A 49461-nucleotide genomic window follows, 5' to 3' on the forward strand; every position below is an offset into this window, starting at 1 on the left:
GTCATTCGATCAAAAAAACGAGAGATTGAAGGTTGTGAAGCCCACACACCGTCCGTTGACAGAGTCTGTAATACCGGATCATGCTGTAAGATATCTGCTGATAAATCAGCTTTATAACCAGCGATGATCTGAAAAAGTATTTGTTTCAAAATCTTATGGTTATCGTGTATCCAGTAACGACGGTCTTCATTAAACGAAACGATTTTTTTAGAAAGCTCTGTAAAATGAAAAGCATCTATAAATTCGTTGACCAACGTCAAACCAGAATCACTCGATAAACGACCACCTGTATGAGAGACATGTAAATGATTATTGAATTTTGCTGCAGTTTCTTGTAAAGTAACCATTGAGAGAACTCCTTTCTATTGGTTGTTTGTCGTGAATTAACCATATCAGAAAGGGGTTCTTTTTTCATCACCTAATGGGTGATGAAGCAATTTACTATAAGTATTATAATTACAACATTCATTAACATTTTTAGAAAAACTATGAATTATTCAGGTCTCTTATTTCAGTCAGTTAAAGGTGTCTAACTTTCAATTTATTTTTCTGCTGCTAGTTCTGCTGCTTCTCTTTCTGTTGCAGCTTCTTGTTCTTCTGCTACTAAATATTCTTTATCTAAACTACGCATAAATGGATAGTAAATAACCACACTCGTCAACAAAGTGACTACTTGTAGCAGAGCTGCACTTATGGCCCCGCCAGAAGCTAGATACCCACTAATTATAGGCGGCATGGTCCAAGGCACAACAATACCGGCTGGGCTTGCTACTAGGCCTGTTGTCATCGCAAAGTAAGAAATAATTGCCATAACAATCGGAGCTGCAATAAAAGGAATTAATAATTTAAAGTTTAAAACAATTGGTAAACCAAAAATAAGTGGTTCATTAATATTAAAAATTCCTGAAGGCAGTGTTAATGCACCTAAGGCTTTTGCTCGTTCACTCTTTGTGAAAAAGGCTAGTACGATTGCTAAACCTAGTGTTGATCCTCCACCACCAATCCAAACGAAGATCGTCATAAATTCATTCGTAATAATATTTGGTAAGGCTTCACCCGCTTCTAAAGCTAAACGGTTTTGATCCGTATTTTGTAGCCAAATCGGGTTCATAATCGGTCCAATAATGTTTTGTCCGTGAATTCCTAAGAACCAGAAGAATGAATTTAAGAATATCATTAACAATGAGCCCCATAGAGAAGAACCCACTGCGGTAAATGGACGTCCAATCGTTTCTGTTACTAATACGTGGATGTTTCCATCCGCGACTCCTGTCATATCTATAATTGCATATAAAACACCAAATAATAAAATAACTAAAAATCCTGGAATTAAAGCCGAGAACGAACGTGACACTGCTGGTGGAACACCTTCTGGCATTTTTATTGTCCAGTCTTTTTCAACAGCGAAACTAAATATTTCAGCCGTAATTAACCCAACAACAATAGCAATAAATAATCCAGCACTTCCAACATACGTGTAACCAATACCCGTTCCAGCGTCTGTTGCTAAGTCAGGTGTTACAATCACAAAAGCTGAAAGAGCAATAACACCAGCTGAAATACCATCTTTTCCATAGTATCTCGTTAAACTATTTGCGATTCCAAATACTGCAATTAACCCCATCAAACCAAATGAACCATTTGTAATTTTACTAAAGTAAGGCGCAATTCCTACGTCTGCAATCCAGTCCATATAAGCTTCAGAAGGTAAATTTCCTAAAATTAAGAATAAAGAACCAATAATAATCAAAGGCATTCCTAAAACGATACCGTTACGTAAAGCAACTAAATGGCGTTGTGACGCTAACTTACCTGCATATAGTTCTATTTTTTCAAACATATTTGATCGTTCCTCTCCTACATCTTTATTCTACTTCAATAAATTTAAATGAAGACCAAGGTTTTAAATCGCTTAATAATTCAATCGCATCATCTGTGATTGTACCTACGATGTTGCGAGTACCATCATCTTCAATTGGAAGTAGAATAACTTGTGTTTCACCTTTATACTGACCAAAATTATTGTTGCCAAGCACTATAGATCCTTTTTCAACTGGACCTGTTGTATGAACAGGGAAATCTTCTTCACGATATTTAACTCGTGTCATCGTTGAGCGCAATAGATAAGCAGAGCGGTCTCCACGGTAAACATGCAATTCATCTAAAATGACTTTCTTTTCTAAATCTGTAATATTATCTGCTAATTCAACAGGTAATAAAATATGTGGACTGAAGAAAGCTTCTGCTGCTTTTCTCAGCTCTTCTTCGGATGCATAACCATTTCCAATAATTAAATCATCAATTGTGCCAAGCATTTTATAATGAGTAACTTGTACTTCAATCGGTAAATGGCGATGTTCTTCTAAGGAACATAAACCTGTTTGAACCGGCCATGGTCCTAATTCTCCTACTTGAGAAGTGATAAATGCTGCTGTATTTAGATTATAAGCATTAAATTGTGCCGTTGTTTTTTCAAAATGTTCGCGAGATAAGCCTGAATATTTCATTGGATAAAAGTTATGTGACGCGATTAAATTTTCACGCTTTGGTTGGTAACTCATGACATTATCAATGTATTTTGTGCCACTACTCATATTTACTTCAATTTTTAGATCATAATCATTTTTAGTCATTAAAGCTTCTTCTGAGCCACCAAATCCAAGATCTAAACGTATAGAATCTGCACCAATATCAGCAAAAAATTTCAAATCTTCATAACTAACACCGAGCTGATCAAACAGTCGTGGATTAATATCAAGCGTTGTTTGCATGCCTAATGAGTTTCCGTATTCGATGATTTCTCGATATTTGTCAACGACCTCATCACGGTCGCCATCGATTTCAAGTAAACTAGTAAAAATACGTTTAAAGCCAAATTCGCTAGCTAATTCTAAGTACTTTTTATCCTCATCTACATTAGATTTTGAAGGATAAATTGAAACACCTAATTTTTTCACTTAAATCACCTTTCTTTTGTTATGAAATATTCTTTCAACATATTTAGTATATAACGAAAACGATTTCGATACAATTTATGTCTTTTCCCTACCTTATGAAAATATTGAAATATTGCGTTCAGCATAGGATACACGTATACTATTTACGAAAATATTTTTTGGAGGTGTATAGATGATAAATAAAATGGTTTCCTATATTAAAAATAATCTCTCCGTTTTAATTATTATTTTGTACTCGACAATTATCAGCACCCAGCAAGGTCAGTTAGCTTTAAAATATGGCGAAAAAAGATTCTATTTTTATTTCGTTTTAGGCGGTCTTTTATTGATTCTCCTCATGAAAGGGATTCAAATGCTTTATCAACGAGACAAAAATTCAAAAACTGATGATTAATTCTGCTCACCAAATGTGACACTTCCTAAGATCACAGGCTTTGATGCACCTGTTGCGGATGGAACATTACTTGGTTGGCGATGTAAGGTTTGATTTCCTAAAATAACCATTGCCACGGCTTCTTTGGCATCTGATGAGAGGCCTAAGTCTTCTTGACGAATAACAGAAATTTCAGGTAAAACTTCTTTAATCATTTGGACTAAAGTTGGATTGTAACTTCCGCCGCCTCCGATAATTAAATCTGTTTTTTCGGTGGTATACTTATCGACACTTTTCGCAATGGATCTAGCAGTAAACATTGTAGCTGTAGCTAGCCAATCTTCTGCTGGTAGTTTATATTTATTTAAATATTCTTGCACAAATTGCAGGCCAAATTCTTCTCGACCGGTTGTTTTTGGTGGCTCCCTTAAAATAAATGGATGGTTCATCCAGTCTTCTAATACTTTTTCATTCACTTGCCCTTGTTTAGCATGTTCTCCATTTTTATCGTATGGTTCATTATAAAAATGCTGACTCAACTCATTAATGATCATATTTCCAGGCCCTGTATCAAAGGCGACTAAGTCATTTAGCGAAGCGTTCGGGGGGATGACCGTAACGTTTCCGATGCCGCCGATATTTTGAAGCAAGCGGGTACGTTCATGATGTCGGTATAAAATATATTCTGAGTATGGCACAATCGGAGCTCCCTGCCCGCCAACCGTCATATCTCTAGGTCGGAAATTTGAAACTACTGTACACCCTGTCTTTTCTGCGATAACGGCTGCTTCTCCTATTTGTAGAGTTGAAGAGCTATATTTTTCTGTTTCTTCAGGGATATGATAAATTGTTTGACCGTGGGAAGCAATGAAATCAACATCTTTTAAATTAATTTTTGCTGCTTTACTCACTTTTATAGCCGCATCTGCAAAGAGCTCTCCAAGTTTAACATTTAAAGAACTAATTAAGGCAGAGTTTGAAGATTCGATGGAAAAGGACTCGCGAATTTGTTGATCAATTTTTTCTGGAATTTCAAGGGTTTCAAAGGCGATTAATTCAACTTCTGTTTCTTCATTAACACCCGTAATATTTACCAATGCTGCATCTACACCATCTAAAGAAGTCCCTGACATAATTCCTATTGCATAAGTCATTTTAATTTCCTTTCTATTTTAGTGATTGAAATGTTGTCTAATTATATTATGTAGACGTGGTCGTAATCGTAAAAACCATGTCATTTAACATAAGTTCCTCTTCTAAAAATATAAAGCTTTTCTCCTTAATCATAACTCTCTTCTCGTATTCTTGCAGAACTTGTCTTAATTATAAATATTATTTCTATGATATTCAATTAAAACTAAAATAAAATTTTATATAACTTTTTTAATTATTTTTAAATAAATAAAAGAAAATAGCGTTTTTTTGCAAATATTAATAATAGGAGATAAAACAAAGGAGAGAAATCATGTTAATAAAACCACGCACAAAATCCATAACTCATCTTGTCTTAGAATCTTTGAATTACAGAATAGGGTTGCCGGTTGAAGATAAAAGAAGATACCAGAATCAAATGAAAGGCTTTCAGGGCGAGCAGCTATTTGATCAGTTGATCAATCACTCGCAACAAACCGGCTTTGTCGTAAATGACTTATTTTTAAGTAGCAAGGATACGCACTATCAAATGGATTCTATCCTCATTTTGAATAAGCAGCTGATTATTTATGAAGTCAAAAATTATACCGGAGAGTATTGTTATGAAAATGGCTCTCTTTTTTCGAAGAATGGCTATAGTCTGCAAAATCCAATCGATCAAGTCAATCGGAAAAAAGCTTATTTAAACAATTGGCTTTTAAATAATGATTATTCTTATAAAGTAAAGGCTTACGTTGTATTCATAAATTCGGATTTTTATATTTACAATCTTCCAGCAACAAGCGCCATTCTTTTTGTAGGTCAGCTCGAGCGTCATTTTAAGACCTTAACGAACGCAAATCAGTCTGTGAATGCTCAAGATAAAAAGCTAGCGCAAGCACTGGCTAATCAGCATAATGGAAATTATCGTCCCGATAATTTACCTTCTTATGGTTTTAATTATTTGAAAAAGGGGATTTTATGTCCTAATTGTTTTTCCTTTAAACACACCGATACAAGGGAAAAACGTATTTGTACTACATGCGGACATATAGAAAAAATAGCCGACGCGATTTATCGAAGTGTATTGGAATTTCAAGTGCTTTTTCCAGAAATTCCAGTAAGTGTGCAGACGATTTTCGAATGGTGCGGAGGCAAATATACGAAACCTAGAATTAGAAGAGTACTAAGTCAAAAAATGACTAAGTATTCTAATGGACCAATGACTTATTACAAAAACTGACTTTTTTAAAAGGTTATCCTTACAAGTCGGGCTTAATTTTGCACTCACTTGTGAGGATAGAGCCGTTACCCTTACAAGTCGGGCTCATTTTCACGCTCACTTGTGAGGATAGAGCCGTTATCCTTACAAGTCGAGCTCATTTTCACGCTCACTTGTGAGGATAGAGCTGTTACCCTTACAAGTCGGACCTATTTTTAGGCTCACTTGTGAGGATAGAGCCGTTACCCTAAGGAGTTGGACTTATTTTTGCGCTCACTCCTGAGGATAGAAAGCTACTTATTTCGAAATCTCACTAAAAATTAAAAAAACGAGTCAACTTTTCAGTCAACTCGTCATTTCACATTCTACTCTATTTTCTTATTTAATTTTCAACCGTTTCATAAGATCCTTGTTCTACATACACACTTAAGATAGCAATATCAGAAGGAGTGACTCCACTGATACGGCTGGCTTGCGCAATGGTTTCAGGTTGAATTTTAGTTAAGCGATCAACGGCCTCTGTCGCTAGACTTCCAATTAATTTATAGTCAATATTTTCTGGAATCTTTTTGTTTTCCATACGTTTTACTTTGTCTACTTTGCGTTGAGCTTTGTTGATATAGCCTTCGTATTTAATATGGATTTCAACTTGTTCTTTGACCGCTTTAGAAACTTCTTCTTCTGGCGGATAAATCGCAGCCACATCATCATAAGAAACATAAGGACGACGCATGAAGTCATAAGCTAAAATTCCGTCTTTTAATTGTGGTTCTTCTTTTTCTTCCAAATACTCAACGACTTGGCTTGGTTTAATTCGAACCGTTTTTAGACGGGCTAGTTCAGCTTCCGTTTGTTCTCTCTTTTCTGTAAAAGCAGCATAGCGTTCTTCAGAAATTAAGCCAAAATCATAACCGTAATCAGTTAAACGGAAATCTGCATTATCATGACGTAATAACAAACGATATTCGGCACGAGAAGTCAATAAGCGGTATGGTTCTGCTGTTCCTTTGGTTACTAAATCATCAACCATCACGCCAATATAACTTTCATTACGTTTCATAATAAATGGTTCTTTTCCTTGGTTTCTCAAGGCAGCATTTATTCCCGCAAGCAATCCTTGCCCAGCAGCTTCTTCGTAACCGGAAGTTCCATTCGTTTGACCCGCTGTGAAAAGTCCTTCAACCATTTTCGTTTCAAGACTTGGTCGTAATTGATGCGGTAAAATGACATCGTATTCTATGGCATACCCAGTACGCATCATTTGTGCATTTTCTAAGCCTTTTACGGATCGTAGCATATCGACTTGTACATCTTCAGGAAGTGAGGTGTTTAGACCTTGAACGTAGATCTCATCGGTATCGGCACTTTCTGGTTCTAAGAAAATTTGATGACGATTTTTATCGGCGAAACGCACGACTTTATCTTCAATTGATGGACAATAACGAGCGCCTACTCCATCAATAATTCCTGTAAACATTGGTGCACGATCAATGTTACTTAAGATCGTTTCATGAGTACCTTCATTTGTATACGTTAGCCAGCATGAATATTGATCTTCAATAGGCATATAATCTTCATCTTTTGATTCATAACTAAAATGATGAGGTTCTGGGTCTCCAGGTTGTTCTTCTGTATAAGAATAATCAATAGAATCTTTATGAATTCTTGGAGGAGTCCCTGTTTTAAAACGATTCAATTCAAAACCATGTTCTTCTAAGTTTTCTTGTAGTTTAATCGAAGGTAACGTATTTTCTGGGCCCGATGAATATTTTAATTCACCAATAATAATTTGACCACGAGCTGAAGTTCCAGTAGTTAGAACAACCGATTTTGCTCGGTAAATTGCTCCAGTGTTAGAAACGACTCCTTCAATTTTATCATCTTCAATGAGTAATTCTTCAATAATTCCTTGTTTTAAATCAAGATTTTCTGTGTGTTCTAGTGTCTTTTTCATTTCCAAAGAATATAAATGTTTGTCTGCTTGTGCGCGTAATGCCCGAACAGCAGGACCTTTTGCGGTATTTAATAGACGCATTTGAATATAGGTTTTATCAATGTTTCGACCCATTTCTCCACCGAGCGCATCAATTTCTCGAACCACAATTCCTTTTGCAGGTCCTCCTATAGAAGGATTACATGGCATAAAGGCAATCTTATCTAAACTAATCGTAGCTAATAATGTCTTTTGTCCCATACGTGCGGCTGCCAATGCAGCTTCAACGCCTGCGTGTCCACCACCTACAACAACAACATCATAGTTTCCAGCTTCATATTTTTGCATAATAACCTCCTATGTTATTTTCCAAGGCAGAATTGACTAAATAATTGTGTAATCAATTCATCTTGAATAGAATCTCCTGTTACTTCACCTAGTAAATCCCAAGCTCTAGTTAAGTCGATTTGAACTAAGTCAACAGGCATGCCTAACTCGATACCTTCAATGACTTCTTCCAAGGATTGGATGGATTGTTCAAGCAATGAGATGTGGCGAATATTTGAAATATAAGTCGCATCTTTTTCTCCCGTTTTTCCTTCAAAGAACAAATCAACAATCGCATTTTCTACTTCGTTAATTCCCGTATTTTCAGTAATTGAGACTGAAATAACGGAGTTTGGATCAACTTTTTCGAGTAACTTATCGACATCTAATTTTTGAATTAAATCCATTTTATTTAAAATAATTAAGCGTTCTTTATTTTCAGTTAGTTCTAATAGTTCAAAATCTTCATCCGTTAATTCTTGGCTTTGGTCAAAAATCAATAAGACTAACTCTGCTTGTTCAATTTCTTTTTTACTTCTTATAACTCCGATACGTTCAACTTCATCTTCCGTCTCGCGAATCCCCGCCGTATCAATTAATCGTAAAGGAACGCCTTTTACATTCACAAATTCTTCAATGACATCTCTAGTAGTTCCTGCAATATCGGTAACAATCGCTTTATCTGAACGAACAAACATGTTCAGCAAACTTGATTTTCCAACATTAGGACGTCCAATAATTGCGGTAGCTAAGCCATCACGTAAAATTTTTCCTTGTTGCGCTGTTTCTAATATTCGCTCCACATGATTTTTAACTTCTCCTGCTTTTTCTAACAATAATTGTGAAGTCATTTCCTCCACATCATCGTATTCTGGATAGTCAATATTTACTTCGACTTGAGCGAGTGTTTCTAAAATTTCTTGTCGTAAATTTTTAATTAATTGTGATAAATTTCCATCCAATTGTGAAATCGCATTATGCATCGCTTTATCCGTCTTCGCGCGAATCACATCCATTACTGCTTCCGCTTGTGACAAATCAATTCGTCCATTTAAGAAAGCACGTTTTGTAAATTCGCCTGGTTCAGCTAAGCGAGCACCCGCTCCTAATACAGTTTGAAGCACTTTATTGGTGACATGTACACCACCATGTGTATTAATTTCTATAATATCTTCACGTGTGTACGTCTTTGGGCCACGCATAATCGTAACCATCACTTCATCAATTTTTTCATTTGTTTTTGGATGATAAATATTTCCATAATGAATGGTATGAGAAGGCTGATCAGAAAGCCGTTTATTCCCAAGTTTATAAACCTTTTCAGCAATCTCTAATGCCTCGTCCCCACTCAAACGAACAATTCCAATCCCACCTTCTCCTGGTGGAGTTGAAATAGCTGCAATTGTGTCAAATTCTATCGCCATCTTCACTACTCCTTTGTTTCAAATTATTTTAACCAATAAAAAAAGCACTTGATTTACCTTTAAAAAAGACTTCCCTACAAAGATCGCAGGTGCTTCAAAGGTAAAAAGTACTTTCACTACTTTTTAAGTAATATTTATTCTGTTTTCATTTGCGGATACTATTCTATACAATACGAATACAGATTACAAGAGTTAAGCTCATATTTTTTATAATTTTAATCAAGAACTTTCTTAATATCGCCTACCAAATATAAAGACCCAAACTGTATCACAATCTCTTCTTTTGGTATTTCTTCTTTAATATAGGTCAACACTTCTGCCACTTCAAAAAAGGCACGTGCTTTGTATCCTTTGCTTTTTAAGTCATTTGCGACGCGGGAAGCGTTAAAGCCTCGATAAGGATCTGGTGAAATGACTAAGAATTCTTTCGCTAAGGGGAGAACTTTCTCAATCATGGTTTCGTAATTTTTGTCGCGCATCATGCCTACTACAAAATAAAATTTTTTGTTTGGAAACAATTTTTCTAACGTTTCGACTAATCGGTTCACGCTTGCCATGTTATGGGCACCGTCAATATAAAATAAAGGTTTATCGGATACTTTTTCAAATCGTCCAGCCCAAGTCGCTTTTTTTAGCCCTCGGTAAATGACTTCGTTGGTTAATGGATAGCCTTTGTCTTTTAAAATTTCGCAAGCCTCAAGTACCACACTGGCATTTTCGATTTGATGCAAGCCTAAGAACGATAACTGAACGTTTTGCCATGTTTTATAATTGAAAGTTTGTTGATCCTTAGTACTAGAGAGTATTTCAATGTTGTCAGTATCTAAGAAAGTTAATTTTCCGTTTATTTGTTCTGCCCAATTTAATGCGATTTTCTTCAGGTTTTCTTCAACGGGTCCTACTACTAAATGTCCATTCTCTTTTAAAATTTGTACTTTTTCTAGCATGATGACTTCTCTTGAATTTCCTAAGATTTTCACGTGATCAATCCCGATTGAAGTTATCACCGCAACATCTGGGGTTTCAATGACATTTGTCGAATCTAAACGTCCCCCAATACCTGCCTCTAAAATAATGACATCTGGGCATTTTTCCTGAAAATATAAAAAAGCAACCGTCGTTAACAATTCAAAAGCATAAAATTTTTCATTTAATTCTGCCTCAAGCTCTAAAATTACGGGCTCTATTTTTTCCATAATACGAATAAGATCGGCTTCCGCTATATAGTCATTATTTAGTCGAATGCGCTCATTCACCACTTCTAAATGTGGTGAGGTAAAAAGGCCAACATTCAAGCCCGCTTCACGTAAAATGGATTGAAAAAAAGCAGCCGTTGAGCCTTTCCCGTTTGTTCCAGTAATATGAATAAAAGATAGATTTTTTTGTGGATGATCCAAACGACTTAGTAATTGAAAAAGGCGTTCTAAACTTTCTTTCTGTCCATTTCCACGGTTTGTATTAATATAACTAATTACTTTTTCCATGTTCATCTGATCATCCTCCTATTGAAATGAATACGCATTTCGTTTTAACATTTTTTTTACAGTTTAAAAATACTCCTAAATAAGAATAACATTTAATAAAAAATGTTTCATACTCAGGAGTATTTTTTATTTATAATATATCACTTTAAATATTATTGGTTTTCTGGTTCAACCACTAAGTAACGTTTGGGCTCACGGCCTTCAGAATGGGTCTTAACTTTTGGATTTTCATTTAAATAATGATGAATTTGTTTACGTTCATGTGCTGGCATCGGATCTAGCTTGACGCGGCGGTTGGTTTTAATCACTTTTTCCGCTGTTCGTTCAGCCAATGCTTCTACCGTATTTCGGCGACGTTCACGATATTTTTCTACATCTACACGAACGTTAATTTTACTATGTGCGAGCTGGTGCATATGGTTTTGAGCCAATGTTTGCAAGCCATTTAATACTTTTCCATGACGGCCTATCACTAAACCAGCGTTTTCTGTTTCAACATCATACTTCACATTGTCTTTAACTCGGCTCGTGTAAACTTCAACATCTGAGATATTCATTTGCACGATAATATCCTTTAAGTATTGACGAACATTATCGATAGCTTCTTGATCATCTCTTTGGATTTGTTCTTCCTTGTCTACTTTACTTTCAGTTTGAGCGGCTTCTTGATTTTTTTCAACAAGCTCCACTTCAGCAGGATCACGGCCTTCAGCGAGTTCCTCAACACTCATTTTAGCTTCTTCTGCTTTAGCTTCTTTTTCATTTTTTACTTCTTGTTTTTTAGCTGTTTGAGTGACTTTCTCTTTTTTCTCTTCTTTTTTAGCTTCTTTTAGTGTGGATGGTTGTTCGCGCTCTATTTCAAATTCATCATTGAATAGTTCATCGACAAGATTTATTTTTTCTCTTCTCTCAACAATCACAACGGCATCTTTCTGACCAATTCCTAAAAAACCTTTTTTACCAGGTTCTTCTACAGTAATTTTCGCTTCGTCTCTAGTAATGCTTAATGCATTAAGTCCTTTAATAATAGCTTCTTCTTGTGTTGCTGCTTGTGCAATATATTTTTCCTTCACGAGTCTACCCTCCTTTAGATCTTAATCATTTTATTGTTGTCTGACATCATTATAACAAAAAATTATTTTCTTACACTTCGACCGGTTTTTCTGGCTTTATTAATTGCTCTTTTTCTACGACGTTCTGCTTCTTTTTCCATTTCTTCTTTTTCTTTAAGCTTTCTACGTTTAACAAAAGGATTGTTGAAAATCAAAGTAATTATAGCTCGTGTTGCATTTGATGTTGCAAAATATAATGACAATGAACTAGAAACTCTAAACGTAATAAAGAAAATCATTGCAGGCATTATAAATGACATAGCATTTGTTTTGGTTGCTGGATTTCCATAAGACATAAGTAAACTGTTAGCTAATGTAAATATCGCTGCTAAAACAGGCAAAATGTAATACGGGTCAGCTTTACCTAACTCTAACCACAAGAAATGTCCTGTTGCTAATACTGGAGTACGGACAACCGTTTGATACAAGGAAATAAAGATTGGCATTTGAATTAACATTGGTAGACAACCCATTAATGGGTTCACACCAGCTTCATCTTGTAATTTCTTTGTCTCTTCTTGTAATTTTGCTTGAGTTTCTTCATCTTTCGATGAATATTTCTCTCGTAACTCTTCAAGTTGAGGTTGAATCTCTTGAGTTTTTTCCATACTTTTTTGCTGATAATTCGTTAGAGGTAGCAATATAATTTGTCCTAATGCTGTAAAGACAATAACGGCTAGTCCATAACTTCCACCAAATAAATCTGAAAGCCATAAAATAAATTGAGATAGATTATAAATAATAACTCCATCCCAGAAACCACTGCTATCCGGGCCAATAGGCTCTGTAGAAGCTCCACACGCACTTAAAAATACAACAAAACTTACAAGCGTAAGTGTGAGGAGCATTCGTTTATTCTTCTTATAAAAGTCTTTCACTATTCTTCTCTCCTAAAATATATTCAATCTACTATAGTATACATTAAATGGATTCGTAAATATGCATCTTTTATGAAAGTTCACTTAAGATAACATGCGATAGAGACAAAACGTGTACAAGACTCTTTTTTATTTCCCAGTAATCCATTTGACTGACTGGTTTTCTGGCAATAATTATAAAATCAAGGTCTTGATTAAATTGTTTTTCTTTATCCAATTCCATTAAGGCATGACGTATTCTTCTTTTCACTTGATTCCGAGTAACGGCATTTCCGATCTTTTTACCTACAGAAATTCCTACACGAAAATGATTTTGTCCTTCTTTAGGAAGTTTATAGACTACAAACTGACGGTTGGCTTTAGATTGACCCTGATTAAAAACTTTTTGAAAGTCTTTCTCCGACTTTACTCTATAAGCTTTTTTCATCTTTTGACTTCCCTTCTTTTTTAATTATGAGAAATTTCACTTGCTTATAAAAACAAAAAAGCGACGTTCACTCATTCATAATGAGATCCTGTCGCTTAGTTTTTTATGAAACGTATTCTTCATAATTAATGAGTCAGACGCTTTCTACCTTTACGACGTCTGTTTTTTAAAACTCTACGTCCATTTTTAGTACTCATACGTTTACGGAATCCGTGAACCTTTTTTCTTTTACGTTTTTTTGGTTGATATGTTAATCCTTCTGACATTTAAAAACACCTCCTGAATTCTTTGAGCAATCATTTATTCACTAAAATATAATATAATATCATTACCATGCGAACAGACTAACCTATTTTATGAAAAAATGTTGTTTTTGTCAACTAGAATTTTGACTTTTCGTTCGATTTGTTATTTCCATCTAAAAACGGCTCATTAGTTACGACTATTCATCATTCCGAGAGATCCCATAAGTATTCCCTAAAGGCAAAGTAAACATTATTCCGACTCCAGGCTTATAAATATCGCCTACAATTTCTTTTACTATATTTACCGCTTTTTCCAACAACTCTTCATCTTTAATCACAGTAAAAATAGTCTTATTATAAGGCCTTGAATCATTGAGCATACTTTTTAATACACCATAAAAAGGCTCCTCTGTATTTTCGATAGCAGTCATAGCACTTCCCATTCCCTGACTATCCATAATTGTTGCCCCACCAATACCAATGTCTACAAAGGCATCTAATATTTCATCTAAATATTCAGTTTTATTGAGGACTATAAACAAAACATTCATTTTTTATCTATCCTTTCAGAATCAAGTTGTTATTTTAGCTTCTTTCTTTAACATACCATCCACTTCGCCTGCTTTTGTGATAGCAATTTTCGCAAGAACTGGACCTATAATTTCAAAGATTAATACACTAAATAATATCACCGTAACAATCGAGTCACTAAATTGTGGTAACTCACTTCGAACAATGGAAGATAAGCCAATGGAAATTCCACCTTGAGTTAATAAACTCAAGCCTAAATATTTTTGAATAATTTCATTATCTCCAATTAATCTTGCTCCTATGCCTGCACCCATAATTTTACCCAATGCCCGAGCAAAAATATAACCCACTCCTAATAAGCTAACAGAAGATAAAACTTTTAAATCTAAACTCATGCCAGCTAATGTAAAGAACAAGAGATTAATGGGTGGTGTAAATTCATTCAGGGTACCAAAAACCCTTTTAGAATTTTGATGAAGATTCACTAAGGTTGCTCCCATCATCATTGAAGTTAGTAATGGTGATAAATTAAAGAAATTTGAAGCACCAATTCCTGCTAAAATAAAGGCCAAAGAAATTTTTAATAGCTCATCTCTTCCTTTCACCTTCTTCGCTAAGTAAGTCAGTCCAATGCCTAATATCAATCCAAGCAATAACGAACCAAATATTTCAATCAATGGTGCACTTATTATTTGTAAGACCGTAAAATCTGCTACTCCTGACGTTATTTTAGCTAAAGACAAAGCCACGCCAAATAACATAATGCCTACAGCATCATCTAGTGCAACCACTGGTAAGATCGTCTTCACTAACGGTCCATTTGCTCTCAGTTCACGAATAACCATAACAATACCTGCTGGTGCTGTTGCTGCTGACATACTTGCAATAATCAAGCTAAATTCAAAACTCTGATTAAAGATCAAATACATTGCAACGAACACGACAATAAATGCGCCAAAAACTTCAGTCAAAGTCAGAATTAAAGCTCTCTTTCCTACTTTCTTCATATCGGATAGTAAAAATTCACTTCCGATTGTAAAAGCAATCGCTGCTAAAGCAATATCAGTAATAAAGCTAAGAGATTCTAATTCTTGACTACTAACTAAATGAATAAAAGATGGACCTAAAATTAAACCCGCAACAATATAACCTGAGACACTTGGTAGTGCAAATCTCTTTGCCACCCGCCCTCCCAAAATACCTACCAAGATAATAACACTTAAATTAAAAAACAAATCCAATTTTTGTCATCCCTTCCTTTCTATTTTTTATACCTTTCTTAACTCCTAAACCCAATAAAGCAATAACTAATTACCCTCCCTCTTTTAAAAAGACTCCCCTTAAGCTTACCATAACTGTATTTTTAGTTTTTTTAATCTCCTTTATTGAATAGTGATTGATCAATTTATCGGATTATTACTTATTTTATGGTTTATACATTTATCCTCTAAAATTTAATTACCAGCGTTAAATATTTAATGAAAGGTATACACTTTTTATTCAAACTTATCCACATTGCCTGTTATTGATAAATTCTTTTTTTATCTTATCCACATGTTTTTTACCCAATATTATATAATTCACACTTTTGTATATAACTTATCCACATGTTCATAACATCTGTTGATAAACCCTCCCAAGACTATATAATCAATATTCTATTTTAGCCTATATTTTCCACAGTTAGAATTTTGAAGGAGATTCAACAAATACTATCCACAAAATCTATGCACCTTGTGGATAACTTTCTCACACCTTCTGAATTAATTTATGCACAATTTTATTATTCTGTGGAAAACTTTTTTAACACGTGCTAAAATAAAAGATACCATCTTATATATAAAGGAGAGAAGCCACGTGTTAGAAGATCAAAATAGCATATGGATTTATTTAAAAGATAAATTTAAAGAAGATCTTTCCAAAGTTAGTTTCGATACGTGGATTGATAGTGCTCAAGTTCTTACAGTTTCTAATCAAATGATTATGATTCAAGTACCGACAACATTACATAAAGAATATTGGGAAAATCATCTTGCAACTAGAATCGTTGAGTATATTTATGAATATGCTGGACAAGAGATCACGCCGCGATTTATAACCAAAGATGAACAAGAACAGCAAGATCAAGAAGAAGAAATTATCGAAATACCCAACAACATACAAACCATTAGTCGATCAAGTGAATTGAACAGTAAATATACATTTGATACTTTTGTTATTGGTAAGGGAAATCAAATGGCTCATGCCGCAGCCTTAGTGGTTTCAGAAGAACCAGGAACCATTTATAATCCATTGTTTTTCTATGGGGGTGTAGGACTTGGGAAGACTCACTTAATGCATGCGATTGGCCATCAATATTTAAGTATCAATCCAGATAAAAACGTTAAGTATGTATCGAGCGAAACCTTTGCGAATGACTTTATTATGTCTATTCAAAATCGAACCCAAGAAGAATTTCGTAAAAAGTATCGGACTGTTGATTTACTTTTAGTAGATGATATTCAATTTTTTGCTGACAAAGAAGGAACACAGGAAGAATTCTTCCATACGTTTAATGCTTTATATGATGATCGAAAACAAATTGTCCTAACGAGCGATCGCTTACCAAATGAAATTCCAAAGCTTCAAGAACGTCTAGTATCTCGCTTTGCTTGGGGGTTATCCGTTGATATTACACCACCAGATTTAGAAACACGGATCGCAATTTTAAGAAAAAAAGCAGATGCGGAACGTCTAGAAATACCCAATGATACACTCAGCTATATTGCTGGACAAATTGATTCAAATATTCGTGAATTAGAAGGGGCTTTAGTGCGAGTCCAAGCTTTTGCAACAATGCAAAATCGTGAGATTTCAACAAGCCTGGCTGCAGATGCATTAAAGAGCATGATTAAAGGATCCGATAAGGAAGTAACGATTGAAAAAATTCAAAAAGATGTTGCCCGCTATTACAATATAACGATCGAAGATTTGAAGGGGAGACGTCGAGTGAAAGCCATTGTCACTCCTCGACAAATTGCTATGTACTTAGCTCGTGAATTAACAGATGCTTCGTTTCCTAAAATAGGATCTGAATTTGGTGGTAAAGACCATACCACTGTTTTACATGCTCATGAAAAAATTACAAATGCGATTAAAGAAGATACAAAAATGAAAAGAGAAATTGAAGAAATAAAAGATCGACTTTAAGGTTCTGTGTATAACTTTTTAGTTAGACACATTTTCATCCACAAGTTATCCACAGTGGAAAAGTAGCGAGCGAAACTATTTATTTCAATTATCCACAGTATTCACAGGCCCTACTACTATTACTATATTATTTATATAATAAATTTAATTAAAGGGACTTCAAAATACGCAATTATAAAACATAAAAATACAAAAAAATATGCTATACTATAAAAGAGAAAAAGATTGAAAAGGGGAGCAGACAGAATGAAATTTACCGTTAATCGTATAGAGTTGCTAAAAAAATTGCGGGATGTACAACTAGCTATTTCTAACAAAACGACAATCCCAATTCTTACGGGATTAAAAATAGAAGCTAAAAATGACGGATTAAAACTTACCGGTAGTAATTCAGATATTTCTATCGAAACTAAATTATTCGTAGAAGATGAGAATGCTCAGCTCGTCATTGAAGAAACAGGCGATATTGTCTTACAGCCTGCCCGTTTTTTTGCCGATATTATTAATCGATTATCTGATGATAGTTTTACCTTTGAAGTAAATACTCAACTACAAGCATCCATTACTTCTGCTAATTCATTTTTTACAATTAATGCATTAGATGCTTCTAGTTATCCTTATCTACCAGAGATTGATACAACGGATTCCTTTACTTTATCCGTCCGTTTATTAAAACGTGTGATTGAGCAAACCGTTATTGCCGTTTCTAAACATGAAAGCCGCCCGATTTTAACCGGAGTTAATTTTTCTATCCATGAAGGAAAACTTAAAGCCGTAGCAACAGATAGTCATCGTTTAAGTCAACGAATTATTCCTGTGAATGTTCCGGAAGATTTAACCTTTCAAATTGTTATTCCTGGAAATAGTTTGTTAGAGCTTTCAAAAATATTGACAGATGATATCGAAGAAGTGAATGTTGCACTAGCTGAAAATCAAATTTTATTCACGACCGAAGATACATATTTCTATTCTCGTTTACTTGAAGGAAAATATCCGCAAACAGATCAGCTAATTCCAGAAGAGTCATCTACACAATTAACCTTAAATGTTCAAACCCTAAAAGGAGCCGTTGGACGTACGTCATTACTTTCTCATGCAGGAAAAAATAATGTCGTTAAATTATCGGTAACGGATGATCATATCCAACTAACCAGTAACTCTCCAGAGGTCGGATTTGTAGAAGAGGATGTTCCTTCCAAATCCATTGCAGGGGATGAAGTAGAAATTTCATTCAATCCAGATTATTTAAGAGATGCTTTAAATACTTTCGAAAGTGGCGAAGTAACCTTAAAATTGATCTCTACTTTACGTCCTTTTGTTATTGTTCCAGCTGAATCTGAGAACAATTATGATTTCGTTCAATTGATTACACCAATCCGAACGTCAGCAGCCGCACGATAAGATAATAGTTATAAAATAAAATAAGATTCTTTTAAGAAAAGTGGTTTTCTCAAAAAACCACTTTTTTTAATTTTTGAGCCATATCTTTTCTAAATGCCTTTTTCGGTAAAAAGGGACAAAAAATCAATAGGAGCGATATTTAGCCTTAAATACGTGACTAAAATTGAATTTTCCCTCTTTTTCAGGTATAATAGATAAACAGAGTAAGCACTGAAGAATAAAGGAGCATTTCAATGGATAGAACATTAATAAAAATTCATGATTCTTATATTACGCTTGGTCAATTTTTAAAGTTGGCTGATATTATATCCAGCGGAGGCATGGCGAAACCATTCTTGCAACAAATGGAAGTATTTGTGAATGACGAGCCAGAAAACCGCAGAGGAAAGAAACTATACAACCAAGATATTATTTCAATCCCAAATATCGGTGAATACCAAATAAAATCATCAAACGAGACCCTTCCATAATGTATTTAGAAGACATTGTCTTACAAAATTTTAGGAATTATGAATCCGCAGAACTATCCTTTTCACCTTCAATTAATGTATTAATTGGAAAAAATGCTCAAGGTAAAACAAATTTAATCGAGAGTATTTATTTTTTAGCAATGTCTCGAAGCCATCGAACCTCTAAAGATCGAGAACTTATTCGGTGGGAGAGTGAGTTTGCTAAAGTTAATGGAAAATTGAAAAAGAAGTCACATTCAGTTCCAATGGAGATTATTTTGTCTAAGCGAGGAAAAATTGCAAAATTGAATCACTTAGAACAAAAGAAGTTGAGTAATTATATTGGACAGCTGAATGTGATTTTATTTGCCCCGGAAGACCTGTCTTTAGTGAAAGGTTCACCATCTATTCGTCGTAAATTTATAGACATGGAATTGGGACAAATGAATAAGATCTATTTATATCATCTTGCCCAATATCAACAAATTTTAAAACAACGTAATCAATTTTTGAAACAAGCAAAACATTCCCCTAAATTTGATCAAATCTATTTAGATGTCTTAACGGAACAACTAGCTGCTGAAGGAGCGGAAGTGTTATTTTACCGCTTTAAGTTTGTGAATCAGCTGAATATATGGGCGCAGCAAGTTCAGATAGATATTTCTAATGGAAAAGAACAACTAGAGATTACCTACAAAACCCTCCCTGATATTACGGATGAATTAAGTATTGAAGAAATTTTTAACCGATTAAAAGAGTTATATAAATCGGCGCAGCAACAAGAAATAGACCAAGGAACAACTACTCTTGGTCCACATCGAGATGACTTAATTTTTTATGTAAATGATAAAAATGTGCAGACATATGGTTCTCAAGGGCAACAGCGAACTACAGCTTTAAGTTTAAAACTAGCAGAAATTGAATTGATGAATGAAATTACTGGAGAGTACCCTATATTATTATTGGATGATGTCTTAAGCGAGCTGGATGATAATCGTCAAACCCACTTATTAAACTCCATTCAAAATAAAGTCCAAACCTTTATCACGACAACAAGTTTAGATGGAGTACAGATGGAGTTATTGAATCACCCACTTATTTTTTATGTAGATGAGGGAACGATAACGGATAAAGAAAACGAAGAAGAAATAAATTCATAGCGAGTTTAAGCGTTTGAAAGATAGGAGAGTAGAAATGGAAGATAAAATGAAACATTTGCCTGATAGTTATGATGCAAGTCAGATTGAAGTACTTGAGGGATTAGAAGCCGTTAGAAAACGTCCTGGAATGTATATCGGTTCAACAGGACTAAATGGTGTTCACCATTTAGTCTGGGAAATTGTTGATAATTCAATTGATGAAGCGATGGCAGGATTTGCTGATGAAATTAATGTAGTCATTGAACCAGATAATCATGTTCGTGTAACAGATAATGGTCGGGGGATTCCAGTCGATCTTCAACACAAGACCGGACGTCCAGCTTCTGAAACTGTTTTTACCGTATTACATGCCGGAGGTAAATTTGGCGGAGGTAGTTATAAAGTTTCAGGAGGCTTGCACGGAGTTGGAGCCGCCGTCGTTAATGCTCTTTCGAGTTTCTTAGAATATAAAATCTATCGTGACGGAAATATTTATTTTCAAAGATTTGAAAAAGGTATTCCGGTTAATGATATGAAAATTATTGGAAAAACAGAGTTAACAGGATCAGAAGTCGTCTTTAAACCGGATGAAGAAATTTTTAAAGAAAGTATTGAATTTAATTTCGACACACTCTCTAATCGTAGTCAAGAACTGGCTTACTTGAATCGAGATTTAGCGATTCATTTAACCGATGCGAGAGAAGAAGAAGCGCATAAAGTAGAGTATCAATACAGTGGTGGAATTAAAAGTTACGTAGAATATTTAAATGAAAATAAAGATGTTTTATATAATGAACCGATTTTTCTATCCGATGAGCAAGATGATATTATTGTTGAAGTCGCTTTACAACATACAACAGGTTATCATTTAAATTTAATGAGTTTTGCGAATAATATTCATACCCATGAAGGGGGAACTCATGAGTCTGGCTTTAAATCCGCTTTAACACGTGTCATTAATGACTACGCGCGTAAAAATGATTATTTAAAAGAAGAGGATGGCAACTTCTTAGGAGAAGATGTTCGTGAAGGATTAGCGGCCATTATAAGTATCAAGCACCCAGATCCTCAGTTTGAAGGACAGACAAAAACTAAACTAGGCAACTCAGAAGTTCGGACGATTGTTGATCGATTATTCTCAGTGAACTTTGAACGCTTTTTAATGGAAAATCCTAAAATTGGAAAACAAATTTTAGATAAAGCAGATCTTGCTTCAAAGGCGAGAGTAGCAGCAAAACGAGCGAGAGAAGTTACACGAAAGAAAAGTGGCTTAGAAATTAGTAATTTACCTGGAAAATTAGCAGATTGTTCGTCTAAAAATCCAGAAATTTCAGAATTATTTATTGTTGAGGGAGATTCTGCAGGCGGTTCAGCAAAGCAGGGACGCTCGCGCTTATTCCAAGCGATTTTGCCGATTCGAGGTAAAATCTTAAACGTTGAAAAAGCTTCAATTGATCGTATTTTAGCGAACGAAGAAATACGAACGCTATTTACGGCCATGGGAACAGGCTTTGGTGAAGAATTTGATATTGAAAAAGCTCGGTACCATAAATTAATTATTATGACGGATGCGGATGTCGACGGTGCTCATATACGAACATTGTTGTTGACGTTATTTTTCCGTTATATGCGTCCAGCGATTGAGGCGGGGTATATTTATGTAGCTCAACCCCCTTTATATCAAGTTCGACAAGGGAAAACATCGGTTTATCTTGATTCAGATGATGAATTGGAAGAGTATTTAAAGACCATTCCAAGTTCACCAAAACCTTCTATTCAACGCTATAAAGGGCTAGGAGAAATGGATGCGGATCAACTTTGGGAAACCACCATGGATCCAGATTCTAGAAGATTAACACGCGTACATGTCGATGATGCAAAAGAATCGGATCGTGTCATGACCATGTTAATGGGAGATAAAGTTCCTCCTCGTCGTAAATTTATTGAAGAAAATGCTCAGTATGTTGAAAATATTGATATTTAGTCATGATTGTAAACAAAGAATGTAATGAAGTGGGAGGAGTTTTAAAAGTTGGCTGATAATAGAAGTGGAATTGAGGAAATACAACTTTCCCAAGAAATGCAAAAATCGTTCCTAGATTATTCAATGAGTGTTATTGTCTCACGGGCGCTTCCTGATGTTCGTGATGGGCTAAAACCTGTACACCGTCGAATTTTACATGGAATGAATGAATTAGGAATTACTCCAGACAAATCATATAAAAAATCAGCGCGTATTGTTGGAGATGTTATGGGGAAATATCACCCACACGGAGATTCAGCGATTTATGATTCAATGGTACGTATGGCTCAAGACTTTAGTTACCGTTATCCGTTAGTCGATGGACACGGTAACTTTGGTTCTGTAGATGGCGATTCAGCAGCAGCAATGCGTTATACGGAAGCTCGAATGAGTAAGATCGCTTTACAGTTGTTACGTGATATTAATAAAAATACCGTTGATTTTCGTGAAAACTACGATGGTAGTGAATCAGAACCTACTGTGTTACCGGCAAAATTTCCGAACCTTCTAGTCAATGGTGCAAGTGGAATTGCAGTAGGAATGGCAACAAATATCCCGACACATAACCTAAGAGAAACTATTGAGGCTTGTCGAGTTATCCTTAGAAACCCAGAAGCAACAACAGCTGAATTGATGGAAGTTTTACCTGGGCCAGATTTTCCAACAGGTGGTATCGTTCTTGGAAAATCAGGTATTCGAAAAGCGTATGATACCGGTCGTGGATCCATTCAAGTTCGTGCTAAAACACGTATAGAAGAAAAGAATGGACGCGAACGTATTATTGTTGATGAAATTCCTTATTTAGTCAATAAAGCAAAACTGGTTGAAAAGATTGCTGAGCTTGCTCGAGATAAACGTATTGAAGGAATTACTGCATTAAACGATGAATCGGATCGAGATGGTATGCGGATTGCCATTGATATACGTAGAGATGCATCAGCAGCTGTTATTTTAAATAATTTATTCAAAATGACCTCACTACAAACCTCGTTTGGTTTTAATATGCTAGCGATCGTAAACGGTGTACCTCGTACATTAAGCCTTAAAGAGATTTTAGTCTATTATTTGGACCATCAACGCGAGGTTATTCGTCGCCGTACACAATTTGATAAAGAAAAAGCTGAAGCACGTGCTCATATTTTAGAAGGATTACGTACAGCTTTAGATCATATTGATGCCATTATTTCAATTATTCGTGGGTCAGAAACAGGAGCTATCGCAAAAGAAGCCCTAATGACTCAATACAAATTAAGTGATCGCCAAGCCCAAGCGATACTAGATATGCGTATGGTCCGTTTAACAGGATTAGAACGTGAAAAAATTGAAGAAGAATATCAAAATCTAAAAGAATTAATTTCTGATTTAAAAGATATTTTAGCGAATCCAGAACGTATCGATTCCATTATCGAAGAAGAAATGATTGAAATTGCGGATAAACATGGAGACGATCGCCGTACGGAATTAATGGTAGGCGAAGCTTTAAGTATTGAAGATGAAGACTTAATTGAAGAAGAAGAAGTGGTCATTACTTTATCTCATAATGGGTATATGAAACGAATGCCTATTACTGATTTTAAAACACAAAATCGTGGGGGACGTGGGGTTAAAGGGATGGGTACCAATGACGATGATTTTGTTGAAACCATTCTCTCCACCTCCACACATGATATGGTTTTATTCTTTACCAATGCAGGGAAAGTCTACAAAGCAAAAGCTTACGAAATCCCAGAATATAGCCGTACTGCAAAAGGAATCCCAGCCTTAAACTTTTTAGGCATTGAAAATGATGAACGAATTCAAGCTGTTGTTAGCTTAAACGAAAAACCAGAAGAAGGGGAACAACTCTTCTTTGCTACTAAACAAGGCACAGTGAAACGAACCGAAGCCATCGAATTCCAAAATATTCGTACAAGTGGCCTAATCGCTATCAATCTTAATGAAGGCGATGAATTAATCTCTGTTCGCTTAACTGATGGGCAACAAAATATTATTATCGGGACAAAAGATGGCTATGCAGCTAGTTTTAGTGAACAAGATGTTCGTTCCATGGGTCGAAACGCGACGGGAGTTCGTGGAATTAACTTGCGTGAAGGCGATTATGTAGTAGGTGTTGGCATTTTAGCCGAGAATAGTTATGTATTAGCTATTTCCGAAAATGGTTATGGTAAGGCAACTGAAGCAGTTCAATATGCGATTCGTAGACGTGGTGGTAAAGGTGTAAAAACCTTTAAAATCACTGAACGGAATGGTTCACTTGTCGGATTATCTACAATTATTGGTGATGAAGATATCTTATTAATCACTAATGAAGGAATTATTATTCGATTTGAAGCAGATAACATTTCTAAAACAGGTCGAGACACGCAAGGTGTTCGACTCATGCGTTTAGATGAAGAACAATTTATCTCCACTTTATGTGTGGTGGATCCAACAGAAACAGACGAAGAGGAAGATGATGAGCAAAAAGATACAACATCATCTGATAAACTTCCAAGTTCTGAAGAATTATCCGAACGTCCGCAAGAGGTGGATGAATTGCTTCAACGTGCTGAAGAAGATCCAGAAGAGGATTTAAACACCCCGGAAGACGAATAAATATAAAATAGAATAACTATGCCATTAATACCTTCTAAGCGAGAGCGTGTAAAATTAGCTCGTTTAGGAGGTGTTTTTTTATTTGTTTTTCCTTAAATAACACATAAGAAAATAAAGCCATAATAAAATGGTATATTCTTTCAGTTCATCCCTTGAAATAATTGAATTTCCTTTGTTTGCTAATGGTTCTATGATACTATTTAATTGATGTAAGCCCTATCATTATCATTTTAAAGGAGGAAGTTAGTTCTATGGCAGATTATATTATGGCGATTGACCAAGGAACAACAAGTACGCGAGCAATTATTTTCGATAAGGAAGGACAGCCCAGGTGGTCCTCTCAAAGGGAAATAGAACAGTATTACCCTAACCCAGGATGGGTGGAACATGATGCGAACGAGATTTGGATTAAAACACTCCAAGTCATTGCAGGTGTTTTAATTGAATCGGGCCTTAATCCGAAAGAAATTGACAGTATTGGAATTACCAATCAGCGTGAAACAACTGTCATTTGGGACAAAGAAACAGGACGACCTATTCATCGAGCGATTGTATGGCAATCTAAGCAAACGTCTGAAATAGCAGATAAACTAATCGAAGAGGGACATACCAAGCTATTTCACGATAAGACAGGATTAGTAATCGATTCTTATTTTTCAGCAACGAAAATTGTGTGGCTTTTAGATAAAGTGGATGGGGCAAGGGAACGAGCAGAAAAAGGCGAATTACTCTTTGGAACGATTGATACATGGTTATTGTGGAAATTGACAGGTGGAGAAGTTCACGCCACTGATTATACAAATGCCAGTCGAACGATGTTGTTTAATATTTATGATTTAGATTGGGATGATGAGATTTTAGAACTCCTCGATATCCCACGGGTAATGCTTCCAGAACCACGCTCTTCTTCTGAAGAATATGGGGTATCCATTCCTGAGCACTTTTATGGGGAAGCTGTGCCGATCGCTGGAATTGCAGGAGATCAGCAAGCCGCTTTAGTGGGGCAAACCGCTTTTGAAAAAGGAATGGTAAAAAACACTTATGGAACAGGTGCCTTCCTAATTATGAATACGGGGAAAGAACCGATTAAATCTGAAAATGGTTTATTAACTTCAATTGCTTATGGTTTAAACGGAGAAGTTACTTATGCATTAGAAGGAAGTATTTTTGTAGCTGGATCTGCGATTCAGTGGTTACGTGATGAGATGCGGATGTTCCGAGAATCTCCAGAATCAGAGAGATATGCAGAAAAAGTAGATTCAACCGATAATGTCTATGTTGTCCCGGCATTTACAGGCTTGGGCGCTCCACACTGGGATCAAGATGCTAGAGGAGCAGTCTTTGGTTTAACTCGTGGAACCTCTAAAGAACAATTTATCCGTGCGACTTTAGAGTCTCTAGCTTATCAATCACGAGATGTATTAGACACTATGGTAAAAGATTCAGGCGTTGAAATCCCAACCATGCGTGTGGATGGAGGAGCTGCAAATAATGATTTCTTAATGCAATTCCAAGCTGATATTTTGGGTACAACAATCGAACGCTCAAAAATCATGGAGACAACCGCATTAGGGGCTGCTTATTTAGCAGGACTCGCTACAGGCTTTTGGAAAGATCTTGATGAAGTGAAAAAATATTGGGAAAAAGATGCCACCTTTGAGCCTGAAATGTCTAAAGAAGAACGCGATGATTTATACGAGGGCTGGGAAGCAGCAGTAGAAGCCACTCGGGTCTTCAAACATAAACCTAGAAGGAAAGATGAATCAAATGAGTAACTATTGATATTCAGCCTCTATCTCACAAGAATTGGTGCGAGGTAGAGACTGAATTAATAAAAGTATTTTTAACTAGAAGGAGGGATGAGCGTATGGAATTTTCCTCAAAAACTAGAACGGAAGTCATTAAAAAATTAGCTTCTGAGCAATTAGATTTATTAATTATTGGTGGAGGAATTACAGGTGCCGGTCTAGCCCTTCAAGCAGGAGCCAAAGAAATGAATGCTGGTTTGATCGAGATGCAAGACTTTGCTGCAGGAACCTCTAGCCGTTCAACAAAATTAGTTCATGGGGGCTTACGTTATCTAAAACAGTTTGAAGTAGAATTGGTTGCTGAAATTGTGAAAGAACGAAAAGTGATCAGTAATAATGCTCCTCATATTGTTCAACCAGAAAAAATGTTATTACCCGTCTACGAAGAAGAAGGTGCCTCTTTTACAGCTTTTTCTGCAGACATTGCTTTAGATTTATATGATCGTTTAGCTGAAGTAGAGGATAATTGGTCGTATCATTTTATTTCAAGAGACGAAGTGTTAAAAGAAGCGCCAGGAATTAAGGAAGAAGGATTAATCAACGGAGGACTATATTTAGATTATATTAATGATGATGCACGTTTAACCATAGAAACCATTAAAAAAGCGCATGAATTAGGGGTTTTACTGGCTAATTATGTAAAAGCCATTGACTTTATTTATGATCAAAATGACCATATTATAGGAGTATTAGCTGAAGACATTTTAACCCAAGAAACATTTAATGTTTATGCAAAAGTAGTGGTGAATGCTACAGGTCCTTGGTCAGATAAGCTTCGTAATCTGCAAAATATTTTAGAAGACGAACGGATGTACCCAACAAAAGGGGTTCATCTAGTGGTCGCTGAAGAAAAATTACCTGTCAAGCGAACGATTTATACGGATACAGGATTAGCGGATGAGCGGATGATTTTTATTATACCTAGAGGAAACAAAACATATTTTGGAACAACAGATACACCATATGAAGGAGAGCTTTTAGATCCTCCTATTACACAAGAAGATATGGCTTATTTGCTTGAAGCTGTAAACCATCGTTTTCCAAAAGCCCATTTGACAATCGAAGATATTGAAACTGGTTGGTCTGGCTTACGCCCTCTTATTTTAGAAGAAGGGGCAACCGACTCTTCCAGTATCTCAAGAAAACATGATGTTTTTGTCTCAGAAACAGGATTAGTTACGATAGCTGGAGGAAAACTTACTGATTATCGGTTAATGGCAGAAGATACATTTATGACGATTGAAGATGAGTTAAAAATGAAAACAGGAAAGTCTTATCCAGAGGGGAAAACAGAAAATATCTCCTTATCTGGTGGAAATCTGCCTCAGAATACGACGTTGAAAGAATATATTCAAAAAAATATCCCTAAAGGAACTGAAATTGGCCTTACAGAAACAGAATCTAAGTATTTAATTCATTGGTATGGGACAAATACAGAAATTGTATTCTCTCTAATAGATGAATTGGAAAGAAAAGATTTACCTTTGAGTTTAGAATTAACTTTACGCTACGCCTTAGAATATGAAAGTGTATTATCTCCTGTAGATTTCTTTTTAAGACGTACAGATCTTTTATTATTTTCATCCGAAACGGTCAATCAATGGAAAGACGTTGTTATTGATTATATGGCTCGTTATTTAAAATGGTCAGATCGAGAAAAAGAGAACTATCTAAAACAGTTGGAAGAAGAAATCTCACATATACAACTAAAACATTTAAGAGAATAAAAGAATATAAGGGGTTGTTATTTATGGATACGACAATGGCTCAACAGATACTTGGAGAATTTATTGGAACGCTTGTATTGATTTTATTAGGTGACGGTGTAGTTGCGGCAGATGTATTGAAGAAGACAAAGTCAGAAAACTCAGGTTGGGTACTTATTACTTTTGGTTGGGGGCTTGCCGTAACGATTGGTGTTTTTGTATCTGGTTATCTTTCTCCAGCACACCTTAATCCGGCAGTAACCTTAGGAATGGCAATGGCTGGCGACCTTCCATGGGGAAGTGTTTTACCTTATTTCCTTGCTCAAATGGCAGGAGCAATCGTAGGAGCTACTTTAGTATGGATTCATTACAAACCCCATTTTGATGAGACAGAAGATCAAATGACAAAATTAGCCGTATTTTCTACAGCCCCAGCAATTCGTGATACGATGTCGAATTTAATTGGAGAAATTATAGGAACATTTGTTCTTGTCTTTGGTATTTTAGCTTTTGGACGTAGTTCCTTTACAGATGGTTTAAATCCTATTGTAGTAGGGTTACTAATTGTTTCAATCGGGATGTCTCTTGGAGGAACAACAGGATATGCGATTAACCCTGCACGAGACCTTGGTCCACGTATTGCTCACCAAATATTACCTATATCAGGTAAAGGGGATTCAGATTGGGGCTATGCTTGGATTCCTGTTGTTGGCCCGTTGCTTGGTGGAGCAATCGCTGCTTTATTATTTGGACTCATTCCTTAAAAAAAACAGAAAGTAAAAAAAGAACCTCGATCGAGGTTCTTTTTCATTTATAAGAGTTATTTTACTTATTCTTTTACAATGAGTGGCTTTAATTGTTCTTCAATAACCTCTATGTCTACATCGGCTTGTAATAAAGATGCAGCTACATATGAACCTTCAATAAAAGCAGTTTCATATAAAGTGATTTCTTTATCACTATATTCCATAGCCATCTCTAGATTCATTTTTGCGCTCCCTAAATCATAGAAAGCAAGAATTTTTTCTTCTTCAAAAGCATTAAGAACCTGATTTATTTTCTCAAAGTTCGTTCCTATTTCTCCATTTTCTGTTCCGCCTGCCGTTTTTATAGAAACATCTCCCGCTACCTGGTCTAATAATTTTAATAAACCATCCGTGATTTCTTCGACATGAGAGACTAATAAAATACCATATTTATTCGTCATCTAATACCCCCGAATCTAGTAAAGCTTCAAAGAAATAAGCACTAGACTGCGCACCAGGGTCTATATGCCCAATGGAACGATCTCCTAAGTAAGAAGCTCTACCTTTTGTTGCTTTCATTTCTTTTGTGTTCTGTAAGCTTTCTTGAATAATTTCATCCGTAAAAGAACCAGACTTAATATGATCGATGACTGGTGCCCATTCATCAACCATTGTTTTTTCTCCTACCTCTGCTTTTCCTCTTTTTTGAATGCCATTTAAACCAGCTTCTAATATTTCGCCGATATCTTCCGTTTCTTTTGCTTTTTTAGCCATTTCAATAAAAGCCGATCCATATAAAGGGCCAGAAGCTCCACCTACTTTACTGACTAAAGTCATTCCCACATCTTGAAATAATTTAGAAAGATTATCATAGGTTGTTTCTTCTGCTTTTTCTCGAATAGCTGCTGCGCCCCGCGTTAAGTTGCTACCATGATCGCCATCACCAATGGCTGTATCTAGTTTATTGAGTGTTTCTTTATTTTGAGTAACTTTTTCTCCAAATAATTCAATCCATTTGCTTACTTTTTCAATCATAGACATCCCACTCTCTAAAATTTGAGTTACATAAGATCAATATTTACCAAGAAATTGTGTCAACCGGCATATTTAGATAATCTAGCCATTTTTCATCTTCTAATCGAACAAGTGTAAGCGAAAGACCTTCCATATCGATTGAAGTCATATAATCACCAATTTTTCTAAAAGATAAATTTAATCCTTCTTGATCGACTAATAATTTTTTCACGTCGTTCATGAAAATAAATTGCTCCATTAATGGTGTAGCGCCCATCCCATTAACTAAAACAGCATATTCATCTCCTTTATTCCAATTAAAAGCCTTTTTCAATTGTTCAATAAGTTCAGTGGCTAACTCTTTGGAAGGTTTCAATTTTTCTCTACGGTATCCTGGCTCCCCATGGATTCCCACACCATATTCAATTTCATCATCCTCAATCTCAAAACCAGGACTTCCAACCTCAGGATTGGTCGCCGGATTTAATGCGACACCAATTGTTTTAATATTTGGAATTAAACGATCAGCTAATGCTTTAATCTCCTCTAAAGATTTTCCTTCTTCAGCAGCAGCCCCTAATATTTTATGCACAAGAACTGTACCGGCAACGCCTCGTTTTCCAGCGGTATAAGTACTATCTTCAACGGCAATATCATCGTCGACAACAACCGTTTCTACTTTAATATCTTCTAGATCAGCTAAATCTTGAGCCATCTCAAAATTCATTACATCACCAGTATAATTTTTAATTATTAAAAATACACCTTCTCCTTCATCGCTGGCCTTAATTCCTTCAAAGACTTGGTCAGGCGTAGGAGAAGTAAAGACTTGACCAGCGACTGCTGCCGATAACATTCCTTTTCCAACAAAACCCGCATGAGAAGGTTCATGTCCACTTCCACCGCCACTAACTAAACCTACTTTGCCATCTTTTTCTACTTTCCTATGGACAACTATCGTTCCAGGAATACGTTCTACTAATGAGTCATAAGCAAATACTAAACCATCTAACATTTCATCTACGACTTGATCGGGATTATTGATAATCTTTTTCATTGCCATGTCACAATCCTTCCGTATTTTTATTGAGGTTGATACACCTTGATTGTAACCGTTATCTAAAAATAAAACAAACAAATACAATATTTTTCGTTTAGAAGTTCCCTCGCTAACTTAATAAAAAAGTTAAGTATTTTTGTTTTTCACATGTAAAATGGATTATAAAAATATTATTGTAAATTTCTTCTTAAAACCCCTTAAACAATTGCTTTCTCATAAGGTTTGTGGTAATATTTTTCGAGTGAGTAATAATTTAATTAATTACTCCCCTTGCTCTTTTTTATAAAAATAAAAAGAGCCGAAAAGACCACAAGGAGGTGCACAACGATGAGTAAAACAACTAAACATGAAATTTTGTATATTGTTCGTCCTGACTTAGGTGATGATCAGAAAAAAGAATTAGTAGAACGTTTTGATACTGTTCTTACTGATAACGGAGCAGAAATTACAAAATCAGAATACTGGGATACAAATCGTAAATTTGCATATGAAATTGAAGGATATACAGAAGGCGACTACTACGTAGTTAACCTTGATTCAACTTCAACAGATGCAATTAATGAATTTGATCGTTTAGCAAGAATTAACGATAATATTCTACGTCATATGATCGTTCGTTTAGACCATTTAGAAGACTAATAAGCTAAAAATGTTTCACGTGGAACATTTATGAGAGGAGCTTTAGATTGATTAACAACACTACTTTAGTAGGAAGACTTACAAGAGACCCTGAATTGCGTTATACAGGCAGTGGGATAGCTGTTGTATCTTTTAATTTGGCAGTTGAGAGAAACTATACAAATGCCCAAGGAGAAAGAGAAACAGACTTCATTAACTGTGTTGCATGGAGAGGACTTGCTGAAACTCTAGCAAATTTTTCTGTGAAAGGTTCTTTAATTGGTATTACAGGATCTATTCAAACAAGAAACTATCAAAACAATGAAGGTCGTACAATTTATATAACTGAAGTTGTTGCGGATAATTTCCAAATGCTTGAACCGAAATCTGTTACTGATAACAGACGTAATCAAACAGGTGGTGGCCAACAAGCGGGTAATAGTAACTATGGGAATAATTCGAATAGTTCTAATAATAATTACTCAAACAATAATCAATCGCAACAGTCTAATAATAATGCATCGAATAGTAATGCATCAAATAAAAATGCGTCAAATGATAATCCATTTGCAAATATCGACTTCGGGAACAACGAAGATCCATTTGAATCAAATGAAGACGTAACAGATATCTCAGATGATGATTTACCGTTTTGATTCACACTTATAAAAGGAGGAAATGAATATGGCTGGACGTCGCGGAGGAAGAAAAAGACGTAAAGTAGATTTTTTAGCAGCAAATCACATTGAATATGTGGACTACAAAGATGTTGATTTATTAAGCCGTTTCGTATCTGACAGAGGTAGAATTTTACCACGTCGAGTTACCGGAACATACGCTAAAAACCAACGAAAAGTCTCTGCTGCAATTAAACGTGCTCGAATTATGGGCTTGTTACCATTTGTAACAGAAGAATAAAATAACTTTAAATATAATATCCAAAGAGACTAGAACCTTTTTCTAGTCTCTTTTAATTTTATGAGAATAAAATGTTAATGATTAATTATGGTTTTAATAATAATTATTTATTTTTATAGAGTTTCATAAGGTGCCTTTCATGAACAAACTTTATTTTTACTATAAATTAATTTTTATTTTTCTTTAGTAAGAAAAGTTATGATTTAATCTTTATATAGGCAATTAATGGTAGAGCACTATTATAATTTTTGAATTTTAATTTTTTGAACATAACTAAAATATTACATGAATTTTTTTAAAGAATGCTAAAATAACAAAAATGTTCCACGTGGAACATTTTTTGTCTGTGGAATAAACAAATAAAATGTAAATCTATAATATCGAGCGAAATGTGGAAATGTGATGGTAAAAGTGCTAAGATAAGTAAAGAAAATTCAAAAAAGGAGTTCTTATGAAACCGTTAAATGATAAGCGATTAGCTTCTTTTTTTAAAATAGATTCATTAAATAAAGTAGTCTCACTAGTAATCGCTATACAAATTTTTATAGTTTTTATTTCAGTGGTTTTAAAGCTATGGCTGGGTTTACTTGTATTATTATTATTTATAATAATGGATGTCGTTTTGTGGCGACTATCGGAACGTGCGAGTGAAGACCTGAATTCATATATATCGAATTTAAGTTATCGTATTAAACGCGGGGAACATGAAGCCATTATTAAACTTCCTATTGGAATTATTATTTATAATGAGGATTTAGAAATCGAATGGTTAAGTCCTTATTTACAAACTGGTTCAAAAGATGCAGAACCAATTATTGGTAGAAAGATACAAGATGTTTTTGATGGCATTTTAGAAGCTATGGAAGAAGACGATCCCGAAAATAAAATAATAAATTGGCGGGATAATTATTATCGTATAAGAGTTGAGAAAGATATCCACGTTATTTACTTGGAAAATGTTTCATATTATATTCATATCCGAGAAGAACTTGAAAGAAATAGATCTGTAATTGGATGGCTTTTTTTAGATAACTATGATGAATTAATTAAGGGACTAGATGATCGAGCAATCTCTAACTTTAATAGTTTATTAACGACTTATTTATCTAATTGGGCAAGACAGCATAATATTTATTACAAGCGTATAGAAAACGATAAATATTTATTGCTATTGCGACATGATGAGCTTGCGCGACTTGAAGATGAAGATTTTAATATTGTAAATAATATTAGAGACTATACATCAAAAAGAAATTTACCGTTAACCGTAAGTATTGGTGTTTCTTATGGTGAAGCTTCTTTTATCGAATTAGCTGAATTATCTCAAAAAGATTTAGATTTAGCTTTAGGTCGAGGAGGAGATCAGGCAATCGTAAGAGAAGTGGGTCAAGAACCTCGATACTATGGTGGAAATACGAACCCAATGGAAAAGAGAACACGTGTTCGCTCTAGAATGATTAGTGAAGCTCTTCAAGAACAAATAAAACAAGCGCCGACTACTTATGTAATGGGACATGCGTTTCCAGATATGGATGCTATTGGATCTGCGTTAGGAATAGCAAGAATTGCTATGATGCTTGGAAAAGAAGCAAAAGTGATTGTTGATCAAGAAAAAGTAGGAAATGATATTAGTAATTTACTGGATGAGATTAGTAAATATCACGAAACAGCAAAAAATATCATTTCACCTGAGGAAGCTTTTGAAAAAATTACTTCAGAAGATTTAGTTGTAATGGTGGATCATCACAAACCCTCGATGTCCATAGCTCCTCATTTAAATGAAAAAACGAATAAAGTAGTGATTATCGATCATCATCGACGAGGAGATGAGTTCCCGGATAAACCTACTCTTGTCTATATTGAGCCATATGCGTCGTCCGCTTCAGAATTAATTACCGAGTTATTTGAATATGTTTCTTCTGATAGTAACTCCATTAATCGTATTGAAGCAACAACAATGCTAGGTGGTATAATAGTCGATACAAACAACTTCAGTTTAAGAACGGGCTCTAGAACATTTGATGCAGCAAGTTACTTACAATCCGTTGGAGCAAATACAACGACTATTCAACGCATGTTGAAGGAATCTCCAGAAAATTATTTAACAAGAATGGAGATTGTAAAAAATATGGAATTCGTTATAGATGGAATGGCAGTTGCTCATGGAGAAGAAAACGAATACCATCGCCAAGTTGTAGCTGCACAAACAGCTGATACCATTCTTTCTATGACAGATGTAGAAGCTTCATTTGTTATTGTACGTTTAGATGAAGAAACAGTTGGAATAAGTGCTAGAAGCTTAGGCAAAGTAAATGTACAAAGAGTTATGGAGAAAATGGGTGGAGGCGGTCATTTAACAAATGCTGCTACACAAATTAAAGATTTAACTATAACAGAAGTTAAAGAGCAGTTAAAACAAGCGATTAAAGAAATAAATACTTAATTAAACATTGGAGGAATAGCAATGGAAGTTATTTTGTTGAAAGATGTAAAAGGAACTGGGAAAAAAGGAGAAATCCATGAAGTAGCAAATGGGTATGCTCAAAACTATTTAATCAAGAATGGACTAGCTAAAGAGGCAACAGCAAGTGCTAAAAGTAAATTAAATGCCCAAGTTAAAGCTAAAAAACGTGATGAAGCTGAAATGCTAGAAGAAGCAAAAGAACAAAAAGAAACTTTAGAAAATAATCCGGTAGAAATTTATGAAAAAGCCTCAGAAGATGGCCGATTATTCGGATCAATTACCACTAAAAAAATTGCAGATGCAATAAAAGAACAGTTAGATATTAGTGTGGATAAAAGAAAAATTACACAAAAGATTCCGATGCGCTCTCTTGGGACGCAAAATGTTGAAGTGAAACTGCATAATAAAGTGACAGCAAGTCTAACCGTACGGGCTCTATCGATAGAGGAAAAATAAATCATATAAGCTCTTGTTCTTAAAGAAAACAGGGACAAGAGCTATTTTTTTCAATTATGCAAGAGTTTTATTAATTAGGAGAGGATGATATATTTGGCAATGGAGATGATGGGAGAACGTATGCCCCCTCAAAATAACGAGGCGGAGCAATCTGTACTAGGTTCTATATTATTACAGCCATCGGCGCTGATTTCAGCAATGGAATTCATTCAAGCAAATGACTTTTATCGTCGATCTCACCAACTCATTTTTCAAGTAATGATTGATCTCAATGAGAAAAATGAAGAAATTGATGTTATTACAGTGGCAAATTTGTTAGAAACGAGCGGGCAGCTAGAAGATGTAGGAGGAACTCCTTATTTAGCAGAATTATCAAATGTGGTACCTACCGCTGCGAACATTGAATACTATGCAAAAATTGTTGAAGAACGTTCGTTACTACGTCGACTTATTCAAGCTTCTACAGATATTATTTCAGATACTTATGAAGAATCTGAAGAAGTCTCTAATCTTTTAGACAATGCAGAACAAAAGATTTTAGAAGTTTCTGAACGTAAGAATAGAAGTGGTTTTGTAAAAATTAGTGATGTTCTTCGAGATAGTATGGAAGAAATTGACCAATTATACAAAAATGATGAAGAAATTACAGGAATTTCTTCAGGTTACCGAGCCTTAGATTTAATGACGGCTGGTTTGCATGAAGATGAATTGATTATTCTCGCGGCTCGTCCCGGAGTAGGGAAAACTGCTTTTGCTTTAAATATTGCACAGAATATTGGAACTGCAACAGATGAAAATGTGGCTATTTTCAGTTTAGAGATGGGTGCAACTCAGCTAGTTAATCGAATGCTTTGTGCTGAAGGAACGATAAACGCTAACCATTTACGTACAGGGAAATTAACTGAAGAAGAGTTTGAAAAATTATTTGTGGCGATGGGAAGTCTATCTAAAGCTAATATTTTTATTGATGATACCCCAGGTATACGTGTTTCTGAAATACGAGCAAAATCTCGACGACTTATGCAAGAACGTGGAGGAATTGGCTTAATTATTATTGATTATTTACAATTAATTGAAGGAACAGGACGTGAATCTAGACAGCAAGAGGTTTCTGAAATTTCGCGACAACTAAAAAAATTAGCAATGGAACTAAATGTTCCAGTTATTGCTATTTCACAGCTATCGCGTAGTGTGGAACAAAGACAAGATAAACGTCCTATTTTGAGTGATTTACGTGAATCTGGCTCATTAGAACAGGATGCAGATATTGTAGCTTTCTTATATAGAGAAGATTACTATCGAGCAGAAGAAGGCGAAGAAGAAGTAGAAGAAGATAATGTCGTTGAAGTACTCGTTGAAAAGAACCGTTCTGGAGCACGAGGAACGGTAAAATTATTATTTATTAAAGAATATAATAAGTTCTCCTCTTTAACGTATTATCCAGAAGATGAAATAGCCGGCATTTAAACAAAAAAGCTGCCATTCGTGTTTAAATAGAAACACAGGCAGCTTTTAAAATATCTAAAAGATTAGTGATTGAGTTCTTCTTCAATAGAAGAAATCGTTTGACGAAGTTCACGCTGACGTTCATCTAGGTGAGCTAATTCATTTTCAACTTCTTGTTCAGCTTCAAAATAGGCATCTTTAAAATCTTCTTTAAGATTATTTGTACTTGTCTTTACAGAGTCTTTTGTTTCATTTGCTTTATTTTGTAAGTCTTTACGTAATTCTTTCCCAGATTTAGGAGCAAATAATAAAGCAAATCCAGCAGAAAATAGACTAACTAAAATAATAAGTGGCCAGTTATTTTTTTTCATTTGTTCACACAACTTTCTAAGTTATTTTTGATGACGTATTTTTTGTTTTTGTGCAGTTTTTTTGAACGCACGTTTAAATGTTTCTATTATTTGAGGTCCGTCTTCTTTTACTTCATCCATGATATTACTAGAAATTCCTTTGGTATATTCACCAGCATGTGATTGTAAATAGCGAAGGGATGATTGAAACTCTCCTTTTTCATCCGTAAAATCCTCAAAGTCAACCATTTTAACTTCCACTTCGCTTTGAATTCCGTCAACACGTTGTGTTAGTAAAGTGATTCTTTCATTTAAATGTTGACTTTCTCGTGTATAATACTTTGTTTTTTGGTTAATGACTTCTTTTAAATGATCTACATTTTTAAGTGTAGGTTTAATCTTTTTATAAGTCATAATCCCAACAATAATTAGAGCAAGGATAGAAATAACCACAATAGAAATAGCAATAATAGTTCCAGTACTCATTAAAGTCCCTCTTTTCTATAACTTTTTAGATATTTTCATTAAATAATTGTTATTTTGCTTGAATTGAATTATCTTTAGTATAACAATACCAAAAAAAGTACTATTCTAAAAATGAAATGTCGCACGCAAAAAAATAAAATAAGGAGCTAATGAATTTGACAAAAGAAAATAATAAGCAACAGCATTCTAAAAAACAAGAAGCAGATCAAGATAATGATATGGTTTTAGAATTACCAAGTGTTGTTGATGGCGAAATTATTCCAATTGAAGAAATTGAGGATCCTATTTTTGCAGATAAAATTATTGGAGAAGGATTTGGTGTTCGCCCAACAGGAAAAACGATTTATTCTCCAGTAGATGGCAAAGTAGAGCAAATTGCTTCTACTAAACATGCTATCTATCTTTCTACTTCTAATAATATAAAACTATTAATTCATATTGGCTTAGATACCATTGAATTAAAAGGAAAAGGATTTACTAGTAATATAAAAAAAGATATGATTATTCATCGAGGAGATAAACTGGTAGAAATTGAACCAAAATATATTATAGATGAAGGATATAATCCTGTTGTAGCCGTGGTTCTTTTGAATCGTTTAAATAATACCGAGGTTTCTGTTTATCCAACAAAAGAAGCTATAGGAAATGAGACAATCGCTTTTAAGATAGAAATGAAATAAAAGGTTTGAAAATACTATGAAAACGCTTAATTGCAATAGACTACTCGCTATGTTATAATTTACAGATGAATAAATAGCATTCTCGAATTTAGTATACGAAATATTTAAGACTTAAAAATGAGGAGAATCTGAATGAAAAAGATATTAGTCGTTGATGATGAAAAGCCAATTTCTGATATTATTAAGTTTAATTTAGAAAAAGAAGGATATGAAGTTGTTACAGCTTTTGATGGCGAAGAAGCACTTGAAAAGGTATCAGAAGAAGAACCGGCTTTAATTGTTTTAGATATTATGTTGCCAAAAATTGATGGATTAGAAGTCGTACGAGAAGTTCGTAAGAATCATAATATGCCTATTATTATGGTAACTGCTAAAGAAACAGAAATAGATAAAGTTCTTGGATTGGAATTAGGGGCCGATGATTATGTGACTAAGCCTTTTTCTAATCGAGAGCTTGTTGCACGTGTAAAAGCCAATCTACGTAGACAAAGTACTGTACAATCTACTGAATCTGAAGATAAAGAAACGAATGATATAGAGATTGGTGATATTACTATCCATCCAGATGCTTATTATGTATCAAAATTAGGAGAAACGATTGAATTAACTCATCGAGAATTTGAATTATTGTATTATTTGGCTCGACATGTTAGTCAAGTGATGACGCGAGAGCATTTACTTGAAGAAGTTTGGGATTTTGATTATTTAGGAGATGTTCGTACTGTAGATGTTACTATTCGTCGTCTTCGTGAAAAAATAGAGGATAGCCCAAGTCATCCAAATTATATTATTACACGTCGAGGAGTAGGCTATTATTTAAGGAACCCTGAAAAAATGGAGCTCTAGATATTATGAAAAAAATCCGCTTTTACCATACTTTAAAAGCAAAAATAGTTATTATTATTGCTATGGTTATTATTTTCGCCCTACAGTTAATGGGGGCGAATTTTATTACTCAAACTGAGAGACAATTGGTGAATAACTTTCAGGAAAATCAAAAATTACAGATGAACTTTTTAGAAAATTCTTTTGCCCCTTTTCTAGAAATGCATGAAAATCCTAAAGATACTTCGGAAGATATAGACCCTGAAGAAGAGATTAACGCACTGATTTCTGATTTCTCGGGTACAGGGATTACGAGTTTAATTGTAGTGGACTCAAGTTTTGTTGTTATCGGAAATAGTGATACGACACAACAAGTTGAAGTAGGCCAACTATTAAACGATGAAGATGTTCGAACGACTATCTTACAAGGAAGCGCCAGCTCAAAACAAATTATTAACTCCCAACTAAATGCACGCAGATGGCGTATGGTGGAGCCTGTGTATTCATCAGAAGACTCTCAAGCAGTCATTGGTGCCATTGTCATGGAAAGTAATATTGAATCGATCTATGAACAAATTACTGATATTACTTTAATCTTTTTACGCGCTTCACTTATTGCTATTCTCCTTTCTTCAATCCTTGCAAATATGGTTTCAAAAGCCATTACAGATCCTATAAAAGAAATGCAGACCAAAGCAAAGGCAATTGCTGAAGGGGATTATTCGGGAGAAGTTACGATTTATGGGAATGATGAAATTGGCTTATTAGCCCAAAATATTAACGAACTTTCTGAAGAAGTCGAAACAGGACAGCGGCGTATTGAAGCAGAACGACAGCGTTTAGACAGTGTGCTAAGTAATATGTCTGAGGGCGTTATTGCGACAAATCGTCGCGGAGAGCTGGATGTGGCAAACAATATGGCCTCCCAAATGCTAAATTTATCTAGAGATGAATTAGCTGGACAAAATATTTTAAGCTTACTTGAAATAGAAGAAGATTATAGTCTACGTGATTTAGTAGATCGAAAAGAAGATATTACCCTTAATATAGAAGCTGAAGAAGAAGATGCTCTTCTTCGTGCCTCATTTTCCGTCATTCAAGCAGACTCAGGATATATTAGTGGTATTGTTTGTGTGTTGCGAGATGTAACAGAAGAAGAAAAAGTTGAAGAAGAGCGTAAAGAGTTTGTTTCGAATGTTTCGCATGAATTGAGAACCCCACTGACCAGTATGCGAAGCTATATCGAGGCATTGATTGATGGTGCATGGAAAGATCCAGAATTAGCGCCTAGATTTTTAGATGTTGCACAATCTGAAACAGATCGTATGATTCGAATGATTCAAGATTTACTTCATCTATCACGGATTGATGCAGGAAAGAGTGAACTACAAAAAGAGTTAATTGATTTAACTGCTTTATTTACTCAGGTTTTAACTCGATTCGATATGTTATTGGATTCTGAAGAATATCGATTTAAAAATTATAAGATCGAGAGAAATATAATCAATGAAGCTATATTTGTCGATGTAGACTCAGATAAAATCGTTCAAGTATTAGATAATGTCATGAATAATGCAATTAAATATTCTCCTGAAGGTGGGAAGATCACTTGTACGATGACCTTAGAAAATAATCAAGTGTTAATAACAGTGAAAGATGAAGGAATCGGTATCCCAGCTGAAGATTTAGCACATATTTTTGATCGCTTCTACCGAGTAGATCGCGCACGTTCGAGAGCTATGGGAGGTACGGGTCTTGGTCTAGCGATTAGTCGTGAAGTCATTGAACAACATGACGGTGAAATTTGGGCGGAAAGTATTAATCGGGATGGAACAACTTTCTATATCGCTCTTCCTTATATTCCGTATGAAGAGGAGGAATGGGGATGGGATTAGGAAAAGACAAAGTACGCAATACTACGTTAACCTTATTAGTTTTCCTAAGTTTTTTATTGTCCTTTAATTTGTTGACAGCAGGTAGAAAAATTGGAGAAGAAGAAAATTCCAGTAATCAGCCTGTTCGATCAAATATAGCGATGATAGAACATTCTGAAAGTGAAGCTTTCCGTCCTGCAACAGTAGCTTTACATGGAGTAGATCCAGAGAATTCGCTAGTGATTGCTGAAACCTTTCCATTGAGAAATTTATTAGATAGTTGTTTTTATTCTGAAGATTTAATTCGAGTAGAAGACACAAGTTATATAGATAGCGAAGATTATCTAGAAATGATGGCAACAGATCAATGGGTAGAATTTATTTTTAGAGAAGAACTTCCTATAGGGATTCTTTCACAAAAATTTGATGATTTAACTAAAGAATATGAAGATGAATACTTTGATCGTATTTTAATTAATGCAGATAATCAAAATGTGGTCCATTTCTATAACACAAAAACTTCTTATTTGTATACTGTGACTACGGTTGAGGATGAAATGATAAATATAGATCCTTTCCTAAATATGGACAACTTAAATTACAAAACTGCAGAGATTTATTACATTGGAAATAAACTTGTTTACTTAACCAAAGAAACGATGGAAATTCCTTGTCGTAGTTATGTAATTGATAGTGTCCCTAACTCAAAATATACAAGTAATTTTTATCCCGATCCTTCTTTAGTCGATACGCGCACAACAGAAACAACGACTAGATATATTGACTTAACCAGAGAAGTGACGATTAACCAACAGAATCATACTTTAGTTTTTTTGAGGCAAATCGAAGATTCTGGGGATTTACGTCCCGCCGAAAGATTTATAAAAAGTTTTGAACAAGTAAATCATTTTGAAAATTGGACAGGCTCTTTTTCTATCACGGATTACGATGTAAAAAATGAGATTGTTTCCTTCCGACGAGAAATTGATGGTCTACCTGTTTTTAGCCCATCCGATAACGAGACTGTATCAGAGGTAGGTTTAGTCGAGAGTGGCGTAACCCATTTGAAGCTCCCGCTTCGCTACATTAATACGCCAATTACTATGGAAGAGGACTCTGGTGAAGAATTGCTATCTGGAGTTGAAGTGAATGAGCGACTGTTCATTGAATTACCAGCTGAAAAATATGATAAAATTAAGGATTTAACCGTTGGCTATACTTGGAAAGAAAGTGAAGAAGCGGATCAAGTGATTTATTTTATTCCGGATTGGTATGTTTTATATGACGGAGTCTGGCTAGAGCTTGAATCCTTATTGGAAATGCAGGGAGAGGTGGCTTATGGATTTTAAAAAAATCGCCCGAATTTTTATTCTAACATTTGCTTTATTAAATATTTACCTTCTCATAAGCATTTTTGGGCGACAAGATATTCAATATACCTCCTCTGAACCAACAACAAATGATAATATAACGAATATGGAAGAGTTGGATATTGAGTTGCCTGATTTAGAAGGAATGGCAATGCAAGAAGAAGAAATTTTTCCTCTCCAAATTAATACCCATCATCTATTAGCAGATGAGGTTAAAAAGAATGATCAATTAACTGGAAGCTTAAATAAGGATGAAACCATCTATTATGAAAGTTTTCCATCAAATCCGATTAAGCTTGAGGGAAATCCAATAGAGGGCTTTACAGATGAAGATTATGATCTTTTAAAAGAATTTGTATTATCTGATCGAGTGATGTTTGGTTCAGAATATCATTTTGCTGGATATGATGAAGAAGGAAAAAGATTTATGTTTAATCAGTTAGTGGATGATATTCCGATAGCTGATGGAACTTCAGAAATTTCTTTATATGTAAATGAAACAGGAGAAATTTATTCTTACGAACAGACCTATGCAGGTCCAGCTACACGACAAGGAAATGCTTTGGAATTGATTGAAGCGATGCGCGCAATAGAAGTTTTGTTTTTAAATAATGAGATTAGACAAGACTCTGTTGTGCATAAACCCTCTTTATCGTATCGCAGAGCGTTGCATTTAGAAGATTTAAGTATGTATAGTCCAGTATGGATTGTAGAAGTGGACTTATCTTCTGAACGAAATACCTTTCGTGTAGATGCTGTAAGTGGTACAATAATCAAGCAACCTTCTGCCTCATCAGATTCTTCTGACGAAGAAGAGGATCGTAACAAAGAAGAAACAAATGCTGATGAGCGAAACACAGAAGAAGAAATACCGAATAAGGAATAATTTGAGAATACTCATTAGAATGAGAAATCTTCAAAGAATCAGTCTCCTATTCAATCATACATTTAATTTGGAAGGATTTTATAATTGGAAACGTTGAAGCAAAGAAATGTAAATAAATTAGAAGATCTACAAATTAGTGTTTTAGCAAGCGGTAGTTCCGGGAATGCTATTTATATTGAGTCTGCGCAGACAAAGCTTTTAATTGATTGCGGATTGACGGGAAAGAAAACAACTGAATTGATGGGGCAAATTGACCGTGATCCTCATGAATTAGATGCGATATTAGTTAGTCATGAACATACTGATCATATTAAAGGTGTAGGGGTTATGTCACGTAAATATAATCTGGATATCTATGCTAATGAAAAAACATGGCAAGCTATGGACAAAAAGATTGGAAAAGTAAAAACGGAACATAAATTTTTATTTGATTTAGAAGAATTAAAAACTATTGGTGATATTGATGTCTTAAGCTTTGGCGTTTCGCATGATGCGGCAGATCCTCAATTTTATGCCTTTGAAAAAAATAGCAAACAATTTGTTGTTTTGACAGATACGGGTTATGTAAGTGACCGTATGCGTGATAGTCTTAAAAATGCAGATGCTTATTTAATGGAAAGTAACCATGATACCTCTTTATTACGAATGGGAGGGTATCCTTGGCCGCTAAAACAACGAATTTTAAGTGATAAAGGGCATCTTTCCAATGAAGAAGGAGCTCTTGCTTTAGTGGATATGATTGGTGACAAAACAAAACGTATCTATTTAGGACATTTAAGCAAGGAAAATAATATGAAGGAACTTGCTCGGGATACAGTAGAAGAAGTACTGCTTCGTAAAGATATGGGCGTTAATGAAACATTCCATTTATATGATACTGATCCTGATAGTGCACAAAATTTATTTATTCTGTAAGAATTAACGAGCTTTGCTCTTTAATGAGTCTAAAACAAAAACCTTCTATAAAGATTGAGAAAATCAATTTTATAGAAGGTTTATTTTTTTAAAAGTCTTATTTTTTCAGTTAATTAAGTTTTCATATTTAAATTAAGTGATAAGAGTGCTGCTCTTAACTTTACAACGAAACTAAATGACTTTTTTTCTGGATTTGCAACCGTTCGTGTTAAAATATATAATATAATGTAAGATTTATTTCAATAAATTTTCACAGATTGATACTACAATTAAACATGCATAAAGCCCCCCATGTGATAAGTGTCTAACAAAAAAGGAGAAGTAAGAAATGAAAAATAAAATGAAGAGAGCGCTCATGCTCTCAGCTATTCCTCTTGTTTTATTAGGTTGTACGAATGGAGCCAATGATTCTGACACTCCAGATAATGAAACAGACGATCAAGAAACTGTTAAAGAAGAAGTTAAGATATCAAATGTAGAAGTAAATGTTCAAAGTGGAATTACCGAAGCAGTGGAACAAATAGATGATGCGGTTGTTTCTGTTATCAACCTGCAAAGAAATGATTTCAGTTCTTGGGCTGGATTCTATGGAATGGAGGAAGCAAGTGAAGATGAATATCTTCAGGCAGGATCTGGAAGCGGTGCTGTATATAAAATAGAAGATGATCGCGCTTATATCTTTACAAATAATCATGTGGTCGAAGGTTCTGATGCGATCCAAGTCTTATTACAAGATGGGACTCGTGTGGATGCTGAAGTCGAAGGTACAGATGTATGGACGGATTTAGCTGTACTTTCTGTAGATGCTTCAAATATTGAAACATCCGTTGAGTTTGGGGATTCTGAAAACTTAACCGTTGGAGAACCGGCCATAGCGATTGGCTCTCCTCTAGGTACTGATTTTGCTTCATCTGTTACATCAGGGATAATCTCTGGGATAGGAAGAACCGTACCCGTAGATACAGATGGTGATGGAGAATACGATTGGGAAATGACAGCTATACAAACAGATGCAGCGATTAATCCAGGAAACTCCGGTGGACCTTTAATTAATATAGCCGGACAAGTTGTCGGCATTAATTCGATGAAAATATCTACTGAAACTGTTGAAGGAATGGGCTTTGCAATTCCAAGTAATGATGCTGTAGAGATTATCAATCAGTTAGAACAAAATGGAGAGGTTATTCGTCCATATTTAGGAATTACAATGATTGATTTAGCCTATATCTCAGATAGCCAAAGAGCAGATGAATTAAACCTTCCTGACGATGTGACGGACGGTGTAGTGATTACTCGAGTAGGAAATGACTCATCCGCTACAAATGCTGGTTTAGAACCTGCAGATGTTATTGTTGGCTTTAATGGTGAAGAAATCACTAACTCTGTTCATTTACGACAATTGATTTACAGTACGGAAGTCGGAGACTCTGTTGAAATAGAGTTTTATCGAAACGGTGAGCCACGAGTAGCTACAATGGAGATGCAAGCAGCAGATAACGATTAAAAAATATATTCATACACAGTATCTTCTAATAAAGGTACTGTGTTTTTTTTGGAATAAATTTGAGTAATATGTCTAGAAAACAGTCGTATAATAAAATAAATTTGCTTTTCTTCTGTGAATTGTGTTTAGATTGTGGGTAGTTCTTTTGCACTTGTTGATAACTTATTAGAAGATAGGATAACCGTGGGCATCTATAATAATAGTTATCCACATTATTCAAAATAACATGTGGATAGCTTGATTTTAAAGAAAAATAAGAGTGAATAAATAGCATACCTATACTCTTATACAAAAAAGAGAAATCTGTATAAGGCTGTGTATAACTTGTTGACAACTCGTTGGAATACGTGTTCCCTTTTGGAAAACAAGCTTTGTGGTTGACCAGTTAGAAAGAAAATAAGAGTGTAAAATCTGTGGATATGTGGATAAATATGTTAATAACTTTGGAGGAATCTATGGAAATAAAAATAATCGTTGTGGGTAAATTAAAAGAGAAATATTTAAAAAATGGGATTGCTGAATATTTAAAACGTCTGAAGAGTTATGCTAATTTTAAAATAATAGAAATAAAAGATGAAGCAGCAAGTCAAACGTTGAGTGATGCAGAAATAGAACAGATAAAAGTGGTAGAAGGAAAACGTATTATAGAGAAACTTCCGGATCGAGCACGAGTGATTGCTTTAGATTTAAAAGGAAAACAACTAACATCTGAGGATTTTGCTGAAGAAATAAACGAAACAATGACTTATGGAACGAGTCAAATAGCTTATATTATTGGAGGTTCTCACGGCTTAAGCCAAGAAGTTTTACAAAAAACAGATTTAAAAATTTCTTTTGGAAAAATGACTTATCCTCATCAATTAATGCGGTTAATATTAGTTGAACAAATTTATCGAGCATTCAAGATTATCAGAAATGAGCCATATCATAAATAAAAGGTTTTTTCGTTAATAAAAAATGTATTTATAATTTCTTTTTAAACAAAATATAATATTGCAATTTTTAAAATCTATATTATCTCTTCTAAAATATCAAAATAGACCAAAAACAATATAGTTTATTTGTTGTTGAAATAGCGTTTTCACAGGCTTTTTAGCTCGTTTTTTTGACAAATAATTTATTTTTAGTATACTGCTATAGTTGTAAATTTTAGAAAGAGGAGATATAAAAAATGAAAGGTCTATTTAATAAGCTGCAAAATTTAGGTAGAACATTTATGCTACCGATTGCTTTATTACCTATAGCAGGTTTATTTTTAGGGTTAGGATCTGCTTTTACGAATGAATCTTTGATTGCTAATTATGGACTCGAAAATATTATGGGTTCAGGAACAGTATTGAATGGTATTTTCATGATGTTTGTGGATGTTGGAGATATTGTTTTTGGAAACTTGGCATTATTATTTGCTATTTCTGTTGCTTTTGGTCTGGCTAAAGACCGTAAAGAAGTTGCTGCTATGTCTGCTGTCGTTGGATACTTAACGATGTATGCTGCTATGACAAGCTGGATTCATAATTTACGTAACATGGATCAATTTCGTCAAGTGAATGGATTAGTTGGAAATGTCTTAGGATTTGAAGAAACATTTAACATGGGTGTATTTGGTGGAATTATTATAGGATTATTAGTTTCATATTTGCATAATAAATACTACCGAGTTAAATTTACAGATGCTTTATCTTTCTTCCAAGGAACACATTTTGTACCGATTATCTCAACAGTTGGAGGTACAGCATTAGGAATTCTCTTTGCCTATGTATGGCCAATTTTTGGGACGGGAATTGCTAACTTTGGAGAAGTAATCGCAAGTTCTGGAGCGATTGGTTCGTTCTTATATGGTTACATTTACCGTGCATTAATTCCATTTGGTTTACATCATGTCTTTTATTTACCATTTTGGCAAACAGCCCTTGGTGGATCTGTAGAAGTAGCTGGTGAAATGGTTCATGGAGCACAAAATATTGTTTTTGCTCAATTAGCGGCTAACGAAGCTGTCTTACCAGAAGCAGCAAAATATTTCTCATTCCAATTTCCATTGATGATTGGTGGTTGGCCAGCAGCTGCTTTAGCAATGTATCATTCTGCTAAAAAAGAAAATCGAGCAGGAATTAAAGGACTCTTATTTGGTTCTTCCATTACTTCTATTTTGACAGGAATTACGGAACCGATTGAGTTCACGACATTATTTGCTTCACCATTCTTATTCTACGGAATTCACAGTGTACTAGCTGGATTTTCTGTAGTATTAGTGGAATGGTTAGGTGCTGGGGTTGGCTTAACATTCTCTGGTGGTTTAACAGACTTTATTATCTATGGTATTTTACCAGGAAATGATATTACAAAATGGACCACTTTAATTCTTCCGATTGTTATTTGGTTTGTTTTATATTATGTTATTTTCCGTTTTGCAATTGAAAAATTTGATTTAGATACTCCTGGACGTAAAGAAGAAGCTGGTGAAGCTCGTTTACGTACAAAAGATGAATATCGCGAAGAGCATGGAATCAACCAAACCGCTGGAAGCTCCGCTGTATCAGCAGAAGATGCTACATCTATCGGAATTCTCGAAGGTTTAGGTGGATCTGATAACTTAGAAGATTTCACAAACTGTGCTACACGTCTACGTGTTACAGTAAAAGATGGTTCATTAGTGGACCAATCTCGTTTACGTTCTACAGGTTCTGCAGGAATCATGCAAAATGGCCAATCTGTACAAGTCATTTATGGAACAAAAGTGGAAGGAATTGCTGGAGATTTAAGAGATTTTATGAAAAATAATCCAGAAGCCACTAAACAAACGAACCAAGGACATTCTGCTCCTGCTCCAAGTGCTGAAGATACAAAAGAAGAACCAGAAGAGCCAAAAGATCAAGAAGTTCTAAAAAACGAAGTATTGAGTGCTCCTATGAATGGAGAAGCTGTTTCATTAGAACAAGTAGAAGATGAAGTGTTCAGCTCAGGAATGATGGGACAAGGTGCTGCCATTCTTCCATCGGATGGTGCGGTATATTCCCCATTAAATGGAGAAGTTACGATGGTGATGGAATCTGGGCATGCAATTGGTTTAACAAGTGAGCAAGGAGTAGAAGTCTTAATTCATGTAGGAATCGATACAGTAAATATGAATGGAGAAGGCTTTACAACTCATGTGAAACAAGGGGACCAAGTGAAAGTTGGCGATTTATTGATTGAGGCAGATTTAGAAGCAATCAAAGAAGCAAATTATCCAACAGAAACTATGGTCATTGTAACAAACACACCTGATTACTCGGCGGTCGAACTAATGACTACAGGAGAAGTTAAAGTAGGCGATGAACTCGTAGAAGTTCGCAACTAATGTTTTCAAAATTTAAAGAGTTTGGTAGAAAAAATCTACCAAACTCTTTTTTGATGAGATGGTATGTATGAATTTATTTTATCGTTTTTCGGCAGAAGACTCTCACTTCTAAGCAAAGCAAAAGTGGAAGATGAATGCCGATTGAGCGTCAGCTCAAA

The 49461-nt window shown here is 34.9% G+C and carries 44 protein-coding genes; 26 read left to right on the forward strand and 18 right to left on the reverse strand.

Going from position 1 to position 49461, the window contains the following annotated elements; genetic code table 11:
- From BUB96_RS06655 to BUB96_RS06665, 3 genes are all read right to left on the reverse strand, one after another.
- A partial coding sequence (locus tag BUB96_RS06655; RefSeq protein ID WP_200789064.1) for a transposase occupies window positions 1-347 on the reverse strand: 347 nt, incomplete at its 3' end.
- Window positions 348-541: 194 nt separating this feature from the next.
- Window positions 542-1840 (reverse strand): PTS cellobiose transporter subunit IIC, encoded by a 1299-nt coding sequence (gene celB / locus BUB96_RS06660; RefSeq protein WP_073298076.1) that lies wholly within the window; start codon window positions 1838-1840, stop codon window positions 542-544.
- Window positions 1841-1865: 25 nt separating this feature from the next.
- A complete protein-coding gene (locus BUB96_RS06665; protein WP_073298078.1) occupies window positions 1866-2957 on the reverse strand; it encodes a DUF871 domain-containing protein in 1092 nt (363 codons plus the stop codon).
- Between the two features lie 172 nt (window positions 2958-3129).
- Between BUB96_RS06665 and BUB96_RS06670 the strand changes: the two genes are divergently transcribed.
- Window positions 3130-3351, forward strand: coding sequence for a hypothetical protein (locus tag BUB96_RS06670; RefSeq protein ID WP_073298082.1), 222 nt, complete (start codon window positions 3130-3132; stop codon window positions 3349-3351).
- Here BUB96_RS06670 and anmK read toward each other — a convergent pair.
- Window positions 3348-4484: an anhydro-N-acetylmuramic acid kinase AnmK gene (anmK, locus tag BUB96_RS06675; RefSeq protein WP_073298084.1), complete on the reverse strand. Its 1137-nt coding sequence runs from the start codon at window positions 4482-4484 to the stop codon at window positions 3348-3350. The genes BUB96_RS06670 and anmK overlap by 4 nt on opposite strands.
- A 311-nt stretch (window positions 4485-4795) precedes the next feature.
- On the opposite strand from anmK, the gene BUB96_RS06680 reads away from it, so the two are divergent.
- Window positions 4796-5704 (forward strand): nuclease-related domain-containing protein, encoded by a 909-nt coding sequence (locus tag BUB96_RS06680; protein ID WP_084136962.1) that lies wholly within the window; start codon window positions 4796-4798, stop codon window positions 5702-5704.
- 361 nt (window positions 5705-6065) lie between these two features.
- On the opposite strand, the gene mnmG is transcribed toward BUB96_RS06680, so the two are convergent.
- From mnmG to BUB96_RS06725, 9 genes are all read right to left on the reverse strand, one after another.
- Window positions 6066-7964: a tRNA uridine-5-carboxymethylaminomethyl(34) synthesis enzyme MnmG gene (gene mnmG / locus BUB96_RS06685; protein WP_073298089.1), complete on the reverse strand. Its 1899-nt coding sequence runs from the start codon at window positions 7962-7964 to the stop codon at window positions 6066-6068.
- Window positions 7965-7978: 14 nt separating this feature from the next.
- Window positions 7979-9367 carry a tRNA uridine-5-carboxymethylaminomethyl(34) synthesis GTPase MnmE gene (mnmE, locus tag BUB96_RS06690; RefSeq protein WP_073298092.1) on the reverse strand — a complete coding sequence of 463 codons (1389 nt, stop codon included), beginning with the start codon at window positions 9365-9367 and terminating at the stop codon, window positions 7979-7981.
- Between the two features lie 215 nt (window positions 9368-9582).
- Window positions 9583-10857 carry a bifunctional folylpolyglutamate synthase/dihydrofolate synthase gene (locus tag BUB96_RS06695; RefSeq protein ID WP_073298094.1) on the reverse strand — a complete coding sequence of 425 codons (1275 nt, stop codon included), beginning with the start codon at window positions 10855-10857 and terminating at the stop codon, window positions 9583-9585.
- Between the two features lie 146 nt (window positions 10858-11003).
- Window positions 11004-11924, reverse strand: a complete 921-nt coding sequence (gene jag / locus BUB96_RS06700; RefSeq protein ID WP_073298096.1) for an RNA-binding cell elongation regulator Jag/EloR — start codon at window positions 11922-11924, stop codon at window positions 11004-11006.
- A 62-nt stretch (window positions 11925-11986) separates the two neighbouring features.
- Complete coding sequence (gene yidC, locus BUB96_RS06705; protein WP_234945817.1) at window positions 11987-12841, reverse strand: membrane protein insertase YidC; 855 nt, start codon at window positions 12839-12841, stop codon at window positions 11987-11989.
- A 70-nt stretch (window positions 12842-12911) separates the two neighbouring features.
- On the reverse strand, window positions 12912-13268 hold the full coding sequence (gene rnpA, locus BUB96_RS06710) for a ribonuclease P protein component (protein ID WP_073298099.1): 357 nt from the start codon (window positions 13266-13268) through the stop codon (window positions 12912-12914).
- 125 nt (window positions 13269-13393) lie between these two features.
- Complete coding sequence (gene rpmH / locus BUB96_RS06715; protein ID WP_073298101.1) at window positions 13394-13534, reverse strand: 50S ribosomal protein L34; 141 nt, start codon at window positions 13532-13534, stop codon at window positions 13394-13396.
- Between the two features lie 176 nt (window positions 13535-13710).
- Window positions 13711-14064, reverse strand: a complete 354-nt coding sequence (locus tag BUB96_RS06720) for a P-II family nitrogen regulator (RefSeq protein WP_073298103.1) — start codon at window positions 14062-14064, stop codon at window positions 13711-13713.
- Between the two features lie 21 nt (window positions 14065-14085).
- A complete protein-coding gene (locus tag BUB96_RS06725) occupies window positions 14086-15285 on the reverse strand; it encodes a cation:proton antiporter (protein ID WP_073298105.1) in 1200 nt (399 codons plus the stop codon).
- A 616-nt stretch (window positions 15286-15901) separates the two neighbouring features.
- Here BUB96_RS06725 and dnaA point away from each other — a divergent pair.
- The 9 genes from dnaA (at window position 15902) to BUB96_RS06770 (ending at window position 29118) form a co-directional block, all read left to right on the forward strand.
- Window positions 15902-17233: a chromosomal replication initiator protein DnaA gene (gene dnaA, locus BUB96_RS06730; protein ID WP_073298107.1), complete on the forward strand. Its 1332-nt coding sequence runs from the start codon at window positions 15902-15904 to the stop codon at window positions 17231-17233.
- 246 nt (window positions 17234-17479) lie between these two features.
- Window positions 17480-18634 carry a DNA polymerase III subunit beta gene (gene dnaN / locus BUB96_RS06735; protein WP_073298109.1) on the forward strand — a complete coding sequence of 385 codons (1155 nt, stop codon included), beginning with the start codon at window positions 17480-17482 and terminating at the stop codon, window positions 18632-18634.
- Window positions 18635-18867: 233 nt separating this feature from the next.
- Window positions 18868-19104 carry a S4 domain-containing protein YaaA gene (yaaA, locus tag BUB96_RS06740; RefSeq protein ID WP_073298111.1) on the forward strand — a complete coding sequence of 79 codons (237 nt, stop codon included), beginning with the start codon at window positions 18868-18870 and terminating at the stop codon, window positions 19102-19104.
- Window positions 19104-20243 carry a DNA replication/repair protein RecF gene (gene recF / locus BUB96_RS06745; RefSeq protein ID WP_073298113.1) on the forward strand — a complete coding sequence of 380 codons (1140 nt, stop codon included), beginning with the start codon at window positions 19104-19106 and terminating at the stop codon, window positions 20241-20243. Before yaaA ends, recF begins: the two co-directional genes overlap by 1 nt.
- Window positions 20244-20277: 34 nt before the next feature.
- Complete coding sequence (gene gyrB / locus BUB96_RS06750; protein ID WP_073298115.1) at window positions 20278-22206, forward strand: DNA topoisomerase (ATP-hydrolyzing) subunit B; 1929 nt, start codon at window positions 20278-20280, stop codon at window positions 22204-22206.
- A gap of 48 nt (window positions 22207-22254) precedes the next feature.
- On the forward strand, window positions 22255-24840 hold the full coding sequence (gyrA, locus tag BUB96_RS06755) for a DNA gyrase subunit A (RefSeq protein WP_073298116.1): 2586 nt from the start codon (window positions 22255-22257) through the stop codon (window positions 24838-24840).
- Window positions 24841-25091: 251 nt separating this feature from the next.
- Window positions 25092-26615 (forward strand): glycerol kinase GlpK, encoded by a 1524-nt coding sequence (gene glpK / locus BUB96_RS06760; RefSeq protein ID WP_073298117.1) that lies wholly within the window; start codon window positions 25092-25094, stop codon window positions 26613-26615.
- 92 nt (window positions 26616-26707) lie between these two features.
- Window positions 26708-28375 carry an FAD-dependent oxidoreductase gene (locus tag BUB96_RS06765; RefSeq protein ID WP_073298118.1) on the forward strand — a complete coding sequence of 556 codons (1668 nt, stop codon included), beginning with the start codon at window positions 26708-26710 and terminating at the stop codon, window positions 28373-28375.
- Between the two features lie 23 nt (window positions 28376-28398).
- Window positions 28399-29118 (forward strand): MIP/aquaporin family protein, encoded by a 720-nt coding sequence (locus BUB96_RS06770; protein WP_073298119.1) that lies wholly within the window; start codon window positions 28399-28401, stop codon window positions 29116-29118.
- A 65-nt stretch (window positions 29119-29183) separates the two neighbouring features.
- Here BUB96_RS06770 and dhaM read toward each other — a convergent pair whose 3' ends face one another.
- The 3 genes from dhaM to dhaK are packed head-to-tail and all read right to left on the reverse strand — an operon-like array spanning window position 29184 to window position 31171.
- On the reverse strand, window positions 29184-29561 hold the full coding sequence (dhaM, locus tag BUB96_RS06775) for a dihydroxyacetone kinase phosphoryl donor subunit DhaM (protein WP_073298120.1): 378 nt from the start codon (window positions 29559-29561) through the stop codon (window positions 29184-29186).
- Window positions 29551-30141 (reverse strand): dihydroxyacetone kinase subunit DhaL, encoded by a 591-nt coding sequence (gene dhaL, locus BUB96_RS06780; protein WP_073298121.1) that lies wholly within the window; start codon window positions 30139-30141, stop codon window positions 29551-29553. The genes dhaM and dhaL overlap by 11 nt, the downstream gene beginning before the upstream one ends.
- Window positions 30142-30178: 37 nt before the next feature.
- Window positions 30179-31171, reverse strand: coding sequence for a dihydroxyacetone kinase subunit DhaK (dhaK, locus tag BUB96_RS06785; protein ID WP_073298139.1), 993 nt, complete (start codon window positions 31169-31171; stop codon window positions 30179-30181).
- Between the two features lie 330 nt (window positions 31172-31501).
- On the opposite strand from dhaK, the gene rpsF reads away from it, so the two are divergent.
- From rpsF to dnaB, 6 genes are all read left to right on the forward strand, one after another.
- A complete protein-coding gene (gene rpsF / locus BUB96_RS06790; protein WP_073298122.1) occupies window positions 31502-31813 on the forward strand; it encodes a 30S ribosomal protein S6 in 312 nt (103 codons plus the stop codon).
- Between the two features lie 47 nt (window positions 31814-31860).
- Entirely contained in the window at window positions 31861-32448 is a 588-nt protein-coding gene (gene ssb, locus BUB96_RS06795) for a single-stranded DNA-binding protein (RefSeq protein WP_073298123.1), read from the forward strand.
- Window positions 32449-32476: 28 nt separating this feature from the next.
- A complete protein-coding gene (rpsR, locus tag BUB96_RS06800) occupies window positions 32477-32710 on the forward strand; it encodes a 30S ribosomal protein S18 (protein ID WP_073298124.1) in 234 nt (77 codons plus the stop codon).
- Window positions 32711-33161: 451 nt separating this feature from the next.
- Complete coding sequence (locus tag BUB96_RS06805) at window positions 33162-35153, forward strand: DHH family phosphoesterase (protein WP_073298125.1); 1992 nt, start codon at window positions 33162-33164, stop codon at window positions 35151-35153.
- A 21-nt stretch (window positions 35154-35174) separates the two neighbouring features.
- Window positions 35175-35630 (forward strand): 50S ribosomal protein L9, encoded by a 456-nt coding sequence (gene rplI / locus BUB96_RS06810; protein WP_073298126.1) that lies wholly within the window; start codon window positions 35175-35177, stop codon window positions 35628-35630.
- Window positions 35631-35729: 99 nt separating this feature from the next.
- Window positions 35730-37097 carry a replicative DNA helicase gene (dnaB, locus tag BUB96_RS06815; protein ID WP_143274296.1) on the forward strand — a complete coding sequence of 456 codons (1368 nt, stop codon included), beginning with the start codon at window positions 35730-35732 and terminating at the stop codon, window positions 37095-37097.
- Between the two features lie 62 nt (window positions 37098-37159).
- On the opposite strand, the gene BUB96_RS06820 is transcribed toward dnaB, so the two are convergent.
- Window positions 37160-37447 carry a YtxH domain-containing protein gene (locus BUB96_RS06820; RefSeq protein ID WP_073298128.1) on the reverse strand — a complete coding sequence of 96 codons (288 nt, stop codon included), beginning with the start codon at window positions 37445-37447 and terminating at the stop codon, window positions 37160-37162.
- A gap of 21 nt (window positions 37448-37468) precedes the next feature.
- The gene (locus BUB96_RS06825; RefSeq protein WP_073298129.1) at window positions 37469-37912 is read right to left on the reverse strand and encodes a hypothetical protein; all 444 of its coding nucleotides are present in this window, start codon (window positions 37910-37912) and stop codon (window positions 37469-37471) included.
- A gap of 155 nt (window positions 37913-38067) precedes the next feature.
- On the opposite strand from BUB96_RS06825, the gene BUB96_RS06830 reads away from it, so the two are divergent.
- From BUB96_RS06830 to BUB96_RS06870, 9 genes are all read left to right on the forward strand, one after another.
- Window positions 38068-38592: a PTS sugar transporter subunit IIA gene (locus BUB96_RS06830; RefSeq protein ID WP_073298130.1), complete on the forward strand. Its 525-nt coding sequence runs from the start codon at window positions 38068-38070 to the stop codon at window positions 38590-38592.
- Between the two features lie 132 nt (window positions 38593-38724).
- Window positions 38725-39438, forward strand: coding sequence for a response regulator YycF (gene yycF, locus BUB96_RS06835; protein ID WP_073298131.1), 714 nt, complete (start codon window positions 38725-38727; stop codon window positions 39436-39438).
- Window positions 39439-39443: 5 nt separating this feature from the next.
- Window positions 39444-41312 carry a cell wall metabolism sensor histidine kinase WalK gene (gene walK / locus BUB96_RS06840; RefSeq protein ID WP_234945819.1) on the forward strand — a complete coding sequence of 623 codons (1869 nt, stop codon included), beginning with the start codon at window positions 39444-39446 and terminating at the stop codon, window positions 41310-41312.
- Window positions 41303-42640, forward strand: a complete 1338-nt coding sequence (gene yycH, locus BUB96_RS06845; protein ID WP_073298133.1) for a two-component system activity regulator YycH — start codon at window positions 41303-41305, stop codon at window positions 42638-42640. The genes walK and yycH overlap by 10 nt, the downstream gene beginning before the upstream one ends.
- Window positions 42630-43547, forward strand: coding sequence for a two-component system regulatory protein YycI (locus BUB96_RS06850; RefSeq protein ID WP_073298134.1), 918 nt, complete (start codon window positions 42630-42632; stop codon window positions 43545-43547). The genes yycH and BUB96_RS06850 overlap by 11 nt, the downstream gene beginning before the upstream one ends.
- 93 nt (window positions 43548-43640) lie before the next feature.
- Window positions 43641-44462, forward strand: a complete 822-nt coding sequence (locus tag BUB96_RS06855; RefSeq protein ID WP_073298140.1) for an MBL fold metallo-hydrolase — start codon at window positions 43641-43643, stop codon at window positions 44460-44462.
- A gap of 328 nt (window positions 44463-44790) precedes the next feature.
- Window positions 44791-45966: a S1C family serine protease gene (locus BUB96_RS06860; RefSeq protein ID WP_073298135.1), complete on the forward strand. Its 1176-nt coding sequence runs from the start codon at window positions 44791-44793 to the stop codon at window positions 45964-45966.
- A 455-nt stretch (window positions 45967-46421) separates the two neighbouring features.
- Window positions 46422-46901: a 23S rRNA (pseudouridine(1915)-N(3))-methyltransferase RlmH gene (gene rlmH, locus BUB96_RS06865; RefSeq protein WP_073298136.1), complete on the forward strand. Its 480-nt coding sequence runs from the start codon at window positions 46422-46424 to the stop codon at window positions 46899-46901.
- 236 nt (window positions 46902-47137) lie between these two features.
- On the forward strand, window positions 47138-49303 hold the full coding sequence (locus tag BUB96_RS06870) for a PTS sugar transporter subunit IIABC (RefSeq protein WP_073298137.1): 2166 nt from the start codon (window positions 47138-47140) through the stop codon (window positions 49301-49303).
- Window positions 49304-49461 lie beyond the last annotated feature (158 nt).

This window comes from Atopostipes suicloacalis DSM 15692 (genome assembly GCF_900129085.1).
In the GTDB taxonomy this organism is placed as follows: Bacteria; Bacillota; Bacilli; order Lactobacillales; family Carnobacteriaceae_A; genus Atopostipes; species Atopostipes suicloacalis.

Bases quoted from the DNA above. Each gene is read 5' to 3' on its own strand.
- celB (WP_073298076.1), bottom strand. From the start codon at position 1,840: ATGTTTGAAAAAATAGAACTATATGCAGGTAAGTTAGCGTCACAACGC.
- BUB96_RS06670 (WP_073298082.1), top strand. From the start codon at position 3,130: ATGATAAATAAAATGGTTTCCTATATTAAAAATAATCTCTCCGTTTTA.
- anmK (WP_073298084.1), bottom strand. From the start codon at position 4,484: ATGACTTATGCAATAGGAATTATGTCAGGGACTTCTTTAGATGGTGTA.
- BUB96_RS06680 (WP_084136962.1), top strand. From the start codon at position 4,796: ATGTTAATAAAACCACGCACAAAATCCATAACTCATCTTGTCTTAGAA.
- mnmG (WP_073298089.1), bottom strand. From the start codon at position 7,964: ATGCAAAAATATGAAGCTGGAAACTATGATGTTGTTGTTGTAGGTGGT.
- mnmE (WP_073298092.1), bottom strand. From the start codon at position 9,367: ATGGCGATAGAATTTGACACAATTGCAGCTATTTCAACTCCACCAGGA.
- BUB96_RS06695 (WP_073298094.1), bottom strand. From the start codon at position 10,857: ATGAACATGGAAAAAGTAATTAGTTATATTAATACAAACCGTGGAAAT.
- rnpA (WP_073298099.1), bottom strand. From the start codon at position 13,268: ATGAAAAAAGCTTATAGAGTAAAGTCGGAGAAAGACTTTCAAAAAGTT.
- rpmH (WP_073298101.1), bottom strand. From the start codon at position 13,534: ATGTCAGAAGGATTAACATATCAACCAAAAAAACGTAAAAGAAAAAAG.
- BUB96_RS06720 (WP_073298103.1), bottom strand. From the start codon at position 14,064: ATGAATGTTTTGTTTATAGTCCTCAATAAAACTGAATATTTAGATGAA.
- dnaN (WP_073298109.1), top strand. From the start codon at position 17,480: ATGAAATTTACCGTTAATCGTATAGAGTTGCTAAAAAAATTGCGGGAT.
- yaaA (WP_073298111.1), top strand. From the start codon at position 18,868: ATGGATAGAACATTAATAAAAATTCATGATTCTTATATTACGCTTGGT.
- recF (WP_073298113.1), top strand. From the start codon at position 19,104: ATGTATTTAGAAGACATTGTCTTACAAAATTTTAGGAATTATGAATCC.
- gyrB (WP_073298115.1), top strand. From the start codon at position 20,278: ATGGAAGATAAAATGAAACATTTGCCTGATAGTTATGATGCAAGTCAG.
- glpK (WP_073298117.1), top strand. From the start codon at position 25,092: ATGGCAGATTATATTATGGCGATTGACCAAGGAACAACAAGTACGCGA.
- BUB96_RS06765 (WP_073298118.1), top strand. From the start codon at position 26,708: ATGGAATTTTCCTCAAAAACTAGAACGGAAGTCATTAAAAAATTAGCT.
- BUB96_RS06770 (WP_073298119.1), top strand. From the start codon at position 28,399: ATGGATACGACAATGGCTCAACAGATACTTGGAGAATTTATTGGAACG.
- dhaM (WP_073298120.1), bottom strand. From the start codon at position 29,561: ATGACGAATAAATATGGTATTTTATTAGTCTCTCATGTCGAAGAAATC.
- dhaL (WP_073298121.1), bottom strand. From the start codon at position 30,141: ATGTCTATGATTGAAAAAGTAAGCAAATGGATTGAATTATTTGGAGAA.
- dhaK (WP_073298139.1), bottom strand. From the start codon at position 31,171: ATGAAAAAGATTATCAATAATCCCGATCAAGTCGTAGATGAAATGTTA.
- rpsF (WP_073298122.1), top strand. From the start codon at position 31,502: ATGAGTAAAACAACTAAACATGAAATTTTGTATATTGTTCGTCCTGAC.
- rpsR (WP_073298124.1), top strand. From the start codon at position 32,477: ATGGCTGGACGTCGCGGAGGAAGAAAAAGACGTAAAGTAGATTTTTTA.
- BUB96_RS06805 (WP_073298125.1), top strand. From the start codon at position 33,162: ATGAAACCGTTAAATGATAAGCGATTAGCTTCTTTTTTTAAAATAGAT.
- rplI (WP_073298126.1), top strand. From the start codon at position 35,175: ATGGAAGTTATTTTGTTGAAAGATGTAAAAGGAACTGGGAAAAAAGGA.
- dnaB (WP_143274296.1), top strand. From the start codon at position 35,730: ATGGAGATGATGGGAGAACGTATGCCCCCTCAAAATAACGAGGCGGAG.
- BUB96_RS06820 (WP_073298128.1), bottom strand. From the start codon at position 37,447: ATGAAAAAAAATAACTGGCCACTTATTATTTTAGTTAGTCTATTTTCT.
- BUB96_RS06825 (WP_073298129.1), bottom strand. From the start codon at position 37,912: ATGAGTACTGGAACTATTATTGCTATTTCTATTGTGGTTATTTCTATC.
- yycF (WP_073298131.1), top strand. From the start codon at position 38,725: ATGAAAAAGATATTAGTCGTTGATGATGAAAAGCCAATTTCTGATATT.
- walK (WP_234945819.1), top strand. From the start codon at position 39,444: ATGAAAAAAATCCGCTTTTACCATACTTTAAAAGCAAAAATAGTTATT.
- yycH (WP_073298133.1), top strand. From the start codon at position 41,303: ATGGGATTAGGAAAAGACAAAGTACGCAATACTACGTTAACCTTATTA.
- BUB96_RS06850 (WP_073298134.1), top strand. From the start codon at position 42,630: ATGGATTTTAAAAAAATCGCCCGAATTTTTATTCTAACATTTGCTTTA.
- BUB96_RS06860 (WP_073298135.1), top strand. From the start codon at position 44,791: ATGAAAAATAAAATGAAGAGAGCGCTCATGCTCTCAGCTATTCCTCTT.
- rlmH (WP_073298136.1), top strand. From the start codon at position 46,422: ATGGAAATAAAAATAATCGTTGTGGGTAAATTAAAAGAGAAATATTTA.
- BUB96_RS06870 (WP_073298137.1), top strand. From the start codon at position 47,138: ATGAAAGGTCTATTTAATAAGCTGCAAAATTTAGGTAGAACATTTATG.